Genomic DNA, 57,671 nt, shown 5'->3' on the forward strand with positions numbered 1-57,671 from the left:
TTTGTACCCTGGTCATGTCTGAGTTGCCTGGGAACGTTTCCGGCTGGAAGCTGAGCATGCAGCCGTATACGCGGTATTGCGTTAATATTCTGATGTCTAGGTCCGGTCTGTAGAGTCCTTCCTGGATACCGCGTTCCAGATTTTCGCGGATCATACTGGTCAGTGAATTGTTCTGATAGTCGAGAAAAACCTGGTATGCCCGGGCATGGAATTTTTGCAGGTCGAGCAGGATCACGGGGTTCATGTTTCGCAGCCGTCTGTCCAGCATTTCCATGACAAGGAATAATTCCTGGATGGCGTCTGTTGATTTTTCGCGGTCTGTCAGACATTCCTGGCCGACGATGTTGATAAAGCGAGTGATGGCCTGAAAGACCAGATCGTCTTTATCCATAAAATGGGCGTAGAGAGTTTTTTTGGAGATGCCCATCCTTTCGGCTATGTCATCCATTGTGATAGACCGGGTGCCATATTGACGAAACAGGCTGAAAGCCGTGTCCATAATACGTTCCTGCGTTTCCATAAGGCTAGTGCTTTAACAGGCTTTGAATGCAAGACAAAACTATGGAAACTTTTTAAACTTCCAAAGTTTCCAGTAATTATTTTTTACATGTGGCAACATCTGTTTTCTGGCAAAAGGGGTAATGAAACAGGGCAACAATCTTCCGCTTATTTGTATAATTTTGTGCCTCATTCCTTTTACCATGTCACCGAAACTCAAGTTTAAAGTGTTTGCGTCCCGTTTGTTGCGGTATTTCTTTCAGGGCCTGCTGATACTGGCCCCTATCGGGATCACTGCACTAACATTATACTGGGCGTTTGTTACGATTGATAATATTATTCCGAAGGAGATCATTCCTGCTGAAGGTTCCTATAGCTTCCTAAAATACAAGGGGGTAGGTTTTGCGCTGGTACTGATACTGGTCGTAGTAGTGGGTTATCTGAGCTCCTCCTTTATTATAGGGCGGATTTTCGATTTGTTTGATCATCTGCTGGAGCGTACTCCTTTTATCAAGTACATTTATACTTCCATCAAAGATGTGTTTGATGCATTTGTGGGTGAGAAGAAAAAATTTGATCATCCTGTGCTGGTGCAGATTTACGGGATAGATGTGTGGGAGATGGGATTCATCACGCAGACAGATGTGAGCAGTCTGGGTATGGAAGGTTATATGGCCGTATATGTACCACATGCATATGCTATTACCGGTAAAGTATTTATTGTTCCCAAGGAGCGAGTGAAACCGCTGGAAAACATATCTGCCGGCGAAGCGATGAAGTTTGCCGTAAGCGGCGGGGTAACAAATATTTAGTCATTCAGGTATTTAGTTATTTAGGCATTTGATTGGAGCGAAATAATAATCAAATGCCTAAATAACTAAATGACTTATATTTGAGATACCCTAAAATTGTTTGTTATGTTAACCCGTACCCTGATTGTTTTCACTATAAGTTTTATTGTTTTTGCCGGTTGCCATGGGAAGGCCTATGGATGGGGCTTTTTTGCCCATGAGCGGATCAATCGGCTGGCGGTGTTTTGTTTGCCACCGGAGATGATGGTTTTATACAAGCCTTATCTGGAGTACATCCGGGTGCATGCCACTGATCCGGACAAGCGTCGGTATATGGTAGCTGCAGAGGCTCCCCGGCATTATCTGGATATTGATGTCTTTGACAAGCCGCCGTACCGGCAGATCCCCCGTAGCTGGCAGGAGGCTGTGGCACGTTATGGCGCTGATTCATTACAGCGGAACGGCATACTGCCCTGGCATCTGGAGAAGATGATGGCGATGCTGACCAAGGCTTTCCGGGAGCGTGATCAGCAACGTATACTGCAACTTTCAGCAGAAGCCGGGCATTATCTTGCAGACGCTCATGTGCCTTTACATGTATGTTCCAATCACAACGGGCAGCTGACAGGGCAGCATGGCATTCATGGTTTATGGGAATCGCGGATACCGGAGTTGCTGGCCGATGAGGAGTTTGACTATTGGGCCGGCAAGGCACGGTACATTGCAGACTGGCGGGCGTATGTGTGGCAGATAGTGACCAGTAGCGGACTTGCGGCCGATACGGTATTGAAAAAAGAAAGGCTGCTGCGTGAACAGATGCCTGCATCGCAACGTTATGCATATGAGATCAGGAACGGTGTGTTAACAAGGACTTACGCTGAAGGGTATACGAAAGCTTATCAGCAGTTGCTGGGTGATATGGTATCCCGGAGAATGAAGCAGGCGATCGCTGCTGTGGCTGCCTGCTGGTATACTGCCTGGGTAAATGCAGGCCAGCCGCCACTCCAGGAGCTTCAGCATACAGCCCTTACTGAAAGCGAGTTACAGGAGATTGAACAGTTGCAACGACGGTGGACAGAGGGCCAGATGTTGGGCAGACAGGAATAATCGGCTAAAATATTTAGCCTGATACTGAAATTCTGGAAAAGAAATTTTATCTTTGTTTCCACCATCTTTTTAACCTATCCTACACCACGCGCCTTACAGGTTTTAAAACACCCGTGCCGTTTTTTTTCCGTTTCCTTAGAAAAACCAAAACAAAGTGGAAAGATCAAAAAATGAATTTAATCTAGATCGTAACATGAAGGTGCATAATTTTAACGCAGGTCCTTCTGTATTGCCCAACGAGGTACTATACAAAGCCAGTAAAGCCCTTATCGACTTTGAAGGTTCGGGGATGTCCATACTGGAAATAGGTCACAGAACAGCACCGTTTATTGCGGTGATGGAGGAGGCGCGTAGCCTGGTTAGGGAACTGATGCAGCTTGATGACGACTTCGAGGTGCTTTATTTACATGGCGGTGCTACCACGCAGTTTATGCAGGTGCCTATGAATCTGCTGGAAAGCAGTGAAACAGCCGCTTATGTAGACACCGGCGTATGGTCCAACAAGGCCATTAAAGAAGCAAAATTGTTTGGCTTCGTAGATGTTGTAGCCAGCTCCAAAGAAAGTAACTACAACCACATCCCAAAACAATTCAACATCCCCCAGCAGGCCAGTTACCTGCACATTACCACAAACAATACCATCTATGGTACACAGTGGCATATGACCCCGGTAACAGACGTACCCCTGATTGCGGACATGAGCAGTGACATCATGAGCCGTACCATGGACTTCAACAAGTATTCGCTGATCTATGCCGGTGTTCAGAAGAACATGGGTGCAGCCGGCGCTACCATGGTAGCCATCCGCAAAAGCATGCTGGGTAAAGTAACCCGCAAAATCCCGGCTATACTGGATTACAGAAACCATATAGAAAACGGGTCCATGCTGAATACCCCACCCGTATTTGCGGTATATATCTCCATGCTCACCCTTCGCTGGTTGAAAGAGCAGGGCGGTATACCAGCCATCGAAAAGATGAATGATAAAAAGGCAGCCCTGCTGTACGACGAAATTGACCACAACCCGCTGTTCCGCGGCACCGTGGCCAAGGAAGACCGCAGCAAGATGAACGCCTGCTTCATCATGGACAAACCGGAGATGGAAGAAGAATTCCTGAAATTCTGTAAAAAAGAAGATATCGTGGGTATCAAAGGTCACCGCCTGTCTGGTGGTTTCCGCGTATCCATGTACAATGCACTGCCCTATGAAAGCGTGGAAGTTATGGTGGAAGCCATGAAATATTTCTCGCTGAAGAAAGCATAACAGTGCCTGCAAAGTCATATATAACAAAGAGTGCAAAGGTGTTTGAAAAAACAGGCCCCCTTGCGCTCTTTGCTTTTTTATGACTTTGCGGGCATTGATTTTTATTATTATTTTTACCTCCTCACCCACATCTCAACCATGGCTATTATCAGACCTTTTAAAGGATTAAGACCCAAGGAAGAACTGGCGGCAAAAGTAGCTGCAAGGCCTTATGACGTGCTCAGTTCGGAAGAAGCTAAAGCGGCAGCTGCCGGTAACCCGCATTCCTACTATCATGTTTCAAAATCTGAAATAGACCTGCCGGAAGGAACAGACTCCCACAGCCAGCAGGTATATGATAAAGCAGCGGAAAACCTGCAAAAGCTGGTGAAAGAAGGCGTACTGTTTCAGGAAGAACAACCCGCCTACTACATCTACAAACTTGTTATGAACGGCCGCTCCCAGACAGGTCTGGTATGCGCCTCCTCTGTTGATGACTATAACAAAGGCATCATTAAAAAACATGAGTTTACCCGCCCTGATAAAGAGCTGGACCGTATTAACCATATCAAGACCACACAAGCCCAAACCGGCAACGTGTTTCTCGCCTACAACGACGTGCCCGAAATGAATGCACTGATCGACCATTGGCAGCAACAAAACAAAGCTACCTACGATTTCACTGCCGACGATGGCATCCAGCATACCATCTGGGTGATCAACACCCCGGCTACTGTACAGGAGATCACTACCCTGTTCGCCGAAAAAGTGCCCTGCACCTACATCGCCGACGGTCACCACCGTGCTGCCTCCGCCAGCCTGGTACAGAAAGAATTCCAGGAAAAAGGGAAAATCACTTCTGTGGAAAATCCGGTCAACTACTTCCTGACCACCATCTTCCCCGCCAGCCAGCTGGCCATTCTGGATTATAACCGTCTGGTAAAAGACCTCAATGGCCTGAGCAAAGCAGACCTGCTGTCCCGACTCGATTACGACTTCACCGTAGAAGAAATCGGCCACCAGCCCCAACATCCGTCTATGCTCCATGAATTCGGCATGTACCTGGAAGGAACCTGGTACCGCCTGGTTGCCAAAGAAGGTACTTACACTACCGATCCTATCGGCATCCTGGATGTAACCATCCTCTCCAACAATATCCTGGACAAACACCTGGGCATCAAAGACCAGCGTACTGACAAACGCATCGACTTCGTAGGCGGTATCCGCGGTCTGCAGGAACTCGTAAAACGGGTAGACAGCGGCGAGATGAAAGTAGCTTTTGCCCTGTATCCCGTTACTATACAGCAACTGTTTGATATTGCCGACAGTGGTAATGTGATGCCGCCCAAAAGCACATGGTTCGAGCCCAAACTGCGCGACGGCCTGATCACCCACGTAATTTAAAATATAATCATATTCTCTCCCCTGCCCATAATTGGCCAGGGGAGATTTTCCCCCCTGCCTGTTACTGTACCTCTATCTTTAACGATATTTCCTTTCAGTATCCCGCTGATCATGGGCTTCCACTATGCCTGGGTCTATCGTCACACCCACTGCGGAGCAGTCACATAAATATGATTTTTTACTCATTTGTAACCCATCGGGACTGGAAATATTACGGCAAGCCCGGAGGTTGACCTGATGAGACATTACCCCATTTTCCTTACTTTTACAACAAACGACAGACAGGAATGCATATGAGGTCTTCTTTATTGAAAACAGTTTTTGTTGCGGGGGTATTATTTTCACAGGTGACAATGGCGCAGGATGCAAGGGAGTTGTACAATACCGCCACCAATTTCATGCGCAATGGAGATTACTCCAATGCCGTACTGGTATTGAACCAGGCTTTACAATTGGAGCCGGATAATTTTGAATTCCGGAAACAACTCGGCTTTACCTTTTATCTGAAAGGAGATCTTAACAAAGCGAAGAGCGTAATAGAACCGCTGCTCAGCAAAAAAGAAGCGGACGTGCAGGTATTTCAGATTGCAGGAAACATTTATAAGGGCCGGGAAGAATGGAAGACCGTACAGAAGATGTACGATAAAGCACTACGTAAATTTCCCAACAGCGGAGAACTGTATAATGACAACGGCAGTCTCCAGATGGGATTCAAAATGTACGATGCCGCTTTACGCAGCTGGCTAAAAGGTATTGAACAGGACCCCGGATTTCCGGGCAACTATTACAATGCTGTTAAAACATATTATTACAGCAATACACCGTTGTGGAGTATCATATATGGCGAGATCTTCATGAACATGGAGAGCTTTACCACCCGTACTGCTGAGGTCAGAAATATAGTGCTGGAATCCTACAAAAGATTATTCAATGATCCTTCCCTGCTGGACAGTATGGTACCGGAAGAAGAAGGAAAGAAAAGCAGGAAAGGAAGAAGTGAGGACGGTTTTATTCAGGCCTACAAACAATGCCTGGGTAAGCAGCTGAGCGTGATTACAGGCGGTGTGGATCCTGATGCACTGATCATGGCGCGCACCCGTTTTCTGCTGGACTGGTACAGTAATCAAAGTGGCAACTATCCATATTCGCTCTTTGATTTCCAGCAGAAGATGCTGCAACAGGGCATGTTTGAATCCTACAACCACTGGTTGTTTGGCCCTGCCGCCAACCAGGCTGCCTATAAAGCATGGATAACACTGCATAAGCAGGATTACGATGATTTTCTGAAATATCAGCAGAATCACCCTTTGAAACCCAGACCTGATGAGTATTATAACGATGGTAAATTTACGCTGATCAACGCAGGATATTAATGGCCAGCAGTAGTGAGTGAAGTGTCAGCAGCATGATTAAGGTCGTTTTCGCGAAAACAATTATATCCCGGGGCCTGGCCCCGGGGCCACCATAATCTCAAAATCTGAATATGCTCGTTACGAAACACCAAAACACGATTGATGCCGCTGTTAAAGCGAATCACGCAAGAACCTTCTATTCGCATTTCCCGGAGCATCCCAAAGCATACGGAGAGGAAGCCCATGCAAAAGGCGTACAGAGCTACCAACAGCTGCTCAACAAACCTTTCCGGCAGCTCCTGCAAACCGGTGAAACCGGATGGGTGGGTGAAGAAGTATCCCCCTATACCCAGGAAGTACTGGGTGTTACCTATCCCATCTTTGCAATAGATGACCTGGTAAAAAAAGCCATCGCAGCCGGCCACCAATGGAGCCGTACTGATGTCAGGGAAAGAGCGGCCGTACTAACGGAAACGCTTGAACGAATCAAGGATTACTTTTTTGATATTGCCAATGCTACCATGCATACTACCGGGCAGAGCTTCATGATGAGCTTTCAGGCTTCCGGTCCGCATGCCAATGACCGTGCACTCGAAGCAATTGCCACCGGCTATCATGAACTGCAACGGTACCCTTCCGAGCTGGAATGGGAAAAACCAATGGGCAAAACCACCATCCGCCTGAAAAAAGCCTTCAGGGCTATTCCCAAAGGAGTTGGCGTGGTGATCGGCTGTTCCACATTCCCGGTATGGAACACATTGCCTGGAGTGTATGCAGATCTGATCACTGGTAACCCGGTCATCATAAAACCTCATCCCCGGGCTATTCTGCCTATTGCTATTGCTGTAGGTGCTATACAACAGGTATTACAGGAAAACGGTTATGATCCTCATCTGTGCCAGCTGGCAGCAGACAGTTCCGATAACCTTATTGCCAAAAAACTGGCAGAACATCCGGATGTACAGCTGATCGATTACACCGGCAGCAGTGCTTTCGGTAATTATGTAGAGTCTTTACCCGGTAAAACCGTCTTCACAGAAAAAGCCGGTGTCAATTCTGTACTGCTGGACAGTGTGAAAGACCTGGACGCTGTTATTCAAAACCTGGCATTCTCTGTGAGCCTTTATTCCGGCCAGATGTGTACAGCTCCGCAGAACTTCTTTATTCCGGAAACAGGGATTTCCACTGCAGCAGGCCATGTAAGTTTCAACGAAGTGGTACAGCGGTTCAAAGATGCGGTGGTAGCCCTTGTTACTAATCCAAAAATGGGTCCCGGAACATTGGGTGCGCTGCAGAATGAAGCTACTGCTACACGTGTACAAGAAGCACAGCAGCTGGGTGGAAAGGTAGTGCTGGCAAGTACTACCGTTAACAATGAAGAATTCAGCAACGCCAGGGTAATGGCACCAGCCATTCTGGAAGTCACCAGTGCTGATAACAATATTTACGAAAAAGAGCTTTTTGGTCCGGTGGTGCTGGTCATCAAAACCAAAGACACCGCTCATTCCATCCAGCTCGCCAAACAGATGGCCCGGAATCACGGTGCCATCACCTGTGCGGCTTATACCACCGACAGTGCTACCAAAGAAATGATAACCGATGAAATGAACAGTGTATTTACACCTGTTTCATTTAATCTCACCGGTTTTATCTGGGTAAATCAGCATGCGGCCTTCTCCGATTTCCACGTCTCTGGTGGTAATCCAGCAGGCAATGCCAGCTTTACCAACCAGGAATTTATTATCAAACGGTTTGTGTGGGTAGGCAACAGGGAACTGATGGAATAGACAAATCATGCCAGCGTTCCGGCAGAAGCCGGAGCGCTGGGCATTATAAATGCTGGGAGATAATTATGAGAAGTATTGTTTTTTTTCTATTGCTATCAGGAATGATAGCAGCCTGCGAGCAGGCTCCTAAGGCAGACAAGGCCAGCGCTACCAACGCTCAGGCCGTAGGAACTGCCAGCGGACACGCTTACCTGGCAGATACTGCCACCAGTGTGGTAGAATGGATAGGTACCAAACCTACCGGCAAACATCATGGTACCCTGCGGCTCGCAGGTGGTGCCGTGTATATCAAAGACACCCTGATCACCGGAGGCCAGCTGGTGATCAACATGCATTCCCTCCAGGATGTAGACCTGCGCGCAGATACTGCCATGAAAAACAAACTGGAAAGGGAACTGAAAAGTGCTGCTTTTTTTAATGTGGAAAAATATTCCACAGCTATTTTCGAAATCACTGCTATCAAATCCTACCATCCTGTTGTTGGTGAAGAAGTAGAGCTAAAAGACGCCACCCACCTGATTTCCGGCAACCTTACCCTCAAAGGTGTCACTAAAAATATTTCTTTCCCCGCCCGTATAAAGCTTAGCAACGATGAACTGATAGCCACCGCCAACTTCAATATTGACCGCACACTCTGGGGCATCAACTACCGGGCAGACAAATCCTTACAGGACAAACTGATCAATTCACAGGTGAATATCGGATTTCATGTGAGGGCAGCGAGATAGCCTTCATTTTTCGCTTTTTTTACGTGAAGCCAATAAAATATTTTAAATTTAATACAGCCACTATCACGTATAAAAAACCACAGAAATGGAAACTACTCAGCAAAGAGATGAACGTCTCTGGCGTATTGCAAAAGCCAGGGCCGGCTTCAAATCGCATCTTATCATTTACCTGGTTATCAATATGGGATTATGGGCTGTATGGTTCCTCACAGACAGGGACATGTCTGAAGGGATACCCTGGCCGGCATGGCCGGCACTGGGCTGGGGAATTGCCCTGGCATATCAGTACTTTAACGCCTTCCGTAAAGATACTTATGACGATACGCTGAAAAGAATATGAGTAGTTACTACCAGCAGAAGACCCATATCTGAGCCAAAACAAAACAACAGCATGATGGACCAACCGCAGCGATTATTTGATGTAATCCGTTATCAACTGGAAAACTATCCGCTTGAGGATATGTTGACCGGCAAGGAAAACGGCCAGTGGAGAAAGTATAGTACAAAAGAAGTGGCCGATATTACCCTGAAATTCAGTTCCGGCTTATTGAAACTGGGCATCAGGGCTGGTATCACCCAAAATGAGGAGAAAGACAAGATCGCTGTTATTTCGCCTAACCGGCCGGAATGGTTGTTGACCGACTTTGCCTGCCAGCAGATAGGTGCCGCCTTAACCCCCATCTACCCTACCATCAGCCAGCACGAACTGGAATTTGTACTCAACGATGCTGAAGCCCGCATCCTGTTTGTCAGCGATAAAGAGCTGCTGGACAAAATACAGGCTTCCCGCGACAGAATCCCTTCTATCCGGGAGATCTTCACCTTCAACAAGGTAGCAGGCGCCCGGCACTGGACAGAAATTCTGGAAATGGCCGATCCGGACAACTACGCCCGTATTGAGGAAATCAAACAAAATATCTCTCCGGAAGAACTGGTCACCATCATCTATACTTCCGGCACCACGGGCATACCTAAAGGTGTAATGCTCAGCCACCACAACATCATGAGCAATGTAATGGCCTGCAAGCCTTACCTGCCTGTGAGTAGTAACGCCAGAGCAATCAGTTTCCTGCCACTCAACCATGTATTTGAACGGATGGTCACCTATCTCTACCTAACCAGCGGTGTGCCCATCTATTACGCCGAAAACATGGAGACTATCGCCGACAATCTGAGAGAGGTGAAACCTACCCTCTTTACGACGGTGCCCCGGTTGATGGAGAAAGTATACGAAAAGATCATGACTACCGGGCTGGAGCTTAAAGGTATCAAAAAAGCCCTTTTCTTCTGGGCCGTTGGCCTGGGCAAACGTTATGAGATCAATCATGACATGGGCTTCTGGTACAACATACAGCTGAAACTGGCCAATAAGCTGATATTCAGTAAATGGCGGGCAGCCCTGGGCGGTAATGTTCAGGCTATTATAAATGGCGCCGCCGCCTGTCAGGTACGGCTGCTGAAAATATTCACTGCCGCCAATATCCCCATTCTCGAAGGATATGGGCTTACAGAAACATCCCCTGTTATCAGCGTCAACCGCTACTACAATGTGGAAGATCGTATGTTCGGCACCGTAGGACCCATTATCAGCGGCGTAGAAGTAAAAATAGCTGAGGATGGGGAAATCCTCTGCAAAGGCCCCGGTGTCACCATCGGTTACTATAAACGCCCCGATCTCACTGCCGACGCCATCATTGATGGCTGGTTCCATACCGGTGATATCGGAGTACTGATAGATCATAAGTTCCTGAAAATCACCGACCGGAAAAAAGAACTTTTCAAAACCTCCGGTGGCAAATTCGTAGCACCACAACCCATTGAAAATAAATTCAAGGAGTCTCCCTACATCGAACAGATCATGGTAGTAGGCGAAGACCGCAAATTTACCGCGGCGCTGATCGTCCCCTCCTTCAATAATCTCCGCACCTGGGCACAGAAACGGGGCATCGCCACCGATAACACTGAGGCCCTGCTGCAAAACAAGGAAGTAATAGACCTCTATAAACAGGCCGTAGACAAATACAACCAGTTCTTTAACCATATAGAGCAGGTCAAAAAATTCCTGCTGCTGCCGCAGGACTGGACCGTAGATGGCGGAGAACTCACGCCCACCCTCAAGGTGAAGCGCAAAATAGTCCTGAACAAGTACCGCAAGGAAATCGACAGCATTTATGCTCCCTCCGGCGGGAAAGTTGATATAGAAAGTCTTTAAATTTTAATTTAAAACCCTTACTTTTGCAACCCGATACCCATTTAGGGTACAGACGGCTGGTCCCGTAGTTCAATGGATAGAATAGAAGTTTCCTAAACTTTAGATACAGGTTCGATCCCTGTCGGGACTACAAAACGCTTAATTCGCCCAAACTTAGCTTTACTAAGTTTGGGCGTTTTTCATTTACGGACGTGGGTTTCAGAGGAAAGAAGGGTAAAGAGAGATAAAGGGGGATTAAGTAAAAATGTACCCCAAACTGTACCCCAGTGTACCCCAGACTGTACCCCAAAACCGGCGGCTGTGAGGGCTGCCAATCCAAAACCGTTACAAAACTGTACCCCAATCTGTTAACCTTAAACCTGTGACCATGGAAGTGAAATACTATTTAAAAAGACCCAAAGATTCCACCAGTACCATTTTTGCAAGAATCTGCTACGAAGGCGAGCAACTGAAGTATTACCTATCTGAAAGTCTTCCCACACTCTATTGGGATACAATTACCCAACGGGCATTTAAAGGCAACAAAGCATTTCCTGAATATCCGGAGTTTAACGCACGGCTTGACTACTTAGACCACACCATCAAAAGCACATACCGTAAATACCGTAATGACCACCAGCACAAAATACCGTCGCCGGCAGAACTTAAAGAGCTGTTGGACATTGCAACGGGGAAAACAGAGAAAAAACAGGTTACATTTTTCTCTTATTTTAAGGATTTCAACGCACGGTCTGAAAGAGGGGAACGGATCAGCCCCATTACCAAGAAACGAACATCCCCCAATACCAATAAAGGGTATGTTACTACGCTTAACCACCTCGAAGAGTTTCAGAAAACCTATCATCGAAAGATTGATTTCAACACTATTGATATACAGTTTCACAATGACTTCATCAACTATCTAACAAAAACAGAAGACCTGAAACCCAATACGCTAGGTACCCATATAAAACGTATCATTACTGTAATGGGAGAGGCAAAAAGCCGGGGAGTGATAGTTAACACTGATTTTGAAGGTAGCTACTTCTTTAAGCCAGGAGAGGAAACCGACAGCATATACCTTAATGAACAGGAATTAAAGTCGATTGAGGATTTAGACCTGACGAATAATCCTAAACTAGACCGTATCCGGGACTTATTTCTTGTTGGCTGTTATACCGGGTTACGGTACTCTGATTACTCTATATTAAGCCCGGAACACATCAGTGATGATTTCATTGAGATAAGACAAACTAAAACGGATGGCAAAGTAGTCATTCCTATTCACCCGGTGGTGAAGCGGGTTCTCAATAAGTACAGCGGAAACCTGCCGAAGGCAATCAGTAATCAAAAGATGAATGAATACCTAAAGGACATTGGTAAAAAGGTGCCAGCGCTTGAAAAGCTGGTGACTATCACCTGTACTAAAGGAGGTAATAAAACAACCACTTCCTACATTAAGTGTTCGCTGATCAGTACCCATACCGCCCGTCGTAGCTTTGCCACCAATGAATATTTGGCCGGTACACCGGTCATCACCATCATGGCTATCACTGGGCATAAAACGGAAAAGGCATTTTTACGATATATCAAGGTAACACCGGCAGAACATGCGAAGCTGTTAAAAATGCATTGGGAGAAAAGGAATTTACTCATAGCTGTATAGGATTGGATTTATAGCCATAAGTAACACTCAATTACTTATGGCTATAGCTGGCTTTAAGGTTACCAATTTTTAACACCCGGCGACATCAACAATGTAGGGCAAAGTATTTACGCTTACTGTAAAACTAAAATCGAAACTTTTGCTTTCAATTTTGAAGTCGTTAAGCCTAACATTGAGACTTACTTCACGAATCTTGGTGTATTCCTGAAATATCTGGTTAATACGGTATTCTTCAAGCAACTCCAACCTTTTTTTCAACCCTACATCATGATGGCCGAGCTTTTCAACCATTGCGTCCTGATCCATAAAACGCCCAGGAACATCAACAACGCCGGTGGGCAAAATAGATATGTTTACTGTAAAACTAAAATTGAAGCTTTTGTTTTCAATTTTGAAATCGTCAAGCCTAACATTGAGACTTACTTCACGAATCTTGGTGTATTCCTGAAATATCTGGTTAATACAATACTCATCGAGTGACTCTAACCTAGCTTTTAGCTCCGCATCATCGCGATCAAGAATTTCAACCATTTCAGTCTGGTTCATAAAAGAGTTTTTTTAATTAAATGGACAATTTCGCCCGGTGCGCCAAAGGTAAAAGGGGGGCTTTCCGCCTCTGTTAAAAGGAGCATAAAAGGAGATAATTAACGCATGCATAACTATACCGTGCAAATAGGTTGCGTAGCGCCCCGTTAATATCGGGTTATAGTATTCCTGTTAACCTTCAATCCCTATTTATGCGCAATCCTGATCTTCCACTAGAAAAATTCTTTCGTAAAATGGATGGCTATATGAGAGTACTGCAACAGATTACAAGCCAATCCAGCGACATCGAACTGATTCCCCTTGAAACTATTAGCGACGATGAACTTGCCAACGTCAAAAGTATCTTAGCTGATACTTATAGAATACGATGGAGAGGGAGTTTAAAAGAGTTTGCCGAGCTTATTACAGAACTGGAAAACAAAGGTTGGATTGATCCAATAAACCATGGTGAGGTAAACGCCTTTACCCGATCGATATTGAGTTGCTTTGACTTTTCCGAGACCCAAAAAAAGATAGATAGCAAAACAGAGGCAAGTCTTATGCAGTATCTTAAACCAAGTGAAAGAGAGACCAAAATTTATAGTAAACGCTACATAAAGAAATTTGCCTCCATCTTATTTAACCACCCTAAAAAGTAGTTACAAACTAGTTACAGTACTTGACCAGTCTTTCCTGTAGTTGTTACTTTGTCACGAACTAAATGATTTGTGATGATGGATAATGTATTACTATCAGCGATCCCGCTGGAACAGTTAAAAACTTATATTTCTGAAGCTGTCAGCAGCGAACTTTCTAAACACTTTGCAGCAGCTCCACTACCTCCCCAAAATCAGGAATTACTTACCAGGAAAGAAGCGGCGAAATTACTTTCTATCTCTCTCCCCACCCTGCTGGACTTTACCAAATCCGGGAAGATTACCGGCTATCGGATAGGGACAAGAGTACGCTACAAACGCTCTGAGCTGGAACAATCTTTAAAGCAGATACGGTCAGCCAAACAGAAAGGAGGACATCATGATTCAAAGTAACCCTACCCCCGACCACTTCCCTAAGCCAAATTTTCCAGAACCAAGCCAGCCCCTAACCGTTACCAGCATCCTGGAACATAGCCGGGAACTACTGGCCCAGGGGAAACCAGTAGCACATGAGCTGATTTTAAACCGGCTACTGGAAAAGGTTCAACCGGTAGATTTCCTAAGTATGGCCTTCTCACATGTTAATGGGCTGCGAGAGGACTTGAATGGGTTGGAGTCAAAGTTGATAACCAAAGAAGGAGCGTTCAATGATGATGACACTATCAGGGAAAAAGTAAAAAATCTCCGCGCACTCATCGCTAAATGCAGGCTCAAACAAGCTCACTATCTGATCATCAGCATTGAGGAAATATTGAGGATTGCCACTGCTAACCGCTGGGGAATATGCCAGCACCAGGATTTTATTTACCTGTACAATGGTGCTTACTGGTCGCAGCTTAGCACCGATGAACTAAAGGGCTTCCTGGGGAAATGTGGTGAAAAAATGGGAATAGACAAGTATAAAAGCCGGTTTTATATGTTCCGGGATCATCTGTTGAAGCAGTTCTTTGATTCGGCTCACCTACCCAGCCCTTTACAGCCTCACAATGTTGTTTTTATCAACCTGCAAAACGGTACGTTTGAGATAACACCGGAGGGTACCCGCTTACGGGAGTTCAAGCGGGATGATTTTATTACTTATCAGCTGCCATTTGCTTTTGACCAAACAGCAAAAGCCCCACTTTTCAGCCGGTATTTAAACACTGTGCTGCCGGATATACAACGTCAAAGAGTGTTGGCGGAATATATCGGATATGTATTTATTCATCCTAGCACCCTTAAACTGGAAAAATCATTGTTATTGTATGGTTCGGGAGCAAATGGTAAATCTGTTTTCTTTGAGATAATAAACGCCCTTCTGGGCGCAGAAAACATATGTAGCTATAGTCTGCAAAGCCTGACCGATACTACCGGATATTACCGGGCAAAATTGGCCAACAAACTGGTGAACTATGCTTCAGAGATAAACGGGAACCTGGAAGCATCCATCTTTAAGCAGCTCGCCAGTGGGGAGCCGGTAGAGGCCCGGCAACCCTATGGGCAAGCCTTTAACCTCACCCATTACGCAAAGCTCATTTTTAACTGTAATGAGCTACCCAAAGAGGTAGAACATACAAACGCTTATTTTAGGCGCTTCCTGATCATCCCCTTTGATGTGACTATCCCACCAGAGGCCCAAGACAAGGAACTGGCTAAAAAGATCATTCAGCAGGAGCTTTCCGGGGTTTTCAATTGGGTATTGGAAGGGTTGCACCGGCTGCTGACACAAAAAAATTTTTCCGATTGCGATGCGGCCAAACAGCAGCTACAACAGTATCAACGACAATCAGATAGTGTGTTGATGTTTTTGGAGGATGAAGGTTATAAACCGTCCCGAATCGCTTTCCTTCCCCTGCAGCAACTTTATACCCTGTATAAAATATTCTGCGCAGACAACGGCTACCGCCTTTGCTCTTCTAAAACGGTCAGCGAAAGATTACGGAGCCACGGGTACGAAATGGAACGTAAAACGGCTGGAATGGTTGTCTACCTGGAAAAATAATGTTTTGTTCTGTGCTACATATCCTACATATCCTACATGATGCCGGTTGTGCTATGTAGCAGATGTAGGATATGTAGGACTTAAAATAACTTTTTTATGAATGCTTACCGGTATACATTGGAAAGGGGCAATAAGAAGCATATATGTCCTAGTTGTGGGAAGAAACGGTTTGTAAGGTTCATTGACGGTCAAACCTGCGAGTATTTGCCTGCAGAATATGGCCGGTGTGACAGGGAAATAAACTGTGGTTATTTTCATAAGCCAGATTGCACAATGGCACAGTTAAAAAGGGCTGAAGAATACCGGGAGCGGCCAGTATATTATAAGAAGCCAGAAATCAGGAAACTACCTTCTTATATTCCACTTGAAGTACTGAAGAAAAGCCAACAGGGATATGACGCCAACCACTTTACTGTTTATCTGCACTCCCTTTTTGGCACTAACATAACCCACGAACTGATTCAACGGTATCAGATCGGCACCTCCGGGAGCCGCTGGCCAGGAGCAACTGTATTTTGGTGGATTGACGTAGCCGGTAAAATAAGGGCCGGGCAGGTGAAACAATTCGACCATACCGGCCATACTGTTAAATCTGTTCACAATCATTCACATACCACTTGGATACACAGCATCTTAAAGCACAACCATGAATCCAAAGGGGAACATCTTCCATCCTGGTTATCTACCTATTTAGACCAGGGCGGGAACTATGCCAGTTGCCTGTTTGGCGAACATCTTTTAAAAGAGGATACCGGTAAACCGATCGCCATCGTGGAAGCGCCGGCAACAGCCATTGTAGCAGGCGTATATCTGCCGGGATTTGTTTGGCTGGCTGCAGGTAGCCTGTCTTATTTGACTGCTGCACGAACTCAGGTTTTATCAGGTCGGCAAGTGTACTTATTCCCCGATCTTTCTGCAGATGGACGGGCATTTGAGCTATGGTGCAATAAAGCCAGGGAGCTGGCCAGCATTGCCACCTTTACCGTATCAGATCTTTTAGAGCGTAGTGCTTCAACTGAAGAACGACTAAAGGGACTGGATTTGCGGGATTTCCTCACCCGGTTTGATTACCAGCTGTTTCAACCAGCACCGCCAGAGGGAAACAAACACACCCTCATCATTGACGGACAGGAATATGAAATCAATGCCATTGCGACGGTTTCAGAAATTGAGGGTTATAAAATAGTCTCCTACTTGCTAAGAAATGCCAAGGTTTGTGATGTTTTATACAACGCAGCAGGGGAGTTGGCGGATATTCAGGAAGATTTTTCGCAAGTCATATGCACGTGTATAGGGAAAGTGTTTAAGAGAGGAAAGCTAAACGGCGTTGACTGCTTCCTTTTACTGTTGAAAAACTCTTGAAAGATGTGACATTATATGACACTATTTTCATCAGTTTCAACACTGAAATAGCACAAAAATAGGGCAATGAGGAAGAATTAATCCTGACATTCCCTAGTTATTTAGGTTTAATTTATTTGCTTAGATTGTAGTGTTTAAATATAAAATTATGATCCATAAAAGTGAATTACTACCAGGAAGTTTGGTATGTAATAGTGACCATAAGATAATTGAATGGAGTGAACAATTATCACATGAAATCCCGCTTATTCCGGTTGAAATTAGTTCAACATGGATAAGGAGGCTTGGATTTGGCACCCTGGATTATATTCATTTCATCGCTCATCCATACGATGGGGATGAATTTGTAATCAAACTTTCTTCCGATAAATCGACATGTATACTACTCGTTCCCGAACAAGAAGGAGAGGTATACCCTAGATTCTACAAAGAAACAGCTGAGACCTGTAAGTTTATTCATGAGCTTCAAAAGCTCTATCATTTAAAAACCGGAGAGCTACTAGAATTACAATATCGTTTCGAAGATGAGTAAAGGGATCTGTGAAACATTTAACTCGATCCTTCCTCTTAATAGACTTCTATAAATTGAGACAGCATGGCAAAACCAGGAACTTACCCAACAACATTTGAGGAGAGGAAAGCTATATCTGTAACTGATTTGCGCAAATGGAAATACCTACAACCCGATATATGGCGCAGTGGTACCCTAAGCTGGAGCCGAGGCGGTACAGTACACAGCCAGATAAGCATTTGCGTCAACATGGTTGCACCCCAGCCATATCTGCAATTAGATTACCGTTGGCAAGAACAGTCAATAAGCTATCAGGTAGAGCTAACAGCACTTCCCAGCAACCTGGGAGCCGGTAAGGTTTGGTACTTCATTTGCCCACTTACAAATACGCGGTGCCGGAAGCTGTATTTTAAAAGTGGTTACTTTCAGTATAGGGGGCAGGGTTACTATGAAAAGCAGATTCAGTCAAAGTATTATCGGCATCTTGAAAAGACCTACGGGCCTGTGTTACAAAGTGATCAAATACGCGAACAACTATATAGTCGGCATTTCAGGAAGTTTTATAATGGGAAAGCCACAAAACAATACGCTAAAATACTCGCACAGTTGAAGGCTGCTGAAGGTGTGAGTGAAAGAGATCTAATTAATGCGATGGTGAGATACTAAATGCTATCCTCTATTTTTCCGTTTCTTGTGTAATTCCTTTGCCTCATTCTTCGCCAAGGTTATTATTACATCTTCATGTACCCCAATTAATTCAGAGAGAATTATTAATTCCTCAATAGTAAATAATCCAGGATTATCAAGTTTTTTGAGGAATGATAGATAGCCGACATTAAGCAATTTATAGGTGCTCGATTTGGGAACATATTCAAATATATCAGCGATGTGAACAACCCCTCCCGCTTCTAATAATGCCTTTACAGCTGCATATTTCTTATTCTGTGCCATTACTGAAATATAATAATAGTGTTATTATATACAACAAAAAATGAACACATAAGAATTTAATGCTCATTTATGAGAATAAAATATTCTTAAATAAGAATATTTTGAAAACTTTTGCTATATCTTAGAGGTACAAACATTATTTTGCGGCTTCTAAAATATTGAAGCAAATCGCGCTTTCATGTGGTCCAGGGTGTGGAAACTTTAAGGATACCAGATGTTAGGCGGTGCTCACGCTACGGCGTGGGTGCTCGCTTCCGTCATCCGGTATTCCACACCCTGGGGCGGTAAGTTGAGGCCCGCGCCTTTTTTATGTATTTAGGCCCCGGTACTCTACTATAACTCATTCTCTCACATTTCCTCCATAAATGGGCTATCACTTTCATTCCATATGAAAGCCGGCTTTGCTATGGCATTTATAACCCTTAAACGTTCTCTTATGTACTACGTAAAAAAGTATTCAAACTGCTGGGCTATTCATAACGATGATACCGGAGCCTCCCGCCCATTAACCGAAAATGAGAAAAATAGGATACTGGAAGAACACCCATCACTAAATGAGGGAGATGTACGGGCCGTTTACGCTGATATTATAAACAACATAAACGAAAAACCCTAATCCATCCCTTCACCTCATTAACCTCACATATGGACACTCAACCCGCCGAAAAAATCAAAGAACCCAATTTGCGCCTTGAATGGGAAGTCATAGCATTAGGCTTTCTTTTGGGTGTATCTGTTTGTCTGATACTGGCTCTTATCTATTGCATGTGGATAATAACGGAACAGGATTCCTTTATTCATAATCTCCTATTGAACACAGCCTTACGGGCTTATCCTAAATGATCAAATCGAAAAATATGAAAGCTAATATTCTATGGATCGAAAAAGAAGTGTTCCGTACATTCAATTCTACACTACTTTATAGATTCAGTCTTGTAGGGTATGCCTTAACTCTGGCTAAAGATGAAAAACAGGGCTGGTCTTTAGTCACTTCAGGAAAGTACGGAGTCATCATCATTGGCCTGGAAATCTCTAAATCCCTCAATCTGGTAAAGAGAATCAGGCAGGTGGATGACCATACCCCCATAATGATTATAGCACAGAAAAAAGTAAAAGATGGCTTGCTTAAATCTTTGGAAGCAGGTGCAGATAGTTATATAGTAAAACCTCTTGAACCAATTGACTGTATAATTGTAGAGGTAGAAATCCTTATGAATCAAAACCCGGAAGAGGGATACAGAGCAATATTTCATTCGAGCCTGAAAACTGAGGAATCATAGACCAGGGAACTAATTTTTTTAGCACCCAAAAGGTCATTCCCCAAAACTGTACCCCAAGCAAAAATACTAACGTATAAAAAATTAAATATCAATTAATTATGTACACATCAAATATCCCTGTCGGGACTACAAAACGCTTAATTCGCCCAAACTTAGCTTTACTAGGTTTGGGCGTTTTTCATTTACGGACGTGGGTTTCAGAGGAAAGAGCGGTAAAGGGAGATAAAGGGGAATTAAACGAAAATGTACCCCAAACTGTACCCCATTTTTCCCCAGGAGTTTCCCCAGAAAAATAGCACAGTACCGGCATTCACGCGGTCAATAGCCGGCGGTTCTTTGTTCCTATTTGTTTTTATTTCTTTCTGATGTTGTCTGCAAGACAGAAAACAAATTGTTAGGAGCAGGATTACCCGGTTCATTGTAACAAATCACATTAATGAAGTTAAATATAAATAATATTCGATACACACAGTTATCATCCAGTCATCCTTCTATATACGCATAACATCCCTCCCTGAACAAAACCCGCTCCTTCACTGTATTTGTATTAGATCATTGAATGTATGTTTTAAAAGCACAACCTGTAATGTTATGGAAAACCCCGAATTACCACTACACCAAACCAACCCAGAGCTATTTAAAACCTACCTCCTGGACAATTCCTCCCAAGGCGAGATTTTAATGGTTAAAGGGGTTACGTTGGAGGATCATCTCCTAAAGTCAGAGATCCATATCAAAGTCATCATCAAATTCCAGGCAGAGGCCTGTGTTAAATTCAAGGGCTCCAGCCCGGTGAGGGTATTGGCCAACCTCAGAAGGCGCATCCGGAATTTCATGCGCTCTGAAGGCATGGAGATGATGATACGCAAAGTGAATATGACCTTGCCCGGGAACGGCCCCGCGTTATACGAACTGGATCCTCATTTATTTGAACAGTTTGTACTGGATGATTTTACCGTCCGCCCACGGCATGAACATATGAAAGGTATCACACAAAAAGACCGTATGTTGAAAATAGAAGTAGCGCTGTTTATTCTCGATGATGAGATCATCCGGCTGAGCGCCAGAGTAAAAAACCAAAGCGTACAGGCTGTACGCTCTGAGCATGTACGGAATGTAAACAGGGTGCTGGCGGCCTACGGCAGACTTTTACCTGCTGATAATAATAACTGAACACTTTTTCCTCTTTGTTTGCTACACCTGTTATTCAGCTCTCGTACCATGCAGCATTGCCTACCAGCGTTATAGACAACTCACTCGTACATCTCATAACCTTCGCCAACCAGGAGCGGTACTTCATCTGATAAAAAAATAGCATGATAGACTACTCACTGGTCATATATACTTGTGATCCTGATGAACGAATTTTACGACGTTGCCTCCAGGCTGTGCAGCAGCTTAACCGGAACCAGTTGCAGATAGAAGTGCTACTGGTAGACAACAACAGCACTATCCCACTCAGCAGCCTTTCATTCATAAAGGATTTCCTGCAACATATCCCCAACTTGCAGCTGCTCCTGGTAAAGGAACAGGGAGTAGGCCATGCCCGCATCGCCGCCATAGAAGCCGCCCGTGGGGAACATATCGTTTACATCGATTACAATAATGAACCAGACAGCAACTATTTACAGGAACTGACTTCGTTGTATAAAAAGTACCCGCAGGTTGCCGCATGGGGCCCCGGACAGGTACAGGTAGATTTTATAGACGGCATAGAAAGCAACATTGAGCACTATGCACGGCTGGCATTCCAGCAACGGAAAGAAACAACCGTGACTTTTTCCGCAGTACCGGCCTGGCAATCCTGTTATCCTTTTGGTACCGGCCTCTGTACCAAAACCTTTCTGCTGAAAGAATATGTGCAGCATGCGCGGAAAGGCACCTTTACACTGCCTGGCCGGAAGGGCAATCAACTCAGCAGCGGAGAAGGTACCCAGATGGTATTGCTCTGCGTCCGTAATGGATATGCAGCCGGTGTGGCACCAACTTTGAAACTTACTCATATCATCCCTGCCGGCAGGGCCAACCGCCACTATCTTCAACGCCTCATATACGACACGTTTGTGTGTTATGATACCTGCCTCATGCAGATATTCCCTTCTCATCGCAATTTACTCGGCACCAGACTACTGTCTGCTTCCCGGTTCTCCCGAAAAGCAATCGGAAAGTTATGGAAAGCACGCTGGTCAAGCGATCCGCATCGTCTGTTTGAACTGGTGCAGTATATCGCTACGCATGCCAGTGTATATGCGGCATTAAACAAACCAGTACCGTTGCCGGTCAGCAGCATCATCAGATACCTCAAAGTGGAATAACTATTTCAAACAGAAAATCATGCATCAACAAGAATTGCATACAGGCGTCTCCGTTATTATCTGTTGTTATAACAGTGCAACACGGCTACCACTCACCTTAGGACATCTGCAGTCACAGGAAGTACCGGCAGATTTTTTGTGGGAGATTATCCTCGTCAACAATGCATCTACGGATAAAACCGTCAGCCTTGCCCTGGAATGGTGGAACAGAGCCCATCCTCCCAATGCCCAATGCAGGATTGTAGATGAACCCCGGCCGGGACAGATGTACGCCCGTAAAAAAGGAGCGCAGGAAGCCCGCTATGAATGCCTGCTTTTCTGCGATGACAACAACCTGCTCGACAAAAACTATGTATTCAACGCATGGCAAACACTCAAACAACAAAAGCTGGCCGGCGCTGCCGGCGGACAATGTCACCCGGTCTCCGACTGTAGCAGCTTTCCCTACTGGTTTGATACCTTCAAGGAGAAATACGCTATCGGCATTCCGGCCGAAACATCCGGCGATGTATCCCATCGCGGATTTGTACTGGGCGCTGGTCTCGTCACCAGAAAATCCTTGTTCCTCTCCGTCTTCAACGAAAGATACCCTTCGTTACTCAACGGCCGCAACGAAGAAAGGTTAAGTACCGGAGATGACTTTGAATACTGCAAACGCCTGCTGCTATGGGGTTACAGCCTGTACTACAACGAAGACCTGAAACTGGCTCATTTTATACCAAAGGAAAGACTTACCCTCAGCTATCGCGACAGGCTGATGGAAGGCATTGCAGCAGCTACGCAAATACTGACACTCTATGATGAAGCCCTAAGCATTCGTCGGAAAACGAAGCATAAAAACAAATGGAGACTATTGCTGCTTACGCCCATCAGAATCTACCTCGCCCGAAAAGGCTTGTCTGACAGGCACCTTCCCACAGAGCAGCTGGTATTTTTTTACCTGTCTCCTTTCAACATAAAATCAGATCCTGTCAGGACATCTATCAAAAAATTTCTAAACAAACAGTAATCGCAGGAGTTGTGCAACCCGCCAACCACCTGCATAACAGACAAAAGCTACCACCACAGGAATGGTAGTCTCAGCAATCTTAACTTTTCCTTTGCGAAAGCCTTTTTATCTTACCGGCATCTAATATTTTCCCTGATGCCGATACTCAGATTCATCCTGCTATTAAGCCCCCTATTACTGTTGTTATGCAGTGCAGATGCACAGAGCATCGTACAGGGAACAATTACGCAGGAAGACAGTATACCCATTACTGGTGTAACGGTATTGAATAAACGAAATAATGCATCTGCCGTCAGCGACGACCACGGCCTTTATGAGATAAGCGCCCGCAAAGGCGACACACTGTTATTGAAAGCACTGGGCTATGTGCCTTTACTGGTCATCATTCCCAGAGATAAGTCTGCACTCATTCATCATCTTAAGCGACAACCCCTGGAACTGAAATCCGTCAGTATCATCCATTACAACTACCTGCGCGATTCACTGCGCCTGCGCGAAGAATTTCGTAAAGAATTTGATTTCCGGAGACCCCGGTGGAATGAAGTCATTCGTTCTGTTGGTCCTTTCGTAGGTGTTAATATCAACAAACTGTATAAAGCCCTTTCTTTTAAACAAAATAAAAAGAAAGACAAGTTTAAAAAAATACTGTTGGCCAAAGAGAAGGAAAACCAGGTACAGCAGGTATTTAACCCTATACTGATCAACAAACTCACCGGCCTGGAAGGCGACAGCCTTACACAGTTTATGACCAGATATCAGCCTTCCTATGAGTTTATAAAAGATATCAATGATTATGATCTGTATGTGTATATCAAACAAAAGTATGTCAGGTATGTCAATGACTCAATAAAATAATACAACATATTACCCCGGCAAAATTTGTCGGTTAATGCTTAAATTAACATCAAATTAACTGTCGGGTATGCATCATACACTGTTACTGATCCTTTCCTTATTATTTGTTGTTTTTATGTTGGTCATGCTGGGCCAGCGATTAAAGATCTCCTATCCTATTTTTCTTGTGCTGGCAGGGCTGGGCATTGGTTTTATACCGGGGCTTCCGCATATAGAGATAGACCCTGATATGATCTTTCTTATTTTCCTGCCGCCTTTGTTATATGAAGCGGCCTGGTATACTTCCTGGAATGATTTCTGGAAATGGAAAAGACCTATTATGATGCTGGCATTCGGGGCTGTTATTTTCACTTCCTGTATTGTGGCTTATACTTCGAAGAGTATGATACCCGGCTTTACGCTGGCACTGGGCTTTTTGCTGGGTGGCATCATTTCTCCGCCTGATTCGGTGGCTGCTACCTCGGTATTAAAACATTTAAAAGTGCCCAAACGGGCACTTACCATTCTTGAGGGTGAAAGTCTTATCAATGATGCATCCAGCTTGATCGTATTCCGGTTTGCCATGGTAGCGGTGATGACAGGTCAGTTTGTGATGCAGAAGGCTATCGGTGACTTTTTTCTTTCTGCCGGGATGGGCATTGTGATAGGGTTGGCAGTAGCCCATATCATGTACTACATACATCGCTGGCTGCCCACTACGGCCAGTATTGATTCTGCGCTGACAGTCATGACTCCCTATTTCATGTACCTGGCAGCAGAGCAGTTTCATTATTCCGGTGTGCTGGCAGTAGTCAGCGGCGGCTTGTTCCTGTCGTACCGCTCACATGCCATCTTTCCCAATGGCGCTACCCGTATGCAGATGCTGGGCGTATGGAGCACACTCATCTTTGTACTGAATGGTATCATCTTTATCCTGATAGGGTTGGAACTGCCTACCATCATTCACTCGCTGGGAGATTATTCCATTGCTGATGCGATCAGATACGGGGTGATCATCGCATTTCTGACGATTCTTGTTCGTTTACTGTGGGTGTATCCGGGTGCTTTTATTCCGCGGATGCTGAGTAAAAAGATCCGGGAGCGAGAACCTAGTCCGGGCTGGAAAGGGCCACTGCTAGTAGGATGGGCCGGGATGCGGGGTGTGGTGTCGCTGGCTTCTGCCTTATCTGTGCCGTTGTTATTCCCTCACCGTAATCTGATTCTGTTCATCACTTTTATCGTGATACTTGTTACGCTGGTATTTCAGGGTCTCACACTTCCACTGCTGATCCGTCTCATCAAAATAGAGGAAATTGATGTCATTACGCCGGCAGATCAACAGGAGGCTGGTATAAGGCTTGCGCTGATGAAAGTGGCGCTCAACAGACTGGAAGAGAAATATGCTTTTGAAGCAACTGACAATGAACTGGTGGGCTTTCTGAAAAAAGATCTGGAGCATAATATCCACAACACCAGTGCGCGGCTGGAATCCCTGGAGTGTGATGATACAGAAAAAGCGGAAGTAGATCTATATCATTCAGTGCTGAGGGATATCTACGCGCTTCAGCGCAAAGAGCTGTTCCGGTTACGGCAGCATAATACATTCAGCGATGAGGTGATACGCAGTCAGGAAATGCAGCTGGACCTGGAGGAGATGAAGATCATGCACCCGGGCCATGAATAACCCATGTAGACGATGCTCCGGGAAAGCCGTCCCTGTGAGGCTTTCCCGGAGCTGTTACTACCCGCTCCGGAGCAGGTGATCACGAATGGGAAAGTAAGTCGAGCCAGTAGCTTACTTCCTGACGAGGTTGTCGAGCGCAAAGCCATTATAGCGTACAAATACCAGCAATACCGTAAAGAAGGCCGCATGTATCAGCTGCGAAGCCAACGCTCCCCAATCTTCTATCAGGGTGGTGCCTAAGATGAGCATGATCATCACTACGGCTCCTGCTATCAGGGTGGTCCGTGTAAACAGCCCCAGTATCAGCAGCAGGCCGATGGCAAATTCTGCCAGCGGCAGTATATAACTGAAAGGCAGTACCAGGGCGCCGGGCAGCATGGATTTTTCAAAGCTTTTTACCATCCAGTCGCTGAAGGCGTTCAACTTGGGAAGCCTTACCAGACCATGTCCGAACATGCTGGCTGCTATGGCCAGGCGGGTCAGTGCAAATGCAATCGTATTGTTTTCCATTAGTGTAATTTTATATATCAAAGGTCCGGCGCTTCAGACAAAAAAATTTGTACAATTAGAGGATCATTCTGTAATTTCATAAGATGATACAGGAAAACTTATACCAACCTTTCGAGATCGAATACCGGGAGTGCACAGAATGCCCGATAGACGCGCATAAACATAATTTTTTTGAGCTGGTATATATAGTAGAAGGCAGTGGTGTACAGTGTGTCAACAAGAACCAGTTGCCATACAGCCCTGACAAGCTATTTCTGGTAATGCCACAGGACTGCCATTCGTTTGAGGTAAAGGATGCGACGAAGTTTTTCTTTATCCGCTTCAATGATGTCTACTTAAAAAATCAGCATAAAGACTGGATTCATCAACTGGAGTTCATCTTCCAGAACAACAATCATTTGCCGGGTTGTATTCTAAAAAACAAGAGTGATAAACCGCTGGTGAAATCACTGATAGAAGCGCTGATGCGGGAATTGATTAATCAGCAGCCTTATCACAAGGCATTGTCGCAACAGATTGTGAATACCATCCTGACCATTGTGGCCCGTAATATCTCTTTTCAGCTGCCGGAGCAAACACGCCAGCCGGGTAAAACGGAGGCTTCACAAAATATCCTTCACTATATCCATGAGTATATTTATTCACCGGAGAAGTTAAAAGCAGAACAGATTGCTACGCACTTCAACATATCTCCTACGTATCTGAGTGAATATTTCAAGCGCAACAACGGCGACAGTCTGCAGCAGTATATCATGCAATACAAACTGAAGCTGGTGGAAACAAGGCTGCGTTACAGCAGTATGCGTGTGGGAGAAATAGCGGATGAACTAGGCTTTACGGATGAAAGCCATCTCAACAGGATGTTTAAAAAATATAAAGGGGTCAATCCATCTGCGTTTAGGAAGGAATTGCAGTTGCAACCCAATTGATATGCAGAAAAAAAGCGTCCGCAGTTGCGGACGCTTTTCAATAACTTGCAGTTACTATTCTTCGTCTTCTTCATCGTCGTCACCGGCTTCGCCTTCTTCCAGCCACTCCATGTAGGAGTAGTACCAGTCTTCCAGCTGTTCCAGCAGTTCCTGCTTTTTGTCCGGATCATTTTTGTAGAATTCTTCTACATTATCGATCTCTTCAACGATATCGATGTAGGCAGTTTCTTCGTCTTCTTCCACACGTTTGGCAAAGAAGCGGGGCTTTTCGGTATGAAAAATATACTCATTTTCCGGATCTGTAACAGGATCGTCTGCGATCAGAAATTTAGGTAACTGTGCCATAGTTGATTATTTACGTTTAAATGATGCTATTACAAAAGTAGGTATTTCTTTCACTCAAAGACACAGACAACTAACAGCGTGAAGAACTTTTTCACAGAAAATCCTTTGGGGAAAAAAGAAGCTGTTATGTTCTTTATTACCTTGCTGAAATACCGCTTTTATTTATGGTGAAATTTTTACATCTTTATAGTCGGTACAAACCCCACAACCATATGCAAGAATACTGGATACGATGGGAAACCTGGATGCGCCAGCATGCCCCCAAACTTCTGAATATCCTTAATCCTGGCGTGACATACGAAGCAGTCGAGTCTTTGGAAAAGCTGATCGATTCGCCCTTACCGGCAGATTTTAAGGCATTTTACGCGGTCCATGATGGTCAGCGTAAAGCCAGGACCGGGCTGGTAGACGGCGACCTGTTGCTCTCTGTAGAAGATATCGCCGACAACTGGCATTACTGGCAAGACCTGCTGGATGCCGGCACTTTTACCTATAACGATCACCCCATCGCTTCCGAACCCGACACAGGCATTCGCAACAGCTGGTGGAACCCGTTGTGGATACCCATTACCTCCGATGGATTTGGCAACCATCTTTGCCTTGACCTGGCCCCTGCCCCCGAAGGCCGGTACGGCCAGATTATCGCCCTATGGCATGATGATAACCACCGCGAAATCGTAGCACCCTCCTTCCGCGAATGGATCGCCGCCTATATCGACGCCATAGAAAGAGGAGATTACGTTTTTGTTAAGAAATGGGGCATCGTCCATAAAGGCACCTCTTTCAACTACAACGACTGATATCCGGCCGGACTGCTGCCAGTCCAACGCTTAAACGCCCGGGTGAAAGCACTCAACTCATTATACCCCAGCATATAGGAAATATCTTTCAAAGGATAGTTGCCCGACGATATGTAATAAAGGGCCAGTGACTTTCTCACCGCATCCGCCACTTCCTGGTATTTAACGCCTTCATCTTTCAGCTTGCGTTGTAAACTGCGCGGGCTCAGGTTAAAATTAGCCGCCATCTCCTCTAGCGTGATGATGCCCAGATAAGAATTAGCCAGCAGATGGTTATATACTCTTACCTGTAGCGTATTATTGGTGGCTGCTTTCGGCTGAGACAAGCTGCTCACTTTTTTCAACAACAGGCTTTGTAACTCATAATTCGCTGTCAGTATAGGCTCATCCCAATAACGGGCTTCAAATACAAGCGCATATTCATCGGCACGTTTTACAGGTTTACAACGAAATGCCTGTTCGTACGCAGCCAGATCAGGCACGGTATAAGGCATTCGTACTGCCTGCGGTGCAATCTTTTCCAGCAACAGCCCCGACAACTCATGAATTGTAAGCACCATCAGAAACTCAATGAGCATGCGAAAAGCCATCGTAGGTCCGTCACCGTGATCTGCTGAAGGAATGAAGCGCACTGTAAAGTTTTTGCTGCTCCGGACTATATCCAGCCGGCACTGGTCTGTTACCAGGTGTGTGAGTGCTACTGCATGAGTAAGCGCTTCTCCCACCGTGGCACTCGTCTGTATGATCTCTCCCACCACACCCAGGGCGGCAGGCTGCACCGAAGCGGCAAAATGCAGACCGAACAACGGATCGTTGGTAAGACGGGCAGCATGCAGCCATAGCATATCCAGCTGATGCTGAGTAACGGGAGCGGCTGTTGTTTTTTTAAGGGCCGTCAGATCGATGCCAACCTGCTTACAGAGCTGTGCTGCATCTACATCACGCTGCACAGCGTAGGCGATAATAGCTAATACCAGTTGTTTCATAGGATAAAGTTATTCTTCTGTAATGGCATAAAAAACAGTCTGTCGTGAAATGGTAATCGTTTGTCGTGTAATGATAAATAATACCCTTCCTTCAGATAGTAGCTTTGTGTCAACAAAACAAACGAAAACAAAAACAAAAAAAATACAATCATGGAAAATCAAACTTTAGCAGTAGTAAAAGATTTCGTTACCGCAGTACAACAGGTAAACCTCGAAAAACTTGGCGCATTGCTCCATCCTGATATTACCTGGGAACAACCCGGCAGCAACCGTTTCTCCGGCACTAAAAAATCCAGCGGAGAAGTATTCCAGATGGTAGGTGGCATGTTTGAAGTATCTCAAAATACGATGGCACTGACAGACATCAAATCTATCACTGTCAATGGCGACCAGGCTGCAGTACTGTTACACTGGAAAGCTTCCAGACCAGGCGCTACACTGGACACTGATAACGTTGACGTATACACGGTAAAAGACGGACAGATCGTTGCCGCCAAAGTATATGCTGCGGACCTCGCTCAGGAAGATCATTTCTGGGGAAATTAACAGCCTTGGGGAGAAGAAAAACAAACCTGTTACAATAATATCTGTTGGCCGGCTTTCGGAGAGAAAGCAGTCAAGCACAACCCTTCGGGAAACGGGCCTTCCGGAGGGTTGTTTTATTTAAACCAACGGCGTTTTTTGCTCTGCTGCCGTTCCTTATCTGTAGGATAGACAGGATCGATAAACCGACCTTCGGGATGATTGAGCGGACTACAGTCATGACGCTTTTCGATTGTTGTGACTGTTGTTGCCCCCATTACTATCTTTCCTGTCCTTGTGGCAAAGCCAGTCACCACCAGTTCCGGCAGATTATAGGATTTAAGGGAAGACTTAGTGGTATCCTCCGGCAGCGACTCCTGCAGTGGTGTCAGCTGCATTTCCACCTCTTCCAGTGTTCTTGCTTCTGCATACCCCTGATTGGCAATACCGGTGATCATCCCTGCTGTGAGCAGGAGCGCAGGTAAAAAATTACTCCTGGTTGCCGGTGGTGGTGCAATCAATCTATCCAACTGTGAGCTCTGAAAGTGACCACACACCTCCCCTTTGCTGTTACGAAGCATGGCCAGTATCTCAGCATCCGACATAGAAGAGAAATCTATTACGGTTTTAGCACAGCGGCTACAGTGCTTACCCGCAGCGGTATGAGTCATTTCATCCCAATTCTCACTGCAAGGCGTAGGAACAGACAGGAACAGACCTTTTGCGTACTTCATAGACACAGGTTAATATTCTTCAATTTACTAAAAGTGACTGACACCATTTTGCGGGAAAATCCCCGCCAATCCTTCCCAGACAAAAAACAGCCATTTGTAAGATAGTGTTTTTCAACAGCATCAAATAGCATTTCCGGAATGGCATCAAAATTGGATTATCCATAGCATACATGTTAACATAAAAACAATATCAGTTATGAGAGCACCCAAAAGCATTTCCGCCGTGTTGTTTGCAGTAGCCTTTGGCGCAATAGCCACATTACCGGCACAGGCAGTATTTGCACAACACAAAATAGATAGTCTTCCTAGAAAGATAGGTAACAAAACCGCTTCTATAGCCGTAAAAGGCACCTCCACCCTTACCGATAAAATATACAAAGGAAAGGAAGGCCCAAACGGACAAACAGTATATATCGACAAAAGAGACCGGAAATTTATAGTTGACGATAAGGGCAAAAAAATATACCTGAAACCATCTCAAATTCATGATAAGAAGCAATAGGTTGCAAGTTTTTAATCGTATTCTCATCAGCCGGTCAGGAGTTTTACCTGCCGGCTTTTTTGTTGGCCGTTTAACCATCATCCAAATTATCAAGCCTCCACATTACTCATACCGCAATGCCTCTATAGGATCGAGGCGGGAGGCGGCCTGCGCGGGATAATATCCAAAGAAAACACCGGTCAGTGCACATACCAGGAACGATAACATGATAGATGATTCCGATACAATCGTTGGCCATCCCAATGTAAGCGTAATCACCTGAGCAGCTGTGATACCCAGTATCACACCTATAACGCCACCGGTTACACTGATAATGATCGCTTCCACCAGGAACTGCAGCAGGATATCGATACCACGGGCACCGATAGACATACGCAGCCCTATTTCCCGGGTGCGTTCAGTGACAGACACGTACATAATATTCATGATGCCGATACCTCCAATGACCAGGGAGATGCCGGCAATAGCAGTGAGCAGTATTGTCAGCAGACTGCTGGTGGAGCTGAGGGTTTTAATCAGTTCTTCCATCGTCCTTACCTGGAAGTTGTTTTCATCGCTGGGGCGCAGCCGGTGTGTTTCCCGCAATATCTCTGTGATTTCATCGGTAGCCTGTGCGGAAGCGCCTGCGCTGACAGCAGAAGCATAAATACTCTGAAAATAGATGGTGGCGAGGATGCGCTTCTGTACGGTGGTATAGGGTGTAAGAATGATATCGTCCTGGTCTTGTCCGAAAGAGCTTTGGCCTTTGGGAACCAGGGTGCCTATTACCTGCAGCGGGATGGAGTTGAGGCGTATTACCTTGCCTACAGGGCTTTCTCCGCTGGGAAACAGATTATTGATCACGGTTTGTCCGAGCACACATACTTTGGCGGCTGTGGTCACATCGGCATCGGTAAAGCTGACACCGTCGGCAATATCCAGCTTACGGATATCGAAGTAGGATGGCGCCACGCCCTGCAGGGTGGTAGGCCAGTTGAGGGCACCGTAGATAGCTTGTCCTTTGGTAGAAGACACCGGCGATACGGCACTGACATGTTCCGCATTTTTCTGTATGGCTTTTACATCCACGATGGTGAGTGTCTGAAAACTGGAGCCCGCAATACGCAAGCCACCTGCTACGTTGCTACTGGGCAATACCGTGATCATATTGGAGCCCATAGCACTGAGCTGCGATTGTATGCTTTCCTTTGATCCTTCTCCGATGGCCACCATGGCTATTACAGCGGCAACACCGATGATGATGCCGAGCATAGTTAGAAAAGCCCGCAGTTTATTACGCTGCAAGGCCTTGAATGCAATTCGGATGAGGTTAATTACACTCATGGTGGTGAATTAATAGTCTTTCGCCGGAGGGAGGGATTCCAACGCTTCCCTCGCCGAGCGTACGTTTTCGTTGATTGTATCTTTTACTATTTTACCATCGCGCAGCGTGACCGTTCTCCTGCTGAAGGCAGCGATGTCAGGTTCATGGGTAACGAAGACGATGGTTTTACCCTCTTTGTTAAGGTCCTGCATGAGCGACATGATCTCATAGGAGGTGCGGGTGTCGAGGTTACCGGTAGCTTCATCTGCCAGGATCATCACCGGCTGGTTTACCAGCGCCCTGGCGATGGCCACCCGTTGTTGTTGTCCGCCGGAGAGCTGGCTGGGCGTATGGTCCAGCCGGTCTGCCAGCTTCACCGCTTCCAGTGCGCTGATCGCTTTATCTCTTCTTTCCCGCACCGTCAGGGAGGGGTTGTAGAACAAAGGCAGTTCTACATTTTCCAATGCGGATGTTCGGGGCAACAAGTTATAGGCCTGGAACACAAAACCAATTTTCCGGTTGCGTACCCTTGCCAGCTCATTACGGGAGAGTGCACTCACATCCGTACCATCAAGCAGATAGTTGCCGGCCGTGGGTTTATCGAGGCAGCCGAGGAGGTTGAGCAGCGTGGTTTTGCCGGAGCCGCTGCTACCCATGATAGTGAGGAATTCACCGGCATGGACTTCAAATGAAACCCCTTTGAGGGCATGTACTGTTTCTGTGCCCATCACAAAATCACGCCTGATCTGGTTTAATTCGAGAATTTTGTCGTTCATCGCTTGCGCCCTCCCCCCATTCTGGGCAAAAACGGACTTTTAACTCCGGATGCAGCTGTAGGCACAGCATTGCCATTGACGGCCGTTATCACTACATCACTGGGTGTAAGCCCTGAAATAACTTCTATCTGTGTATTATCATTCAATCCGGTGCGGATATGTTTCTGCAGCAAAGTATCGCCCCGCAGCAACCATACATAGTTGGATGTACCGGCACGCGCTGTGTTTGCAGCCCCTCCTGTGGTATCTGTTTTGTGCCGGGGGCCTCTTCCTACTGCACTCACGACCACATAATCTTTCAGCATTGTTGAATCTGGCCGGAACTTCAGCGCTTTCACCGGTAATAGCAGTGCACTGTCTTTCTCAGCAGTATAAATGGTCACATTGGCTGTCATGCCGGGTTTCAGCTTCATCTCTTCGTTGGGCGCATTGATGATGGTGTTATAAGTCACCACATTGGACGATACGGAGGGCTGCAGCCTTATTTCCTGTACCCTGCCGGCGAATACATCTTGCAGATAGGCATCTACGGTAAAGGTTACACGCTGTGATTTTTGTACGTTGCCGATATCTGCTTCGTCCACGCTGGCTTCCACCTGCATCTTGGTGATATCCCGTGCAATCACAAACAAGGTAGGTGTATTGAAACTGGCGGCGACGGTTTGTCCTACGCTGACATTACGGTTAAGCACTACACCATCTATCGGTGAAATAATATCCGTGAAGGAAAGGTTTTTCAGGGCAGATGTCAGTTGGGCTTTCACACTGGCTACATTAGCCCTGGCCTGCCCTATCTGGTTGGTAGCTATATCATAATCGGCCTTACTGATAGCACCGGTTTGGTAAAGCAGTTCCTGCCGGTGGAAGTTATTGATCTGATAGTCCAGGTTTGTTTGCGCTACCTGCAGGTTGGCCCGGAACTGGTCTACCGGTGCCTGAAACAGCACCTTGTCCAGCTCTCCCAGCTTCTGCCCTTTTTTAACCTGGGAATTATAGTCCACATACAGATATTTGAGCGTGCCGGATACCTGGGCGCCCACGGCCACGGTATCTACCGGCTGGATGGTACCGGTGGCAGTAATGGTGGTGGCTATATGGCCATATGCAGGTTTTACGGTATCAAAACTAACCTGCTGGCGCTTCTTTCTGATAAAAAGGAACCAGATGATCAGCGCGATCAGCAAAATAGCTGCTACGATAATGACCCTTTTATACTTTCTCATACTTCATCGCATTTATAGTTTTACAGGGATGCCCCTGTAAAAATCATATATCCTGATTGTCAGTGCTGTATTGTATTTAGCCTGTATATAAGCCTGAAATGCCTGTATGTAAAGATTTTTCTGTTGAAGGAAAGTCACGATATTGGCCACCCCTACTCTCAGCTGTTCGGAGGCAATACGGTAGCTTTCCGATGCGAAGCGCAGTTGTTCTACGGATGCATCATACTGCCCCTGTGCATTGATGACACTGATATAAGCCTGTTCAACAGTTTGGGAGAGGTTGGTTCGGGTATCCCTGAGGGTAAGCTTTGACTGGTCTATTTCTATTTTGGACTTTTCCACGGCTGTTTTATTGGCTCTCCGGGTATATATCGGGACAGAGAGGGTAAGCCCTATCTGCTGGTAAAAATTGTTGTCCAGCTGTTTAAAGAAATTGTTGCCCGGATCTCTGAGATAAGAGCTGCCGAGTGCTCCTCCGGCTGTTAGCGTGGGCTTATATCCTGCGTGGGCTTTAGCCAGGTCCAGCTCGGATACGTTGATGCCCAGTTCAGCGCTTTTCACTTCCGGCCTGGTGGCCAGTGCGGTGTCTTGTACATCCCTCAGGGGAGCCACATAATGACTGGACACCAGTGTATCGGGGGAATAGATGTTGAAGTCGTAGCTGCTGGGCAATTGCAGCAACTGTTTCAGCACCAGTTTATTGATCCGCTCCTGATTTTCGGCAGTAACGAGATTGTAGCGATCGGCTGCCAGTTGCGACTGCAGCGATACCAGATTCACCAGGGCGATGCTGCCAACATCATATTGTTGTTGGGCTTGTTTTACCTGGGCTTCGGAAGTGGTAACTACATCTTTCACATATACGATGTTTTCCCTGATCAGCAGGATGTTGAGATAAGCCTGTGTAAGCTGAATGGTGATATTGTTGATTTCCTGTGCGATGTTAAGGCCGGTGACCTGTAAGAGCAGCCCTTTCTGTTTGATATCATAGTTGAGAAATCCGCCCTGGTAGATAGTTACACCGGAGTTAACGGAATAATTGCCTGAAAAGGCCAGTTCATAGGGCCTGTTGCCGGTGGGTGTAATGCTTTTGGAGCCATTCAGGTTTTGGGAAGCCGATCCGGTGAGGTTAGGCAAACGGGCAGCCTTCGACAGCAGCAGATCCTGTTCACTGCTCAGCCGGCTCAACCGAAGGCTGTTCAGCTGGATATTGTTTTTCATAGCGTAATCCAGACAATCCTGTAAGCTCCAGACTGCAGGCAGCGACGATAAAGTGCTATCCTGCGCCATCAGCAAATTGTTAAAACACGTCCAGCACAACAGGTATAACAAGATAACAAACCGCCGGGGAAGTATCATCGTGTATGCATTGCTGTTAGTAAAAAACCAAGCGCAGATATGGGGTCAAATAGTACTTCTAATATAACAAAAAAAACGAAGACCCGGGCAAAAATACCCGGGCCATCGTTTTTTCATTCGTTATACTCAATCCTACTACTTTTGTTATATCGCACCTTTAAAGGTAGTATTAACCCTTCCCGTACCTGCAGGAGGTCCCTGTTGCCAGTCTTCATCATACCTTACAAAGAAGGCCATCCAGATGGTCCTGGACCAGCGCATCAGCAAGGGCTGAAGGCTCAGCAACAGCAACCCGTTAAAGCCCAGCCACCAGTAGATACTGTTATCATAGATGGAGAAGCCGATAAACAGCCACCAGGCTATCAGACTGGCTACACATACCGCTACAGACAAAGCATAACTAACATATCCGGTACCGTAATAGAAACCTACTTCCACCTCTACCGGTTGTCCGCAAACGGGGCAGTTATCCGGCATTTTCATACAGTTTTTAAGATTGTAGGGGTTTTTACTGGTGAAAATGGAACCTCTCCGGCAACGTGCGCATTTATTGGTAAATACGCTTTTGAAGACATTCGGTTTCTCGTGTTTTTTATCTGCACACATATATTGAAGCTTTTAATGTCAGGAAATATTTTTCCGAAATTCTTCCGGGGTCATCCCTTCATATTTTTTGAAGAACTTCGTGAAGTAGGAATTGTCAGCAAAGTTCAGCTGATAGGCAATGGTAGCAATGCTTGTATCAGCGTTTATCAACAGTCTTTTTGCCTCCAGGATCACCCGGTCGCGGATAATTTCACCAGCCGATTTTCCCAGCATATGACGGCAGAAAGCATTAAGATAATTCGGTGTCACGTACAACATTGCTGCATATTCTTTAGGCAACCGCATCTGCATATAATGCTGTTCCACCAGTTTGCGGAAATTACTCAGCAATACATAGTTGTACGGTGGCTCTTGCCTGGTATCACTTTTCCGGGTTACCCGGCTTACTTTCACAAACATTTCCAGCAGCAGCAATCTCAACATATCATAGCTGTAGGCTTCTGTAGCTTCTATCTCCAGCAACATCTTTTCAAACAACACTTCTACCGCTGCGCTGGCTTCCGCGGGCAGCATCACCACCCCTTCCGCGCTTGCACCGCTGAAGAACGGGAAACGTTCTACATATCCCGCGTCCTGCAGAAAAGAATTGAAAAAGCTGGCAGCCACATTCACGACATAACCTTCTACCTGTCCTTCAAAAAACCAGCTGTGTACCTGACCGGGTATCATAAAATACAGCTGACCCGCTTGCACCGGAAAACGCTCAAAATCTATCGTATGAGCACCTTTCCCTTTTGTAAAAAATGCCAGGTGGTAAAAGGAGTGCCGGTGGGGAAACCTGATATCCTTATGTGCAGCCAGGTAATCAGTAAATCGTGCTACCTGGATGTTCTCAGAAGCCGGTTTTCCCATTCCCAGCGTACAGATGTCATATGTATGGATATGTGCCTTTGACATGATATTGCAAAGGTACGGGGCGGTATGGGAAGTTGATTGTGTTAAATGGTGCTTGAATGGTACTTTTCAACTATAACTGTGATTTATGTGATTTTGCTGATGCTTCTGATGATAAAAGCGAAGAACCCATTAGCAATAATGCCAATGGGTTCTTCGCTTTTATTAATCAATACTATTCTTCGCTCATCAGGAGCATCAGAAAAATCACATAAATCACAGTTGTTATTGCTTAACGTACTTCGTCAGCCAGTTATCCATTTCCCACAGCATATGCAGGATACTTTCCTTAGCAGCATAACCGTGACTTTCCTGCGGGAGGAATACCAGTCTGGCTGTACCACCGTTGCCTTTGATAGCATTGTACAGCCTTTCGCTCTGGATGGGGAAAGTACCGGAGTTGTTGTCGGCTTCACCATGGATGAGCAGGATCGGTGTTTTGATCTTGTCTGCATAAGAGAAGGGCGCCATTTTGTAGTATACGTCGGGCGCCTGCCAGTAGGTACGTTGTTCGTTCTGGAAGCCGAATGGTGTGAGGGTACGGTTGTAGGCTCCGCTACGCGCGATACCGGCTTTGAACAGGTTGGTATGTGACAGCAGGTTGGCGGTCATAAATGCACCATAGGAGTGACCACCTACAGCGATGCGATTTTTATCACCGATGCCCATGCCGGTGATTTTTTCCACGGCAGCCTCAGCATTCATCACGAGTTGGTCCACAAAGGTATCGTTGGGTTCTTTATCCCCTTCACCAACGATAGGCATTTCGGTGGCGTCCATCACGGCAAAACCGCGGGTTACCCAGAAGATGGGCGAGCCATAGGTCACACGGGTGAACTTATATGCAGAACCCCTTACCTGGGCTGCATCGCTGGCAGATTTGTACTCACGCGGATACGCCCACATCAGCACCGGCAGACGGCCATCTTTAGCAGGATCGTAGCCTTTGGGCAGGTACAGCATAGCTGTGAGATCTACACCATCTTTACGTTTGTATTTGAGCAGTTGTTTCTGCACACCTTGCAGCTGTGGCTGCGGATGCGGGAAAGCGGTCAGTGCTGTGCCTGTTTTTTTCTTTCCACCTTCCAGGTAGTAGTTTACCGGCGTGGTAGCAGATTCGCGGGCCACCACAAAGATTAGTTTAGCCGGGTCTATCACCTGCGCCACCTGTTCATAATACGGAGCTTTGGAGCGCCATACGATGGTTTGTTTGCTGTTTTTCAGGCTGAAAGCAGACAGGAACGGGCGGTCGCCTTCCGGAGAAGCACCGGGTGCTGTCATCAGCAGTTCATTGGCCGGAGAAATATATAATACAGATCTGTCATATTGATTTTTTACCATTACCGGATCTCCGGGATCGTTGTAGCGGTCATTCTCAGAGCGGTCGATGACAGTCACTGGTTTTTGTTCCGGATGAGACGGATCGATACGGCTTACCTTAACAGTTTGTTTGGAGCTGTTGCCTTCTGATACCAGAGCAAGCTGTTGATTACCCCAGTTGATGCCGCTGAAGCGGTCCACTGTTTTCACCAGTTCGGCAGGTGTACCGGAGAATGGAGCTTCCAGTGTGTTCACCACATCACGGAAAGGCACTTCTTTTTTAGGATCACCGCCGTCGAGGGCCTGTACCCAGTACACTGTAGCAGGAGCATCGTTGCGCCATGCATAACTGCGGGGATAGTTGCTGGTAGCATCAAAGCCTTTAGGCCTTACTTCATCCAGCGGATTTTTGGAGAGCAGTTTGATATTTTCTCCTTTCAGATTCCAGATGCTGGTTTCTGTAGGGAAACGACCAGCGCCTACCAGGTAAGAGTAAGGACGGCTCAGTTGCTTTACCAGCAGATATTGTTTGTCTGGTGAAGGGCTGATACTCGCATAGACGCCGGGTTTGCCGATCACTGTTTCACCGGCAGCACTGATGATCACTGGTTCAGACTGGAAATAATAGTCGAACAGTTTTTCATCATAGGGATTTTTCAGCATGTCCTGGAAGGTAGCTGCAGGAGCGGCTTTACCGGAAGTCTGCTGTACAGTAGGACCTTCAGGTGCCAGTGGTTTTTCCGGGGCAGCACTGATGGCGGATGGTACAGACAGCACGAGGATGCGGTCTTCATCGATCCAGCGGAAAGCGCCATCAAACGTGTCGTTGAGGCGGCGGGCACTCATTTGTTTGGCCACGCCGGTGGTTACGTCAGCTTTCCACAGGGTGATGCTGTTGTTGGTGGTCACGGTGAAGGCTATACTTTTCTTCAGGGGTGACCAGGTTACGTTGGCGATGCGTGCATTGGCAGGCAGGCCGGTTACGGCTTGCTCTTTCAGGTTGTTGACATCTTTGATACGGATACCGGTTACATAGCTGGCACGGCTCGGGCCGAAGTTGGCCGGGTTGATACGGAGGCCGGCAAGGCGATATTCCGGCTGTGACAGTTCCTCAATAGTAGGAAAGCCGGTACGGTCCATAATCAGCATCAGATCGCCCTTGCTGCTGAAGGTTACTGAAGGCGATGGCGCAGCCATAGCCAGTTCCATAATACTCTGAGCAGGCGTCTGATATTTCAGCGCATCCTGTGCATAGGCACGGAAGGTGATGAACACCGATAGTGTTAGTACTAGTTTTCTCATAAAGCAGTTAGATTCTGAAAAATGAATCCGGCCAAAATAGTACATTAATTTGGTTATCGGAAGCGGGTTATATGAGTGGTCAAATGTACTGGCCGGCCTTTCGGGCTGTTATCCGTAACCGGTTACCGTTTCAGTGTCCCAAATAAACGGTCCCAGATGGTAGTGTAAAAGCCGAAGTTATAGTCTTCATGCCGGTGATGATCATGATGAAACGTAGACGTACCCAGGTATTTAACCAACGGCCACTGCCTTACTTTTTCGGGCATAGGCTCCACACCCAGATGGCCGGTCATACCAAATATCACATTGGCAATGTGGTATATAAGAAGACCGTAGATATTGGAGTTGAACGGTAAAAGCACTATCAGTAATAAAGCGCCGAAGCTGATGGTTTCGAGCGGATGCAACACAAAAAGGTCGATGGGTACCGGATCGATCGCTTCGTGGTGCAGGCGATGCAGCGGACGGTATAGAAAGGTTTTGTGGATGATATAATGGAAACCATACATCAGCAGGTCCATGGCCAGAAAATAAGCCAGTGCGTCTGTGAGGATGCGCCAGGATATGGCTGCGTTGATACGGATATAACCATGTTTCCACAAGAGGAATCCGGTAAAGGTGACGAGCGCATTGAGCAGGGTGGTGAGCAGACAGGTACGCCATTGCTGCCGGCTGTAGTTGAATATTTCTTTACGGGGACGGCGTAGCAGGATATTGCCCCATACCAGTACTATTAGCACGATCAGTGCATTTTCTGCCAGGAAAAATATCCACAGCAGCCAGGAAGGCCATTCGTACAAAACATTCATGGGTTATTCGGGATTTTACCGGTATCTCACGGCATCAATATTAGCATCAAATCTCAACATCAAAAAATCAGTGATGGTAGAAAAATTTCAAAATCTTTCCTTACCTTTGTAAACATCTGATGATATGATGATAACACCGCAACCTTTAAAACGTCAAAGTCTGGCTGAAGAAGTAGCCGCCAGATTGCAGGAACTGATCCTAACGGGTAAGTATACCACAGGACAGCAGTTGCCTACAGAACCTGAGCTGATGCAGCAGTTTGGCGTAGGTCGTTCCAGCGTGCGCGAAGCGGTGAAATGCCTGGCCAACAGAGGGCTGGTACGGGTACAACAGGGTGTAGGTACTTTTGTGATATCACAGATCGGTGTGGGAGAACCTTTCTCCCAGCGCTTGCAGCGGGCAGATTTTGAAGAACTGAACGAAGTACGGCTTTTACTGGAAGTAAAAATAGCGGAAAGGGCTGCCATACATCGGACCAATAAAGATATTGAGAAGATGAAAGGCTTTCTGAAAAAGCGGTTCACACATGCTACCGCCAACGAGCTGGAGGCCTGCATGCAGGCAGACATCAACTTCCATACAGCTATTGCGGAAGCGTCCAAAAATGAAATCATGCTGGATCTTTACAAGACCGTGGCCACCCACCTGAAAGAATCCTTCATCCTGCGCTACGGCAATACGGATTCTTTTATTGAGTCACAGTCACTCCATGATGCATTGCTGCAAAGCATTGTTGACAAGGATCCGTCAAAAGCGCTGCACTGGGCAACGAAGATCAGTAGTCATATCAAATAAATTTTTTTTATCCTTAAACATCAGATGATCTGACCTTAAACGAGTTTAACCATGGCAACACTCACCCAACAAGCGCCCCAAAAGGTAGCGCAACAAGCTGCCCAGCAGACCGTTTTTTCCATTCTGATAGCACTCAGCTTCACCCACTTCCTGAATGACACCCTGCAATCTCTGATACCAGCCATGTATCCGCTGGTAAGGGAATCGCTTAACCTGAACTTTACACAGGTAGGGCTGATTACGCTGACCTTCCAGATGTCGGCTTCTATTCTGCAGCCGCTGGTAGGTATGTACACCGACAAAAGGCCACAGCCTTTCTCGCTTGCAATAGGTATGGCCTTCACGCTGATAGGACTGGTAAGTCTGTCTTTTGCCCATTCCCTGCCTATGGTACTGGTATCAGTAGCGCTGATAGGCATTGGTTCTTCTGTATTTCATCCAGAAGCCTCCCGTATGGCGCGTATGGCATCCGGTGGAAAACATGGTATGGCACAGTCCCTGTTTCAGCTGGGCGGCAATGCCGGCAGTTCCCTGGGCCCTTTGCTGGCGGCGATGATCATTGTACCATTGGGGCAGTTCCATATTATCTGGTTTTCCCTGGTGGCCCTGCTGGCTATCGGTGTGATGATCTATCTGGGTAAATGGTATAAAGTCAATACGCACCGGGCCAAACCCAAGGCCATGAAGCTTCCGGGTCAACAGCAACAGCTGCCTGCCACCACGGTAGTGATATCACTGAGCATACTGCTGATACTGATCTTCTCCAAATACTTCTACATGGCCAGCATGACCAGTTATTATACCTTTTATCTGATGGACCGTTTCGGCATTTCTGTACAAAGTTCACAGGTATATCTGTTCATCTTCCTGTTTTCCGTAGCCGCGGGCACCTTTATCGGTGGTCCGGTAGGCGACCGTATCGGGCGTAAATATGTGATCTGGATATCCATACTGGGCGTGGCGCCGTTTTCCTTGTTGTTGCCACATGCCAATCTGTTCTGGACTGCGGTGCTGAGTGTATTCATTGGCGTTATACTGTCTTCTGCATTTTCTGCCATCCTGGTATATGCGCAGGAACTGCTACCGGGCAAAGAAGGCATGATAGCCGGACTTTTCTTTGGACTGGCCTTTGGTATGGGTGGTATTGGCTCTGCCCTGCTGGGCAAGCTGGCAGATGCCACCAGCATACAGTATGTTTACCAGATCTGTGCTTATCTGCCGTTAATAGGACTCCTCACCGGGTTCCTGCCAAATCTGGAAAAACAGCAGCATAAATAATTTTGTTCTTTATCAGTACAAAGGGCGCAGGGCTCGCAAAGATTTACCAGACTTTGCGTACTTTGCGCCCCTTGTTTTTGGGAGAAATAAAAAACAATTATCAACATGTGGAAAGGAATTCTGCTGGTGCTTACAGGTGCCATCAGCTTTGGAATATTATCAACGATCGTCAAACTGGGCTACCACGAAGGCTTTACCCTCGGCGAGCTGTGCAGCATACAGGCTGGCTTCGGGATGCTGGCATTATGGGGTATTCATCTGTTATCCGGTCGTACCACTTACGGACTTAAAAACAAAGATGTCCGGACTTGCTTTATCCTGGGAAGTTCAACCGGATTGGTGAGCATCACATATTATCAAAGCGTACAATATATCCCTGCCAGTATTGCTATTATTCTGCTGATGCAGTTTACCTGGATGAGTATGCTGGCCGAATGGCTGATTTATAAAAAGCGACCCAGTGCCATACAATGGGTGGCCGTAGCCTTTATTCTGACCGGCACCCTGCTGGCGGGCGGGGTATTCAACAGCAGCGGGCTTAACCTCGACTGGAGGGGCATTGGCTTTGGTGTGCTGGCAGCCATTTTTTACACCACCTTTATTGTGGTGAGTGGCCGGGTGGGCCAGTCACTTACGCCAGTGCTGAAAAGCGCCTGGATTGTAACAGGCGCCTTCCTGCTCATCACCCTGATATTCCCTCCTACCTACCTGTGGAACGGACGTTTGACCGCGCCGCCACTCTGGCTGTGGGGGCTGCCGCTGGCTACCTTCGGCACCGTACTGCCGCCTTTCCTGTTTTCCAAAGGAATGCCTCAGACAGGAGTGGCCCTGGGTGCCATTCTCAGTGCCGCTGAATTACCGGTGGCCACCATTGCCGCTACCATTGTCCTGCACGAACAGGTAACACCCCTGCAGATAGCCGGGGTACTGATTATCCTGTCAGCCATTGTAGCGGCCAATCTGAAAAAACGGAAAGCGGCCCTGGCCAAAAGCGAAGTATTAAACCCATGAGGTGTTTTTTTTATTTATCTTTGCCCCCGCTATTAGAACCTAGTGATTTACGAACAGTTTTTTCATGAAAGCATTTAACTTTTTTATCTTATATCGTTTCCCCATCGGGATTGTGTTATTTGTGGCCGGTATTGTACTCGGAGTTACAGTGGGATGGTGGGAAGCTACCCTCGTATTGTTGCTCGCTGTTATCTGTATCGCGACCCATCTTCTGTTTGGTCCTATGCGGCTGGTACAGGAAGCAGTAGAAGCTGGTGACATCGAACGCGCCACTGCCCTGATGAATATGGTGAAATTTCCTAAACTGCTGTATAAACCGATCCGTTCTGTATACTTCTTCATGCAAAGTAACATGGCCATGTACAGCAACGACCTGGACAAAGCTGAAAGCACTATCCGCCAAAGCATCCAGTCCGGCAGCCCGATGAAGGAATATGAAGGCATGCAGTACTTCCAGCTGGGTACCATCGCTTACCAGAAAAACGATCTGAAAACAGCAGACCAGAACCTGAAGAAAGCAGTACGTATGGGCCTTCCCGATAAGGAAAACACCGCTGCTGCCCTGCTCACACTGGCATCCATCGCCATGAGCCGCCGTGACTTCAAATCTGCCAAAGAATATTTCCGCAGAGCCAAAGCACAGAAACCTACTACCGCACAAATCGTCAACCAGATCAAGGAAATGGACAAATACATTTCCAGGATGCCGGGATGATAACAATATTTACTGAAAGAAAGGGCCGGATGATAAACCATCCGGCCCTTTCTTATTCGTAATTTCGCGCATGATGAAACTGAAACTTTACACACTTCCACTACTTTTATTGTCTGTTTCCGCTGCTGCACAGGACTCCCTGTACAGGATCAGCCAGCTGAATGAAGTTTCCGTGACCGCCACCAAAGGGCCACAGAAAGCCAGCGAAACCGGGAAGGTGATCACCATCCTCCCACATGAATACCTGGAGAAAAACAGCGGCAGAACCATCGCCGCTATCCTCAGCGAACAAGCCGGCATCACTATCAACGGCGCTCAGAACAACCGGGGCACCATACCCGAAGTATATATCCGCGGCGCCTCCAACGGCAACGCCCTGATACTGATAGACGGCCTGCCCGTTAACGATGCCTCCCAGATCGCCAACACTTTTGATCTCAACTTCATCTCCCCCGAACAGGTGGAAAGAATTGAAATACTCCGTGGCAGCCAGTCTACACTCTATGGCTCCAACGCAGTAGCCGGCGTAATCAACATCATCACCCGGAAAAACAACGGGAAAAAAATCGGCGTTTCTGCCAACACCAGCTACGGCAGCTATAACAATTTTCAGGGTAACGCCAACGTATATGGCAATGCCGGCAAATTCTCCTACCTGCTGGGCTACAAATATGAAAACGCTACCGGTTTCTCTGACGCCTACGACAGCACCGGTAAGGCCGGCTACGACAAAGACGGCTTCCAGCAGCATACCGTATTTGCCAAATTAGGTCTGCAGGCTACTTCCCGGTGGAGGCTCCAGTATCTGTTTAACTACAGCAACTACCACCACGACCTCGATGAAGGCGCTTTCATCGATGACAGAGACTATACCGGTAAATTCAAATACCTCCTCAATGGCTTCAGTAGCGAATACCAGTTCAGAAAAGGCAGCTGGCATGTGTTATACAGCTATCAGCAAACCAAAAGGGACATCCTGAATGACTCCGGTTATGTAGCCGCCGACGGGTATGGCAAATACGACCAGTCAGCTTTCTCCTCCAACATCCATCAGGTAGAGTCTTATGTAAACTGGAATGCGACCGATATCATCCGCGTAGTGGCCGGTGGTGCCTTTACCCGGGCCAATATCAATCAGTACGACTGGTATCTGGGCAACTATCCCGGCGCAACACCTTATATCACCGAGCTGTCGAAAGACAGTTCACATGCCAGCCAGACCAGCGTATATGCTTCTATGTTACTGCATAACCTGGGTGGTTTCAATCTGGAAGCCGGTGGCCGTTTGAATTACCATAATCTCTATGGCAGCAATCAAACATTCTCCTTCAATCCTTCCTATCTCATCAACAAAAACAATAAGATATTTCTTAATATATCATCCGCTTACCGGATTCCTTCCCTGTATCAGTTGTATGCTGCCGGTTATGGCAACAAGGACCTGAGACCAGAATCTACTGTCAGCTATGAAGCCGGTTACCAGGCCTCTGTAGCACACAATGCACTGGATTTTCGGGTGACAGGCTTTGCCCGCAATACAAAAGACCTGATCATTTTTTACACGGAAAGTTCCGGTCTAAGCCATTATGCCAATGCCGATAAACAGCAGGCTTATGGTGCAGAAGCAGAGGTGAACTGGCATATCACACGGCGGCTGAACCTGAATGTGAACTATACTTACGTAGACGGCCGTCTGAAAACGGTTCAGAACGGAAAAGACACCTCCTGGTATAATCTCTACCGGATTCCCAAACATGCCGTGAACGCTACATTGGGCTATCAGATAACCCCTGCCCTGTATGCCAGTGCTACCTACCGTTATACTGGTGAACGTTACCAGGCCAAACAGCCGATGGGTGATTATTACACACTGGACCTTTATGGTGAGTATAAATTTGGTAACTTGCTTAAAATTTTTGCCGGGTTCAGAAATATTACCGATTATCAGTATTTTGATATCCTTGGCTATAATTCCCGCCGGTTTAACTGGAATACCGGTATCACTTTAAATTTGTAAACATTAAAACCAACATAATGTCTTTAAAGAATCTTAATCCCCGATTTGGTATACTGCTGCTGTTTATGCTGGCAGCTGGTATTATACGCGTGATGTTGGGAGCTGATCAGTCTACTCTCCAACCGATCGCCATGTTTACTCCGGTAGGAGCAATGGCCCTGTTTGGTGGTGCTTCCTTCTCCGAAAAATGGAAATCATATGCTTTCCCGCTGCTGACATTGTTTTTGAGTGATTTGGTACTGATGCAGGTTTTCCACCCGGAATATGCACAAGGTCTGTTATACAAAGGCTGGATGGCTAACTACATCAGCTTTGTGTTTATCGTGCTGGTTGGTCAGCTGATGATCCGCAAGATGAGCGCGGGCCGTATTGCCCTGGCTTCTGTGGCAGCAGCACTGGTACATTTCACTGTTTCCAACTTCGGCGTATGGCTGAGCGGTTCCACTGATATCACCACCGGTTTGCCTTACACCCAAGACCTGGCCGGCCTCACCAAATGTTATATTCTCGCCATACCGTTTATGCAGTATTTCCTGGTAGGAACCCTGGTATACAGCGCGATCTTCTTCGGTAGCTTTGCACTGGTACAACGCAAGCTGCACCTGGCCCGCTAAGATATTTTTCCGATTTTTTTATTTAGAGATTTACTTATTGTTACAGAGCACGCTGGTTATTTTTGATAATCAGCAGCGCTGTAGCAATAGCTAAATCTCTAAATGTTTACATAAACAAATAATCCTACCATGCGAAGATTTACTCTCCGACTTCAGCAGCTCTTTCTACTGGCAGCAGCTGTAATGCTAACTTTTTCCGCCTGTACCAAAGAGAATGTTGCAGCAATTGTTGTTCCTGTGATCAGCAGCCCTGGCCTGAAAGACGGAAAAGATACCATTGCTGTTGGTGATACCCGGGTGTTAAGCCCCCAGCTGACCAATGCCAACAATGCTACTTTTCTGTGGCTCGTGAATGGCGTACCTTCCGGCAGTGACTCCACATTTACCTTTACTCCCACTACCTCCGGCGACTATACGATTTCCTTCAAGATAAGCTCCGGCAACAGTTTCAATTCCTTCTTCTACCGGATCAAGGTTACTGATAAATATGATAACGGTTTCTTTATCGTGAACGAAGGCTGGTTTGGCCATGGCCCCGGAGATGTTAACTTCTACCGTTACGGAGATGATACCGTGTATCAGAACATCTTCCAGCGGGAGAATCCTGGTAAAACACTGGGTACTACCACTGAGTTCGGTGCTATCTACAACAACCGGATTTACCTGTTGTCCAAACAGGGACCGATGGTAATAGCAGATGCACACAACATGAAGGAAATAGGTCGTATAGCCCAGTTGCCTGCTGACGGACGGGCTTTCTGCGGTATCAATCCTAATCTGGGCCTTATCTCTACTGTTAATGGCATCTACCAGCTGAACCTGCAAACACTGACTGTTGGAGCTAAAATAGCCGGCATTGATGGTCAGGTAGGTACTATGCTGAAAGAAGGCAATTATGTGTTTGTCATGTCTCAGAACAATGGTATCGTAGTGCTGAACGCCAGTGATTTCAGCATTGTAAGCACCCTGGTAAAAGCAGACATCGGGCTGGCCCGCACACCGGACGGTACTATCTGGGCGGGTGCCGGTCAGAAGCTGTTTGCCATTGATCCGGCGACACTGACCGTTACCAATATCGATGTGCCTTTCACGCTCAACGGTGCCTGGGGTGCCTGGAACGCCACCATGATCAGTGCTTCCTCCATTGAAAACGCTGTGTTCATCGCTAAAACCAATGCCTGGGGCGCTGGTGGCAGAGAGATCTACAAATATCAGCCGGGCAACCCTTCTTCCCTGCAAACACCTTTCGTGACTTTGCCGGCGAACAGAGAGCTGATCGGCGCCGGTTTCCGGTATAATCCGAACAATAACACCCTGATAGCCACGGCTGTTGAGCCAGGCTATGGGGACCACTATAAACAGAACACACTGTTTATCTATGACGCCACTACAGCAGCTACGATCAAGAGCATTCCTTACGAAGGCTTTTTCTTCCCTGCTATTCCGGTGTTCAACAAACAATAAATTCACCCGGGTTGCGAATAACAAGGACCATGCGTTATTCGCAACCCGTTATCGCAATTTGAAGAGATATGATTACGCTGGTGACAGGTGGAGCCCGGTCCGGTAAAAGCAGGTATGCGCAGGAACAGGCGCTTACAGAGAGCCAACAGCCGGTATATGTGGCCACCGCCAAAGTATGGGATGAGGATTTCGCACAGCGTATCCAACGCCATAAAACAGAACGCGGCTCCCAATGGACCAACTATGAGGAAGAGCTGTATGTCAGCAAACTTCCGCTCGGGGGTAGAACCGTTGTGGTTGACTGCGTTACATTGTGGCTGACGAATTTTTTCACGCTCCACGATTATGATGCCGACAAAACGCTTGCTGCTCTGCAGGCGGAGATCGACGCCCTTCAACAACAACAAGGCCACTTCCTGATCGTTACCAATGAAATAGGTATGGGCGTACACGCCGAAACCGCGGTGGGACGGAAGTTTACAGACCTTCAGGGCTGGGCCAATCAATATATAGCACGCATAGCCGATACCGTAGTGCTCATGATTTCAGGGATCCCTGTTGTGATTAAAAAACAGGAAAAATAAATATACGATGCAGCACATAACCATCTCACCACTGTCGAATGAGCTGAAAACAGCATTACAGGATAAGATAGACCAGAAAACAAAGCCACCCGGTTCACTGGGGAGGCTTGAGCAGCTGGCGTTACAGGTTGGCCTGATACAAAACAGCCTTACGCCTGCATTGAAAAATCCATCCATTATTGTATTTGCGGGTGACCATGGCATTGCTGCCGATGGACTGGTAAATCCTTTCCCGCAGGCCGTTACCGCCCAGATGGTGTACAACTTTCTGCAGGGCGGTGCAGCCATCAACGTATTTTGCAGGCAACACCAATTGAAGCTGACAGTAGTAGATGCCGGTGTAAACCATGAGTTCCCGCCGCATCCGCTGTTAAAAGACCGTAAAATAGCCCGTGGTACACAAAACTACCTCCACGGGCCGGCCATGTCACCGGATCAGTGCCGGCTGGCCATGCAGGCTGGCGCCGATGAAGTAAAGCTGGCATATGAAGCTGGCTGCAATACCATCGGCTTTGGGGAAATGGGCATAGGCAACACTTCTTCTGCCGCCCTGCTGATGAGTTATTTTACCGGCATCCCGATAGCTGACTGCATAGGGATAGGCACGGGCTCCAATGCCCAGCAGCTTACACAGAAAATAGCAGTACTGCAGCAGGTAATGGCACATCATGTAAAACCCAAAACCGCAGAACAGGCGCTGGCCACCTTCGGCGGTTTTGAAATAGCGATGATTACCGGTGCCATCCTTCAGGCTGCCGCCCTGAAAATGATCGTGGTGATAGACGGGTTTATCGTCACCGCCGCCCTGCTGGCAGCCACAGCCATGCAGCCTGCCGTGAAAGACTATTGCGTATTTGCGCATTGCTCAGAAGAAAAAGGCCACAAAGCTATGCTGCAGTTCCTTGGCGTAAAGCCTGTTATGCAGCTGGACATGCGCCTCGGAGAAGGTACCGGCGCTGCCATGGCTATTCCCGTAATCCAAAGCGCCGTGCTGTTCCTCAATGAAATGGCCAGCTTCAACAGCGCGCAAGTATCAAACCGCACAATATGAGAAAACAGTGGCAGCTTTTGCTCACCGCTATCATGTTTTATACACGTATACCCGTTACCGTTAATACGGACTATCATCCCGATATGCTCAGCAAAGCCACCCGTTATCTGCCGTTGATAGGCTGGATAACAGGTGCCATTATGCTTGCCGTGCTGTATGTTTTCGGTGACATTGCTCCCAGGCTGGTAGCCATTCTGTTGTCTATTATCCTCAGCATCTGGGTAACCGGCGCCTTCCATGAAGATGGTTTTGCCGACATGTGCGATGGCTTTGGCGGCGGATGGACCAAAGAGCGTATCCTGGAAATCATGAAAGACAGCCGTATCGGCACCTATGGCATGCTGGGCCTGCTGTTGCTCATGACTATGAAATACATCTGCCTGATACCGCTGACACTCAACAAGGTAATGCTGGCTGTCATCATAGCCCAGCCCCTGAGCCGGTTTGTAGCGGTAAGCATCATCTATACCCATGAGTACGTACGGGAAAATGAAGACAGCAAAGCCAAACCGATATCCAAAGGCATCTGCCTGCCTGATCTGCTGCTGGCAGCCTGCTTCGGCATATTTCCACTGCTGGGGGTGATCGCTTTTACAGGCAACTATGCCCTCCTGCTGATACTGCCGGCACTGGTGCTCGTACGCTGGTATATGGCACGCCTCATGAGCAAATGGATCGGCGGTTATACCGGCGACTGCCTGGGTGCTGTACAACAAGTTTCTGAAACAGTCATATATTTGTGCTTTTGTATTCTCGCATGGAAATATACCTCATAAGACATACAACACCTGCCATCGAAAGCGGTATCTGTTACGGCTTTTCAGACATCGATGTGGCAGACACCTTTGAAACGGAAGTGGCTGCTATCAAAGCTAAACTGCCTGCCGGCGATTTCGACGTGTATACCAGCCCGTTACAGCGCTGCAGCAAACTGGCCACAGCCCTCTTTAACAAGGAAATTACTGCAGACGACCGCCTGAAAGAAATGAATTTCGGTGCCTGGGAAATGCTTGCCTGGGACGCCATCGGCCGGGAAGAACTGCAAACATGGGCCGATGATTTTGTACAGGCCCGCGTTCCGCAGGGTGAAAGCTATGAAGAGCTGTACAGCCGCAGCATGGAGCTAATTCAGGAACTGGTGGAAAAAGACAGAAATGCTGTGATCTTCACTCATGGCGGCGTGATCCGTTCTATACTGGCCCACGCTACCAATACGCCGCTGGTCGACTCCTTCGATCTCAAGGTGCAATATGGCAGGATTTCACAACTGAAAGTAGAAGATGGAGATATAAAGGTTGTTTTTTATAATTCATAAAGAGTTGTCTTTATGATAATTATGTTAAAATTTTCAAATATCTCCCTAAAAAAGTAAAAAACTCTGATTTCGTGCTAACTTTATGTTCGGAATCGCCGTATATTAAAAGCACACAATAAAAAAACAGTTTATAATGGCAACATCACTTTTGAATATTCCGTTTTTGTTTCTGCAGGAAATAGGTATTAAGGAATTACTGCTGATCGCACTGGTAGTTCTCCTGTTGTTTGGTGGTAAAAAAATACCTGAGTTGATGCGCGGTTTGGGCAGCGGCATACGCGAGTTCAAAGATGCCAAAGATGAACCTAAGAAAGAGTCCAAAGGTACTTCCGAAGCAAAATAATCACGCGGATAAAAATTATTGAAGAGCGAAGCTGAAAACAATTTTTCAGCCTCGCTCTTTTTTGTTTAGTTCACCATTCGCAAATGCAGGCTTTCGCCACTATACTTTTTTTTGAAATACCAGGAAGATAACAACATCATGAGGATGCCGGTAACACACGCGCCCAACAGGGCATTTATAAAAAACTGGCTCCAGGACATCGATAAACTACCGGCATTCTTAAACAACATCACCCCTACACTACCCAGATACCCGAAAGAATCCGCTACATACATAATAAAACCTACGTTGCTGGCATATTTGAACACCGCAATCAGCCGCTCAAAAAAGATACAGTTGAAAGGAATATAACCCATATACAGCCCCAGTCCCGTCAATGTCATCCACCACACAGGGTCCAGCTGATGCTGGCGGAACAACAGTGTACTCACCAGCGCTATCAGGAATCCGGTAATCACAAACAGATGATTCAGCATAAATGCCTGGTAGTTGTTCTTCACAAACACCAGCAGTCCCATCACAACAATAATGGCAATAGACACAGGTATTTCCGTTTGTGTGAAGATGCCTGCTGTCGTACCATAACCCAGGTCCTTCCAGATATCTGCAGCAAAATTGTCGCGTATATCCCGTAAAACGGTCAGCAACACATAACTGCCGATCAACAGTACCAAACCTGGCAGAAAGGTCTGTAAAAACCGTTTACGTTCCTGTTTATTCATAGGCACCCGTTTAGTACGCATCAGCACGTCCTGCTCTCCCGGCGGAGGTATCTGCTCCAGCAAAAGAATAAACACCAGGATAGGCAGTAAAAACACCAGGCCGGTTACAAAAGGCATCCAGTACTCTGATACCTGCCAGTCCATCATGGTCATCTTACCTACCGACTTTACAAAACCGGAAGAAAAAATAAAGCTGATAGAAAGCACCGCTCCCATAAACTCTGTGCCTCGTCTGCCTTCCAGGTAACTAAACACCAGCCCCCAGATCATCCCCAGCGGAAACCCATTGATAAAAAGAAAAGGAATATTCCAGGGAGCCGGTACCATAGCAAACCCCAGCAGAGCCACCCACGATATCAGTATCAAAACAATAATATATTGTGCCCGGTAGTTGCCCTTCATTTCAGCAATAAAGCGGATACCATAAAATTTACTGCAGGCATAACCGATCGTCTGACTGATTACCAGCCAGATCTTATAGTCGATACCCATAAAAGAGAGCCCTTCAAATATCCCCGCCGTAAATGGTTTACGGAAAGCATACATGCAGGAATAGGTTCCAAATGCCACCAGGGCGGCATATAAAGATAAAACTACGTTCGGCGCCCGTTCCAGCCGCTTCTGTATCCAGGGAATAGTCAGCATTGCCACAAAATATTTGGGCCAAAGGTGCTGATGCAATGTAAACTAATTGTTAAGCAATACTGAACTAATTGTTAAGTATTACTAAATAATCCATTGCACTTCATTTCCGGGGGAGATCAATAAAAAAGGGCCAGCCAATGGCCAGCCCTTTTAGTCCCAAGGCTAAAGCCCTGGCTAATATGTACATTTTTTATTGCAGCAGCCACATCTGCGCATTGATATCATCGGTACTGCCACCAAACTGGCTTTGCAGGGAAGCAGACCAGTTGACGGTATTGGTGGCTTTCTCCGTATCAGGATACTTGAAACGTTTTGGAATAACGCCGCTGTTACCGGTGCCGGCTCCTGTCAGGAAAGTAGGTACTCCTGTACGGCGCGTGTTGAAATAAGCCTCCCAGCCAGAGTTTTCGAAGAAGGCCAGGTATTTCTGGGTGATGATCTGTTTCAGGCCATCGGCATTGTTGCCCAGGTATTTCACGGTAGCCTGCTGGTAGTAGGTGTTTTCGAAATCGAAAGGAATATCATAACGTACACCCTTATACGTTTTGGTTACTGTACCGGCTACAGCAGTAGGAATACCGTAAAAGCCCAGTGACGCTTTGATACCTTTTTTATACCATGCTTCCGCATCTCCGTTAACCCATCCGCGGTTGATAGCTTCTGCCATGTTAAAACACAGCTCAGGGAAACCGATGATAACACCAGGTTCTGCTGCATAGCTGCTGTAGTAGCGGCTTCTGCTGCGCAGGGAATATGCTGCAGTATCCACATTCGACATTTTGGAAGACATATCTTCCTGGCTCTCACCGGAAGAAGCACCTACATAGGCAGTGATATCAGAAGGTAATTTATGCAGTTCATTAATCTGTTTGGTAGCTGGTTCTGCGGTCACATAAGCTCTGGGATCGTTAAGCCCCACGAGGGTATTAAGATACGTGGCCGACATATTATACCGGGTAGCGTCAAAGCCCAGGTTATCAGGGTTTGATGGGTATTTATTGATATTGTTGTAGATAAACTGCATGTTATGATCCATTGATTCCATTAATGGATATTTGGCAGGATTACTAACAATATCATTAAATTGTTTAGCCACGTTAATATCTGTATCTGTGGCCTTTTTGCTCAGAGCAATGAGTACACGCAGGCGGAAAGTATTGACAGCACGCTGCCATTTGCCCATATCATTACCGAAATAAAAATCACCTTTCAGTACCTGACCTTCTGCGCTGGCACTCATATCCGGGTTGGCAATCTGTGTGGCGAGCTGTGTGTTCGCTTCTTCCAGCCATTGCAGGATCTGTATAAACACGGTTTTCTGTGCATCATACACGGGTGTAATATTATCTTTTCCCTGCAGTGCTTTAGTCAGCGGGAGTCCTCCCACCAGGCTACTCATCCGGTAGTAGAAAAAGGCGCGGGCAAACTTACCAATAGCGGTATAGGGATTGACATCCTTACCACCCAGACGCTTAGCTTCTGCTTCCATCTGCTGTACGTTGGTCATGGAGAAGTAGCTGCCGAAATCAGCACCGTTCCAGTCGTAGCGCTGATCACCATAGTAGTTGTAGTTACAGCAGTCAAACTGGTTCCAGCGCATTACACTGCTCCAGGGCTTGTCGGCGTTCATATCTCCCAGGATGCCGCCCAGCACCAGACTTGGCGGGACCTTTGCAGGCTTGTTGGAATTGATGGAGTATTCTTCAAATTTTTTGTTGCAACTGCTGAGGGCGATACCTGCGAGTGCAGTGAAGGCAACTATTTTCAATGATTTCATACGATACATGTTTAAGCGGATCAGAAGGTGAGATTTACGTTAAAGCCAAACCTGCGGGTGGTAGGTGTTTGCAGGGTGGAAGAACCCTGGTCTGCACCGGGGTACTGGTCCAGATCCACATCTTTGTTTTTAGCAAAGTACAGGAGGTTTCTTCCTACGAAAGAGACATTGGCAGAACGGATAAAAGTGCCTTTCAGCAGGCTTTGCGGCAAAGTGTAGCCCAAGGTCACCTCACGCAGCTTGGCAAAAGTTTTACTGATCAGGTTGGCTTCGTTTGCTTTGTAGTATACACTGATATAGTCCTGCAGGAAGGTTTTGGTAGTATTGGGGGCAAACTGGAGTTTGTCTGCATTGGTAATATTACCGTTGTTATCATACTTGATAGGTACGCCATTGCTTATTACCACACCTTCTCCCTGCCAGGATTTCACACCTTTGTAATCCTGATAGCGGGCATCTCCCATGGCTCCTTCTGTGGTCAGGATATTACGGCCACCGCGGAAGGTTTGTTGCTGTATATAGTCGATCATCTGTCCGCCTACACGACCATCAAACTGGAAGCTGAAAGTAAAGCCTTTGTAATTAAAGCTGTTGTTGATACCCCATGTCCAGTCGGCGCTGGCATTTCCCAGAAACTGCTGGGTAGGATTCACGATCGGGCGGCCATCAGGGCCGTTGATGATCTGCCCATCCGGTGTTCTGGCGAATTTGGTACCAAAGAATTTATCAACTCTGTCTCCTACCCCTACATAAGCATTCAGCATTTTCTGATCACCGTAGATGCTTACATATTTTTCCTGGAAGGTTGACCAGTTGGCCATTACGTTCCAGGTCAGGCCTTCCGGGTTTTTAATGGGGGTAGCATTAATGGATATCTCATATCCTGTTTTACGGGTATTCACCCCGTTGAGCAGGTACGATTCCTCACCGGTGCTGGGAGGCAGTGAGAGGGTATAAATACGAGGCCCATTGAGGTTAGTAAAGTAAGTCGCATCTACGCCTATACGATTTTTCAGGAAGCGGATGTCCATACCTACTTCGGTCACTTTGCTGGTAAAGGGCTGCAGGTCAGGATTGGCGATCACACGTGTGTAATAAGCAGCAGCCTGGTTACCATATACCTGCGACACACTATATACCGGAGAGTTATAAAGGGGACCGTCGTACGAAGATTTGTATTCTGTGCCATAACCCAGCGGGTAGTTAGCCTCCGGAGTAGCACCAATAGTTGGTGTAGTGAAACCACCTTTTACATTGGCATAGGAGCCTCTGAACTTCAGGAAGGAGATCACTTCCGGCAGGTTCACATAATCAGACACTACAGTACTTAATGATACAGAAGGGTACGAATAGGTGTTGTGAGAAACAGGCAGGTTGGAAGCCTTGTCGATCCTGTCTGTCAGTGACAGTGTTGCGTATTTGCCCAGGTCGATGTCTACATAACCGTAGGTACTGAGTACCAGCATAGGAGCGTAGTAACTGGTAGCATACAATGGATCACGGGAGTTGCCGAAGCCATACCATCCCGGTGCATTCAGGTAGTTGGTAGAAGTGAAGCTGGAGTTATATTTAAAAGAGCGGGCGTTGCCACCAACAGATGCACGGATACCGATCTTATGCGGGAATACGTTGGCATAGGACAGCATCAGGTCTGTATTGTTTTCATACAGGGAGCGTTTATCCTCGCGGTAGTCACCTTTACCTTCTTCACGACCATAAGGGTGGGCGGAATAAGGCATTTTCTCGGTACGCATCAGGTCATAGCTGGTCACCTGTGTGCGGGCCATCAGCTCCAGTTTATCATTGAATTTGTAGGTGAGTTTGGCGTAGCCGTTGAGATCTGTTTTATGGTGACCGCGCAGCCATTCATAACTCATGAACCAGGGGTTGTGGTAACGTTGGTATTCTGCGTAGATGGACTGAATACCTTCTTTACCAGGCTGCCAGTAATTGCGCATATCATCCATGCTCCAGTCTGCGCCTGCCCAGATGAGGGTATTGTAGATGATACTGTTAGGTCCGTAGGTCACGTCGGGGAAGTTATCACTGGCCTGACGGTTATAGTTGAGATATCCTTCCAGACGCAGTTTCGGAGAGAAGCTGTAACCGGCGGAAATGTTGAAGTTGACGATATCCAGTGAGGTGTTGGGCACAATACCTTTCTGGTATGCATTGGAGAGGGAGAAGCGCAGGTCTGCCTTGTCTGTATGAGCAGAGACAGCCAGGTTATTGGTGCTCAGCATACCCGTGCGCAGGAAACGTTGCAGGTTGTTTTTACCTCGTGCGGTCCAGGGTGTGCCGGTACGTTTGCCGGTAGCAGGATCGATGGGGCTATCGTACTGAGGAATGAGCTGGCCTTCAAATTTAGGACCCCAAACGTCGTAGTCAGCATCGTTTACACCGGCGCCTTTACCATCTACGAAAGCGTATTTACCGTGGTCGCCGGGGCCGTAGAGATCCTGTACTTTCGGTATGGCGTTGAAGCCTTTTTCGAACATGGTGCTGGAGTTGAACTCGATAGCGTAACCTCTTTTATCGCGGGCA

At 46.7% G+C, this 57,671-nt stretch carries 57 protein-coding genes, 1 tRNA gene and 1 pseudogene (2 of these 59 only partly in view); 41 read left to right on the forward strand and 18 right to left on the reverse strand.

Features of this window, described 5'->3' with window-relative positions:
* A protein-coding gene (locus KD145_RS17205) for a TetR/AcrR family transcriptional regulator (protein WP_212000212.1) crosses the window boundary here: on the reverse strand, positions 1–520 show its 5' portion. The gene continues 92 nt to the left of window position 1, outside the view; only the first 520 of its 612 coding nucleotides appear in the window; it begins with the start codon at positions 518–520; the stop codon falls past the left edge of the window.
* A 181-nt stretch (positions 521–701) separates the two neighbouring features.
* Between KD145_RS17205 and KD145_RS17210 the strand changes: the two genes are divergently transcribed.
* The 11 genes from KD145_RS17210 (at position 702) to KD145_RS17260 (ending at position 12,767) form a co-directional block, all read left to right on the forward strand.
* Positions 702–1,310 carry a DUF502 domain-containing protein gene (locus tag KD145_RS17210; protein WP_212000213.1) on the forward strand — a complete coding sequence of 203 codons (609 nt, stop codon included), beginning with the start codon at positions 702–704 and terminating at the stop codon, positions 1,308–1,310.
* Positions 1,311–1,415: 105 nt separating this feature from the next.
* Positions 1,416–2,396 (forward strand): zinc dependent phospholipase C family protein, encoded by a 981-nt coding sequence (locus KD145_RS17215; protein WP_249219413.1) that lies wholly within the window; start codon positions 1,416–1,418, stop codon positions 2,394–2,396.
* 193 nt (positions 2,397–2,589) lie between these two features.
* Positions 2,590–3,660 (forward strand): 3-phosphoserine/phosphohydroxythreonine transaminase, encoded by a 1,071-nt coding sequence (serC, locus tag KD145_RS17220; RefSeq protein ID WP_212000214.1) that lies wholly within the window; start codon positions 2,590–2,592, stop codon positions 3,658–3,660.
* A 60-nt stretch (positions 3,661–3,720) separates the two neighbouring features.
* Entirely contained in the window at positions 3,721–5,043 is a 1,323-nt protein-coding gene (locus tag KD145_RS17225; RefSeq protein ID WP_249219415.1) for a DUF1015 domain-containing protein, read from the forward strand.
* Positions 5,044–5,396: 353 nt separating this feature from the next.
* The gene (locus tag KD145_RS17230) at positions 5,397–6,416 is read left to right on the forward strand and encodes a lipopolysaccharide assembly protein LapB (protein ID WP_212000215.1); all 1,020 of its coding nucleotides are present in this window, start codon (positions 5,397–5,399) and stop codon (positions 6,414–6,416) included.
* A gap of 110 nt (positions 6,417–6,526) precedes the next feature.
* Entirely contained in the window at positions 6,527–8,182 is a 1,656-nt protein-coding gene (paaN, locus tag KD145_RS17235) for a phenylacetic acid degradation protein PaaN (protein ID WP_212000216.1), read from the forward strand.
* Positions 8,183–8,247: 65 nt separating this feature from the next.
* The gene (locus tag KD145_RS17240; protein WP_212000217.1) at positions 8,248–8,910 is read left to right on the forward strand and encodes a YceI family protein; all 663 of its coding nucleotides are present in this window, start codon (positions 8,248–8,250) and stop codon (positions 8,908–8,910) included.
* A gap of 85 nt (positions 8,911–8,995) precedes the next feature.
* Positions 8,996–9,250, forward strand: coding sequence for a 2TM domain-containing protein (locus KD145_RS17245; RefSeq protein ID WP_212000218.1), 255 nt, complete (start codon positions 8,996–8,998; stop codon positions 9,248–9,250).
* 51 nt (positions 9,251–9,301) lie between these two features.
* Positions 9,302–11,122 (forward strand): long-chain fatty acid--CoA ligase, encoded by a 1,821-nt coding sequence (locus tag KD145_RS17250; RefSeq protein WP_249219417.1) that lies wholly within the window; start codon positions 9,302–9,304, stop codon positions 11,120–11,122.
* Between the two features lie 58 nt (positions 11,123–11,180).
* Positions 11,181–11,252, forward strand: a tRNA-Arg gene (locus KD145_RS17255).
* A 237-nt stretch (positions 11,253–11,489) separates the two neighbouring features.
* On the forward strand, positions 11,490–12,767 hold the full coding sequence (locus KD145_RS17260; RefSeq protein WP_212000219.1) for a site-specific integrase: 1,278 nt from the start codon (positions 11,490–11,492) through the stop codon (positions 12,765–12,767).
* Positions 12,768–12,836: 69 nt separating this feature from the next.
* On the opposite strand, the gene KD145_RS17265 is transcribed toward KD145_RS17260, so the two are convergent.
* Positions 12,837–13,313: a hypothetical protein gene (locus KD145_RS17265; protein ID WP_212000225.1), complete on the reverse strand. Its 477-nt coding sequence runs from the start codon at positions 13,311–13,313 to the stop codon at positions 12,837–12,839.
* A gap of 191 nt (positions 13,314–13,504) precedes the next feature.
* Here KD145_RS17265 and KD145_RS17270 point away from each other — a divergent pair, with 191 nt between their 5' ends.
* The 7 genes and pseudogenes from KD145_RS17270 (at position 13,505) to KD145_RS17295 (ending at position 18,468) form a co-directional block, all read left to right on the forward strand.
* Positions 13,505–13,951: a hypothetical protein gene (locus tag KD145_RS17270; RefSeq protein WP_212000227.1), complete on the forward strand. Its 447-nt coding sequence runs from the start codon at positions 13,505–13,507 to the stop codon at positions 13,949–13,951.
* A 72-nt stretch (positions 13,952–14,023) separates the two neighbouring features.
* The gene (locus tag KD145_RS17275) at positions 14,024–14,341 is read left to right on the forward strand and encodes a helix-turn-helix domain-containing protein (protein ID WP_212000229.1); all 318 of its coding nucleotides are present in this window, start codon (positions 14,024–14,026) and stop codon (positions 14,339–14,341) included.
* Positions 14,328–15,929, forward strand: coding sequence for a phage/plasmid primase, P4 family (locus KD145_RS17280; RefSeq protein ID WP_212000231.1), 1,602 nt, complete (start codon positions 14,328–14,330; stop codon positions 15,927–15,929). The genes KD145_RS17275 and KD145_RS17280 overlap by 14 nt, the downstream gene beginning before the upstream one ends.
* A 96-nt stretch (positions 15,930–16,025) precedes the next feature.
* Positions 16,026–16,187 (forward strand): annotated as a pseudogene (locus KD145_RS32600) (PG0870-related protein); the annotation flags it as partial.
* Between the two features lie 15 nt (positions 16,188–16,202).
* Positions 16,203–17,291, forward strand: a complete 1,089-nt coding sequence (locus KD145_RS17285) for a DUF6371 domain-containing protein (RefSeq protein ID WP_212000232.1) — start codon at positions 16,203–16,205, stop codon at positions 17,289–17,291.
* Between the two features lie 148 nt (positions 17,292–17,439).
* Positions 17,440–17,823, forward strand: coding sequence for a hypothetical protein (locus KD145_RS17290; RefSeq protein WP_212000234.1), 384 nt, complete (start codon positions 17,440–17,442; stop codon positions 17,821–17,823).
* A 63-nt stretch (positions 17,824–17,886) separates the two neighbouring features.
* The gene (locus tag KD145_RS17295) at positions 17,887–18,468 is read left to right on the forward strand and encodes a hypothetical protein (protein ID WP_212000236.1); all 582 of its coding nucleotides are present in this window, start codon (positions 17,887–17,889) and stop codon (positions 18,466–18,468) included.
* A gap of 3 nt (positions 18,469–18,471) precedes the next feature.
* Here KD145_RS17295 and KD145_RS17300 read toward each other — a convergent pair whose 3' ends face one another.
* Positions 18,472–18,753 carry a hypothetical protein gene (locus KD145_RS17300; RefSeq protein ID WP_212000238.1) on the reverse strand — a complete coding sequence of 94 codons (282 nt, stop codon included), beginning with the start codon at positions 18,751–18,753 and terminating at the stop codon, positions 18,472–18,474.
* Positions 18,754–19,189: 436 nt separating this feature from the next.
* On the opposite strand from KD145_RS17300, the gene KD145_RS17305 reads away from it, so the two are divergent.
* The 7 genes from KD145_RS17305 to KD145_RS17335 all read left to right on the forward strand — a co-directional run bounded on the left by KD145_RS17305 (position 19,190) and on the right by KD145_RS17335 (position 25,875).
* The gene (locus tag KD145_RS17305) at positions 19,190–19,369 is read left to right on the forward strand and encodes a hypothetical protein (RefSeq protein WP_212000240.1); all 180 of its coding nucleotides are present in this window, start codon (positions 19,190–19,192) and stop codon (positions 19,367–19,369) included.
* Between the two features lie 241 nt (positions 19,370–19,610).
* Complete coding sequence (locus tag KD145_RS17310; protein WP_212000242.1) at positions 19,611–20,033, forward strand: response regulator; 423 nt, start codon at positions 19,611–19,613, stop codon at positions 20,031–20,033.
* Positions 20,034–20,624: 591 nt separating this feature from the next.
* Complete coding sequence (locus KD145_RS17315; RefSeq protein WP_212000245.1) at positions 20,625–21,206, forward strand: hypothetical protein; 582 nt, start codon at positions 20,625–20,627, stop codon at positions 21,204–21,206.
* A 143-nt stretch (positions 21,207–21,349) separates the two neighbouring features.
* The gene (locus KD145_RS17320; RefSeq protein ID WP_212000247.1) at positions 21,350–22,348 is read left to right on the forward strand and encodes a glycosyltransferase; all 999 of its coding nucleotides are present in this window, start codon (positions 21,350–21,352) and stop codon (positions 22,346–22,348) included.
* A gap of 19 nt (positions 22,349–22,367) precedes the next feature.
* Positions 22,368–23,357, forward strand: coding sequence for a glycosyltransferase (locus tag KD145_RS17325; protein ID WP_212000251.1), 990 nt, complete (start codon positions 22,368–22,370; stop codon positions 23,355–23,357).
* Between the two features lie 135 nt (positions 23,358–23,492).
* Positions 23,493–24,212, forward strand: coding sequence for a hypothetical protein (locus KD145_RS17330; protein WP_212000253.1), 720 nt, complete (start codon positions 23,493–23,495; stop codon positions 24,210–24,212).
* Between the two features lie 67 nt (positions 24,213–24,279).
* Complete coding sequence (locus KD145_RS17335) at positions 24,280–25,875, forward strand: Na+/H+ antiporter (RefSeq protein WP_212000255.1); 1,596 nt, start codon at positions 24,280–24,282, stop codon at positions 25,873–25,875.
* A 111-nt stretch (positions 25,876–25,986) separates the two neighbouring features.
* Here KD145_RS17335 and KD145_RS17340 read toward each other — a convergent pair whose 3' ends face one another.
* A complete protein-coding gene (locus KD145_RS17340) occupies positions 25,987–26,385 on the reverse strand; it encodes a DoxX family membrane protein (protein WP_212000256.1) in 399 nt (132 codons plus the stop codon).
* Between the two features lie 83 nt (positions 26,386–26,468).
* On the opposite strand from KD145_RS17340, the gene KD145_RS17345 reads away from it, so the two are divergent.
* Positions 26,469–27,314 (forward strand): AraC family transcriptional regulator, encoded by an 846-nt coding sequence (locus tag KD145_RS17345; RefSeq protein ID WP_212000258.1) that lies wholly within the window; start codon positions 26,469–26,471, stop codon positions 27,312–27,314.
* Between the two features lie 54 nt (positions 27,315–27,368).
* Here KD145_RS17345 and KD145_RS17350 read toward each other — a convergent pair whose 3' ends face one another.
* Positions 27,369–27,659 carry a hypothetical protein gene (locus tag KD145_RS17350; protein WP_212000263.1) on the reverse strand — a complete coding sequence of 97 codons (291 nt, stop codon included), beginning with the start codon at positions 27,657–27,659 and terminating at the stop codon, positions 27,369–27,371.
* 212 nt (positions 27,660–27,871) lie between these two features.
* On the opposite strand from KD145_RS17350, the gene KD145_RS17355 reads away from it, so the two are divergent.
* Positions 27,872–28,459: an SMI1/KNR4 family protein gene (locus tag KD145_RS17355; RefSeq protein WP_212000264.1), complete on the forward strand. Its 588-nt coding sequence runs from the start codon at positions 27,872–27,874 to the stop codon at positions 28,457–28,459.
* On the opposite strand, the gene KD145_RS17360 is transcribed toward KD145_RS17355, so the two are convergent.
* The gene (locus KD145_RS17360; RefSeq protein WP_212000265.1) at positions 28,447–29,445 is read right to left on the reverse strand and encodes an AraC family transcriptional regulator; all 999 of its coding nucleotides are present in this window, start codon (positions 29,443–29,445) and stop codon (positions 28,447–28,449) included. The two genes, KD145_RS17355 and KD145_RS17360, sit on opposite strands and share 13 nt — an antisense overlap.
* A 150-nt stretch (positions 29,446–29,595) precedes the next feature.
* Between KD145_RS17360 and KD145_RS17365 the strand changes: the two genes are divergently transcribed.
* On the forward strand, positions 29,596–29,991 hold the full coding sequence (locus KD145_RS17365) for a nuclear transport factor 2 family protein (RefSeq protein WP_212000266.1): 396 nt from the start codon (positions 29,596–29,598) through the stop codon (positions 29,989–29,991).
* 113 nt (positions 29,992–30,104) lie between these two features.
* Here KD145_RS17365 and KD145_RS17370 read toward each other — a convergent pair whose 3' ends face one another.
* The gene (locus tag KD145_RS17370; RefSeq protein WP_212000267.1) at positions 30,105–30,701 is read right to left on the reverse strand and encodes a hypothetical protein; all 597 of its coding nucleotides are present in this window, start codon (positions 30,699–30,701) and stop codon (positions 30,105–30,107) included.
* Positions 30,702–30,897: 196 nt separating this feature from the next.
* Between KD145_RS17370 and KD145_RS17375 the strand changes: the two genes are divergently transcribed.
* Complete coding sequence (locus KD145_RS17375) at positions 30,898–31,203, forward strand: hypothetical protein (protein WP_212000269.1); 306 nt, start codon at positions 30,898–30,900, stop codon at positions 31,201–31,203.
* Between the two features lie 102 nt (positions 31,204–31,305).
* On the opposite strand, the gene KD145_RS17380 is transcribed toward KD145_RS17375, so the two are convergent.
* From KD145_RS17380 to KD145_RS17415, 8 genes are all read right to left on the reverse strand, one after another.
* Entirely contained in the window at positions 31,306–32,526 is a 1,221-nt protein-coding gene (locus KD145_RS17380) for an ABC transporter permease (RefSeq protein WP_212000270.1), read from the reverse strand.
* A gap of 9 nt (positions 32,527–32,535) precedes the next feature.
* A complete protein-coding gene (locus KD145_RS17385) occupies positions 32,536–33,282 on the reverse strand; it encodes an ABC transporter ATP-binding protein (protein ID WP_308219023.1) in 747 nt (248 codons plus the stop codon).
* Positions 33,279–34,505, reverse strand: coding sequence for an efflux RND transporter periplasmic adaptor subunit (locus tag KD145_RS17390; RefSeq protein ID WP_212000272.1), 1,227 nt, complete (start codon positions 34,503–34,505; stop codon positions 33,279–33,281). The genes KD145_RS17385 and KD145_RS17390 overlap by 4 nt, the downstream gene beginning before the upstream one ends.
* A 12-nt stretch (positions 34,506–34,517) precedes the next feature.
* On the reverse strand, positions 34,518–35,795 hold the full coding sequence (locus KD145_RS17395) for a TolC family protein (protein WP_212000273.1): 1,278 nt from the start codon (positions 35,793–35,795) through the stop codon (positions 34,518–34,520).
* 213 nt (positions 35,796–36,008) lie between these two features.
* Positions 36,009–36,341, reverse strand: coding sequence for a hypothetical protein (locus KD145_RS17400; RefSeq protein ID WP_308219024.1), 333 nt, complete (start codon positions 36,339–36,341; stop codon positions 36,009–36,011).
* A gap of 147 nt (positions 36,342–36,488) precedes the next feature.
* A complete protein-coding gene (locus tag KD145_RS17405) occupies positions 36,489–37,367 on the reverse strand; it encodes a helix-turn-helix transcriptional regulator (RefSeq protein WP_212000277.1) in 879 nt (292 codons plus the stop codon).
* Positions 37,368–37,589: 222 nt separating this feature from the next.
* The gene (locus tag KD145_RS17410) at positions 37,590–39,986 is read right to left on the reverse strand and encodes a S9 family peptidase (protein WP_212000285.1); all 2,397 of its coding nucleotides are present in this window, start codon (positions 39,984–39,986) and stop codon (positions 37,590–37,592) included.
* A 122-nt stretch (positions 39,987–40,108) separates the two neighbouring features.
* A complete protein-coding gene (locus KD145_RS17415) occupies positions 40,109–40,795 on the reverse strand; it encodes a sterol desaturase family protein (protein WP_212000287.1) in 687 nt (228 codons plus the stop codon).
* 124 nt (positions 40,796–40,919) lie between these two features.
* On the opposite strand from KD145_RS17415, the gene KD145_RS17420 reads away from it, so the two are divergent.
* From KD145_RS17420 to KD145_RS17475, 12 genes are all read left to right on the forward strand, one after another.
* Positions 40,920–41,591, forward strand: coding sequence for a FadR/GntR family transcriptional regulator (locus KD145_RS17420; RefSeq protein WP_249219419.1), 672 nt, complete (start codon positions 40,920–40,922; stop codon positions 41,589–41,591).
* A 51-nt stretch (positions 41,592–41,642) separates the two neighbouring features.
* The gene (locus KD145_RS17425) at positions 41,643–42,869 is read left to right on the forward strand and encodes an MFS transporter (RefSeq protein WP_212000289.1); all 1,227 of its coding nucleotides are present in this window, start codon (positions 41,643–41,645) and stop codon (positions 42,867–42,869) included.
* A gap of 105 nt (positions 42,870–42,974) precedes the next feature.
* A complete protein-coding gene (locus KD145_RS17430) occupies positions 42,975–43,880 on the forward strand; it encodes a DMT family transporter (protein WP_212000292.1) in 906 nt (301 codons plus the stop codon).
* Positions 43,881–43,944: 64 nt separating this feature from the next.
* Positions 43,945–44,595, forward strand: a complete 651-nt coding sequence (locus tag KD145_RS17435; RefSeq protein WP_212000295.1) for a lipopolysaccharide assembly protein LapB — start codon at positions 43,945–43,947, stop codon at positions 44,593–44,595.
* Positions 44,596–44,665: 70 nt separating this feature from the next.
* Entirely contained in the window at positions 44,666–46,612 is a 1,947-nt protein-coding gene (locus KD145_RS17440) for a TonB-dependent receptor (protein ID WP_212000296.1), read from the forward strand.
* Between the two features lie 17 nt (positions 46,613–46,629).
* On the forward strand, positions 46,630–47,226 hold the full coding sequence (locus tag KD145_RS17445) for a DUF6580 family putative transport protein (protein WP_212000297.1): 597 nt from the start codon (positions 46,630–46,632) through the stop codon (positions 47,224–47,226).
* Positions 47,227–47,355: 129 nt separating this feature from the next.
* On the forward strand, positions 47,356–48,690 hold the full coding sequence (locus KD145_RS17450; protein WP_212000298.1) for a DUF5074 domain-containing protein: 1,335 nt from the start codon (positions 47,356–47,358) through the stop codon (positions 48,688–48,690).
* A 68-nt stretch (positions 48,691–48,758) separates the two neighbouring features.
* Entirely contained in the window at positions 48,759–49,274 is a 516-nt protein-coding gene (gene cobU, locus KD145_RS17455; RefSeq protein WP_212000299.1) for a bifunctional adenosylcobinamide kinase/adenosylcobinamide-phosphate guanylyltransferase, read from the forward strand.
* A 7-nt stretch (positions 49,275–49,281) separates the two neighbouring features.
* Complete coding sequence (gene cobT, locus KD145_RS17460) at positions 49,282–50,325, forward strand: nicotinate-nucleotide--dimethylbenzimidazole phosphoribosyltransferase (RefSeq protein ID WP_212000300.1); 1,044 nt, start codon at positions 49,282–49,284, stop codon at positions 50,323–50,325.
* A complete protein-coding gene (locus tag KD145_RS17465; RefSeq protein WP_212000301.1) occupies positions 50,322–51,101 on the forward strand; it encodes an adenosylcobinamide-GDP ribazoletransferase in 780 nt (259 codons plus the stop codon). The genes cobT and KD145_RS17465 overlap by 4 nt, the downstream gene beginning before the upstream one ends.
* Positions 51,083–51,640, forward strand: coding sequence for an alpha-ribazole phosphatase (cobC, locus tag KD145_RS17470; RefSeq protein WP_212000302.1), 558 nt, complete (start codon positions 51,083–51,085; stop codon positions 51,638–51,640). The genes KD145_RS17465 and cobC overlap by 19 nt, the downstream gene beginning before the upstream one ends.
* 133 nt (positions 51,641–51,773) lie before the next feature.
* The gene (locus KD145_RS17475) at positions 51,774–51,983 is read left to right on the forward strand and encodes a twin-arginine translocase TatA/TatE family subunit (RefSeq protein WP_113616414.1); all 210 of its coding nucleotides are present in this window, start codon (positions 51,774–51,776) and stop codon (positions 51,981–51,983) included.
* Positions 51,984–52,048: 65 nt separating this feature from the next.
* On the opposite strand, the gene KD145_RS17480 is transcribed toward KD145_RS17475, so the two are convergent.
* From KD145_RS17480 to KD145_RS17490, 3 genes are all read right to left on the reverse strand, one after another.
* Positions 52,049–53,350: a DUF5690 family protein gene (locus tag KD145_RS17480; protein WP_212000303.1), complete on the reverse strand. Its 1,302-nt coding sequence runs from the start codon at positions 53,348–53,350 to the stop codon at positions 52,049–52,051.
* A gap of 190 nt (positions 53,351–53,540) precedes the next feature.
* Entirely contained in the window at positions 53,541–55,127 is a 1,587-nt protein-coding gene (locus KD145_RS17485; RefSeq protein ID WP_212000305.1) for a SusD/RagB family nutrient-binding outer membrane lipoprotein, read from the reverse strand.
* Positions 55,128–55,147: 20 nt separating this feature from the next.
* Positions 55,148–57,671 carry the 3' portion of a SusC/RagA family TonB-linked outer membrane protein gene (locus KD145_RS17490; RefSeq protein WP_212000311.1) on the reverse strand. It continues 686 nt past the right edge of the window, so only the last 2,524 of its 3,210 coding nucleotides appear in the window; its start codon lies beyond the right edge, outside the window — the gene reads right to left on this strand; its stop codon occupies positions 55,148–55,150.

This window comes from Chitinophaga sp. HK235, from assembly GCF_018255755.1.
Lineage (GTDB): Bacteria > Bacteroidota > Bacteroidia > Chitinophagales > Chitinophagaceae > Chitinophaga.

Coding starts and splice junctions, on each gene's coding strand:
- cobT (WP_212000300.1), top strand. CDS start 49,282: ATGCAGCACATAACCATCTCACCACTGTCGAATGAGCTGAAAACAGCA.
- KD145_RS17240 (WP_212000217.1), top strand. CDS start 8,248: ATGAGAAGTATTGTTTTTTTTCTATTGCTATCAGGAATGATAGCAGCC.
- cobC (WP_212000302.1), top strand. CDS start 51,083: ATGGAAATATACCTCATAAGACATACAACACCTGCCATCGAAAGCGGT.
- KD145_RS17430 (WP_212000292.1), top strand. CDS start 42,975: ATGTGGAAAGGAATTCTGCTGGTGCTTACAGGTGCCATCAGCTTTGGA.
- KD145_RS17415 (WP_212000287.1), bottom strand. CDS start 40,795: ATGAATGTTTTGTACGAATGGCCTTCCTGGCTGCTGTGGATATTTTTC.
- paaN (WP_212000216.1), top strand. CDS start 6,527: ATGCTCGTTACGAAACACCAAAACACGATTGATGCCGCTGTTAAAGCG.
- KD145_RS17450 (WP_212000298.1), top strand. CDS start 47,356: ATGCGAAGATTTACTCTCCGACTTCAGCAGCTCTTTCTACTGGCAGCA.
- KD145_RS17285 (WP_212000232.1), top strand. CDS start 16,203: ATGGCACAGTTAAAAAGGGCTGAAGAATACCGGGAGCGGCCAGTATAT.
- KD145_RS17375 (WP_212000269.1), top strand. CDS start 30,898: ATGAGAGCACCCAAAAGCATTTCCGCCGTGTTGTTTGCAGTAGCCTTT.
- KD145_RS17215 (WP_249219413.1), top strand. CDS start 1,416: ATGTTAACCCGTACCCTGATTGTTTTCACTATAAGTTTTATTGTTTTT.
- KD145_RS17410 (WP_212000285.1), bottom strand. CDS start 39,986: ATGAGAAAACTAGTACTAACACTATCGGTGTTCATCACCTTCCGTGCC.
- KD145_RS17400 (WP_308219024.1), bottom strand. CDS start 36,341: ATGCCGGATAACTGCCCCGTTTGCGGACAACCGGTAGAGGTGGAAGTA.
- KD145_RS17230 (WP_212000215.1), top strand. CDS start 5,397: ATGGCGCAGGATGCAAGGGAGTTGTACAATACCGCCACCAATTTCATG.
- KD145_RS17320 (WP_212000247.1), top strand. CDS start 21,350: ATGATAGACTACTCACTGGTCATATATACTTGTGATCCTGATGAACGA.
- KD145_RS17385 (WP_308219023.1), bottom strand. CDS start 33,282: ATGAACGACAAAATTCTCGAATTAAACCAGATCAGGCGTGATTTTGTG.
- KD145_RS17475 (WP_113616414.1), top strand. CDS start 51,774: ATGGCAACATCACTTTTGAATATTCCGTTTTTGTTTCTGCAGGAAATA.
- KD145_RS17485 (WP_212000305.1), bottom strand. CDS start 55,127: ATGAAATCATTGAAAATAGTTGCCTTCACTGCACTCGCAGGTATCGCC.
- KD145_RS17380 (WP_212000270.1), bottom strand. CDS start 32,526: ATGAGTGTAATTAACCTCATCCGAATTGCATTCAAGGCCTTGCAGCGT.
- KD145_RS17365 (WP_212000266.1), top strand. CDS start 29,596: ATGGAAAATCAAACTTTAGCAGTAGTAAAAGATTTCGTTACCGCAGTA.
- KD145_RS17370 (WP_212000267.1), bottom strand. CDS start 30,701: ATGAAGTACGCAAAAGGTCTGTTCCTGTCTGTTCCTACGCCTTGCAGT.
- KD145_RS17315 (WP_212000245.1), top strand. CDS start 20,625: ATGGAAAACCCCGAATTACCACTACACCAAACCAACCCAGAGCTATTT.
- KD145_RS17305 (WP_212000240.1), top strand. CDS start 19,190: ATGTACTACGTAAAAAAGTATTCAAACTGCTGGGCTATTCATAACGAT.
- KD145_RS17345 (WP_212000258.1), top strand. CDS start 26,469: ATGATACAGGAAAACTTATACCAACCTTTCGAGATCGAATACCGGGAG.
- KD145_RS17250 (WP_249219417.1), top strand. CDS start 9,302: ATGATGGACCAACCGCAGCGATTATTTGATGTAATCCGTTATCAACTG.
- serC (WP_212000214.1), top strand. CDS start 2,590: ATGAAGGTGCATAATTTTAACGCAGGTCCTTCTGTATTGCCCAACGAG.
- KD145_RS17325 (WP_212000251.1), top strand. CDS start 22,368: ATGCATCAACAAGAATTGCATACAGGCGTCTCCGTTATTATCTGTTGT.
- KD145_RS17245 (WP_212000218.1), top strand. CDS start 8,996: ATGGAAACTACTCAGCAAAGAGATGAACGTCTCTGGCGTATTGCAAAA.
- KD145_RS17295 (WP_212000236.1), top strand. CDS start 17,887: ATGGCAAAACCAGGAACTTACCCAACAACATTTGAGGAGAGGAAAGCT.
- KD145_RS17360 (WP_212000265.1), bottom strand. CDS start 29,445: ATGAAACAACTGGTATTAGCTATTATCGCCTACGCTGTGCAGCGTGAT.
- KD145_RS17280 (WP_212000231.1), top strand. CDS start 14,328: ATGATTCAAAGTAACCCTACCCCCGACCACTTCCCTAAGCCAAATTTT.
- KD145_RS17390 (WP_212000272.1), bottom strand. CDS start 34,505: ATGAGAAAGTATAAAAGGGTCATTATCGTAGCAGCTATTTTGCTGATC.
- KD145_RS17405 (WP_212000277.1), bottom strand. CDS start 37,367: ATGTCAAAGGCACATATCCATACATATGACATCTGTACGCTGGGAATG.
- KD145_RS17350 (WP_212000263.1), bottom strand. CDS start 27,659: ATGGCACAGTTACCTAAATTTCTGATCGCAGACGATCCTGTTACAGAT.
- KD145_RS17340 (WP_212000256.1), bottom strand. CDS start 26,385: ATGGAAAACAATACGATTGCATTTGCACTGACCCGCCTGGCCATAGCA.
- KD145_RS17300 (WP_212000238.1), bottom strand. CDS start 18,753: ATGGCACAGAATAAGAAATATGCAGCTGTAAAGGCATTATTAGAAGCG.
- KD145_RS17355 (WP_212000264.1), top strand. CDS start 27,872: ATGCAAGAATACTGGATACGATGGGAAACCTGGATGCGCCAGCATGCC.
- KD145_RS17290 (WP_212000234.1), top strand. CDS start 17,440: ATGATCCATAAAAGTGAATTACTACCAGGAAGTTTGGTATGTAATAGT.
- KD145_RS17335 (WP_212000255.1), top strand. CDS start 24,280: ATGCATCATACACTGTTACTGATCCTTTCCTTATTATTTGTTGTTTTT.
- KD145_RS17480 (WP_212000303.1), bottom strand. CDS start 53,350: ATGCTGACTATTCCCTGGATACAGAAGCGGCTGGAACGGGCGCCGAAC.
- KD145_RS17435 (WP_212000295.1), top strand. CDS start 43,945: ATGAAAGCATTTAACTTTTTTATCTTATATCGTTTCCCCATCGGGATT.
- KD145_RS17420 (WP_249219419.1), top strand. CDS start 40,920: ATGATGATAACACCGCAACCTTTAAAACGTCAAAGTCTGGCTGAAGAA.
- KD145_RS17210 (WP_212000213.1), top strand. CDS start 702: ATGTCACCGAAACTCAAGTTTAAAGTGTTTGCGTCCCGTTTGTTGCGG.
- cobU (WP_212000299.1), top strand. CDS start 48,759: ATGATTACGCTGGTGACAGGTGGAGCCCGGTCCGGTAAAAGCAGGTAT.
- KD145_RS17330 (WP_212000253.1), top strand. CDS start 23,493: ATGCCGATACTCAGATTCATCCTGCTATTAAGCCCCCTATTACTGTTG.
- KD145_RS17310 (WP_212000242.1), top strand. CDS start 19,611: ATGAAAGCTAATATTCTATGGATCGAAAAAGAAGTGTTCCGTACATTC.
- KD145_RS17265 (WP_212000225.1), bottom strand. CDS start 13,313: ATGAACCAGACTGAAATGGTTGAAATTCTTGATCGCGATGATGCGGAG.
- KD145_RS17425 (WP_212000289.1), top strand. CDS start 41,643: ATGGCAACACTCACCCAACAAGCGCCCCAAAAGGTAGCGCAACAAGCT.
- KD145_RS17445 (WP_212000297.1), top strand. CDS start 46,630: ATGTCTTTAAAGAATCTTAATCCCCGATTTGGTATACTGCTGCTGTTT.
- KD145_RS17465 (WP_212000301.1), top strand. CDS start 50,322: ATGAGAAAACAGTGGCAGCTTTTGCTCACCGCTATCATGTTTTATACA.
- KD145_RS17440 (WP_212000296.1), top strand. CDS start 44,666: ATGATGAAACTGAAACTTTACACACTTCCACTACTTTTATTGTCTGTT.
- KD145_RS17395 (WP_212000273.1), bottom strand. CDS start 35,795: ATGGCGCAGGATAGCACTTTATCGTCGCTGCCTGCAGTCTGGAGCTTA.
- KD145_RS17270 (WP_212000227.1), top strand. CDS start 13,505: ATGCGCAATCCTGATCTTCCACTAGAAAAATTCTTTCGTAAAATGGAT.
- KD145_RS17275 (WP_212000229.1), top strand. CDS start 14,024: ATGATGGATAATGTATTACTATCAGCGATCCCGCTGGAACAGTTAAAA.
- KD145_RS17260 (WP_212000219.1), top strand. CDS start 11,490: ATGGAAGTGAAATACTATTTAAAAAGACCCAAAGATTCCACCAGTACC.